The sequence below is a fragment of the Vibrio crassostreae 9ZC13 genome, assembly GCF_000272045.2.
Classification (GTDB): domain Bacteria; phylum Pseudomonadota; class Gammaproteobacteria; order Enterobacterales; family Vibrionaceae; genus Vibrio; species Vibrio crassostreae_C.
The window spans coordinates 315,258-372,928 of record NZ_AJYZ02000042.1; the positions used below are offsets into that span (position 1 = coordinate 315,258).

General features: G+C 44.6%; 51 protein-coding genes and 3 pseudogenes (1 of these 54 only partly in view). 24 read left to right on the forward strand and 30 right to left on the reverse strand.

Features of this window, described 5'->3' with window-relative positions; all coding sequences use genetic code 11:
• From A136_RS20145 to A136_RS20155, 3 genes and pseudogenes are all read left to right on the forward strand, one after another.
• Nucleotides 1-1,122: pseudogene (locus A136_RS20145) on the forward strand (glycogen debranching enzyme); the annotation flags it as partial.
• A 240-nt stretch (nt 1,123-1,362) separates the two neighbouring features.
• Complete coding sequence (locus A136_RS20150; protein ID WP_029235180.1) at nt 1,363-3,105, forward strand: sensor domain-containing diguanylate cyclase; 1,743 nt, start codon at nt 1,363-1,365, stop codon at nt 3,103-3,105.
• Between the two features lie 151 nt (nt 3,106-3,256).
• Entirely contained in the window at nt 3,257-3,985 is a 729-nt protein-coding gene (locus A136_RS20155) for a tRNA (adenine(22)-N(1))-methyltransferase (RefSeq protein ID WP_017063992.1), read from the forward strand.
• A 105-nt stretch (nt 3,986-4,090) separates the two neighbouring features.
• Here the strand turns inward: A136_RS20155 and A136_RS20160 are convergent, their stop codons facing one another.
• The gene (locus A136_RS20160) at nt 4,091-5,035 is read right to left on the reverse strand and encodes an acyltransferase (RefSeq protein WP_017063993.1); all 945 of its coding nucleotides are present in this window, start codon (nt 5,033-5,035) and stop codon (nt 4,091-4,093) included.
• Nucleotides 5,036-5,367: 332 nt separating this feature from the next.
• Between A136_RS20160 and A136_RS20165 the strand changes: the two genes are divergently transcribed.
• Together A136_RS20165 and A136_RS20170 are read left to right on the forward strand one after the other, a co-directional pair.
• Complete coding sequence (locus tag A136_RS20165) at nt 5,368-6,168, forward strand: ferredoxin--NADP reductase (protein ID WP_017063994.1); 801 nt, start codon at nt 5,368-5,370, stop codon at nt 6,166-6,168.
• Between the two features lie 612 nt (nt 6,169-6,780).
• The gene (locus tag A136_RS20170; RefSeq protein ID WP_017063995.1) at nt 6,781-7,773 is read left to right on the forward strand and encodes a 2-hydroxyacid dehydrogenase; all 993 of its coding nucleotides are present in this window, start codon (nt 6,781-6,783) and stop codon (nt 7,771-7,773) included.
• 120 nt (nt 7,774-7,893) lie between these two features.
• Here A136_RS20170 and A136_RS20175 read toward each other — a convergent pair whose 3' ends face one another.
• The 3 genes from A136_RS20175 to A136_RS20185 all read right to left on the reverse strand — a co-directional run bounded on the left by A136_RS20175 (nt 7,894) and on the right by A136_RS20185 (nt 11,804).
• On the reverse strand, nt 7,894-8,766 hold the full coding sequence (locus A136_RS20175; protein ID WP_017063996.1) for a patatin-like phospholipase family protein: 873 nt from the start codon (nt 8,764-8,766) through the stop codon (nt 7,894-7,896).
• A gap of 217 nt (nt 8,767-8,983) precedes the next feature.
• Entirely contained in the window at nt 8,984-10,435 is a 1,452-nt protein-coding gene (locus A136_RS20180; RefSeq protein WP_017063997.1) for a catalase, read from the reverse strand.
• A 199-nt stretch (nt 10,436-10,634) separates the two neighbouring features.
• On the reverse strand, nt 10,635-11,804 hold the full coding sequence (locus tag A136_RS20185; protein ID WP_017063998.1) for a glycerate kinase: 1,170 nt from the start codon (nt 11,802-11,804) through the stop codon (nt 10,635-10,637).
• 293 nt (nt 11,805-12,097) lie between these two features.
• Between A136_RS20185 and A136_RS20190 the strand changes: the two genes are divergently transcribed.
• Nucleotides 12,098-12,307, forward strand: a complete 210-nt coding sequence (locus A136_RS20190; protein WP_017063999.1) for a hypothetical protein — start codon at nt 12,098-12,100, stop codon at nt 12,305-12,307.
• Between the two features lie 163 nt (nt 12,308-12,470).
• Here A136_RS20190 and A136_RS20195 read toward each other — a convergent pair whose 3' ends face one another.
• The 6 genes from A136_RS20195 to A136_RS20220 all read right to left on the reverse strand — a co-directional run bounded on the left by A136_RS20195 (nt 12,471) and on the right by A136_RS20220 (nt 18,003).
• Nucleotides 12,471-13,352 (reverse strand): L-ribulose-5-phosphate 3-epimerase, encoded by an 882-nt coding sequence (locus A136_RS20195; RefSeq protein ID WP_017064000.1) that lies wholly within the window; start codon nt 13,350-13,352, stop codon nt 12,471-12,473.
• A gap of 8 nt (nt 13,353-13,360) precedes the next feature.
• On the reverse strand, nt 13,361-14,008 hold the full coding sequence (locus A136_RS20200) for a 3-keto-L-gulonate-6-phosphate decarboxylase UlaD (RefSeq protein WP_017064001.1): 648 nt from the start codon (nt 14,006-14,008) through the stop codon (nt 13,361-13,363).
• Between the two features lie 4 nt (nt 14,009-14,012).
• Nucleotides 14,013-14,834, reverse strand: a complete 822-nt coding sequence (locus tag A136_RS20205) for a pyridoxal phosphatase (RefSeq protein WP_017064002.1) — start codon at nt 14,832-14,834, stop codon at nt 14,013-14,015.
• 87 nt (nt 14,835-14,921) lie between these two features.
• Nucleotides 14,922-15,620: an L-ribulose-5-phosphate 4-epimerase gene (locus A136_RS20210; protein WP_017064003.1), complete on the reverse strand. Its 699-nt coding sequence runs from the start codon at nt 15,618-15,620 to the stop codon at nt 14,922-14,924.
• Nucleotides 15,621-15,630: 10 nt separating this feature from the next.
• Complete coding sequence (locus A136_RS20215) at nt 15,631-16,098, reverse strand: PTS sugar transporter subunit IIA (protein WP_017064004.1); 468 nt, start codon at nt 16,096-16,098, stop codon at nt 15,631-15,633.
• Between the two features lie 66 nt (nt 16,099-16,164).
• Entirely contained in the window at nt 16,165-18,003 is a 1,839-nt protein-coding gene (locus A136_RS20220; RefSeq protein ID WP_017060920.1) for a PTS ascorbate-specific subunit IIBC, read from the reverse strand.
• A gap of 339 nt (nt 18,004-18,342) precedes the next feature.
• On the opposite strand from A136_RS20220, the gene ulaR reads away from it, so the two are divergent.
• The 4 genes from ulaR (at nt 18,343) to A136_RS20240 (ending at nt 21,262) form a co-directional block, all read left to right on the forward strand.
• On the forward strand, nt 18,343-19,098 hold the full coding sequence (gene ulaR, locus A136_RS20225; protein ID WP_017064005.1) for an HTH-type transcriptional regulator UlaR: 756 nt from the start codon (nt 18,343-18,345) through the stop codon (nt 19,096-19,098).
• A 120-nt stretch (nt 19,099-19,218) separates the two neighbouring features.
• Nucleotides 19,219-20,286, forward strand: a complete 1,068-nt coding sequence (ulaG, locus tag A136_RS20230) for an L-ascorbate 6-phosphate lactonase (RefSeq protein ID WP_017060922.1) — start codon at nt 19,219-19,221, stop codon at nt 20,284-20,286.
• Between the two features lie 67 nt (nt 20,287-20,353).
• Complete coding sequence (locus A136_RS20235) at nt 20,354-20,596, forward strand: hypothetical protein (RefSeq protein ID WP_017064006.1); 243 nt, start codon at nt 20,354-20,356, stop codon at nt 20,594-20,596.
• Between the two features lie 204 nt (nt 20,597-20,800).
• A complete protein-coding gene (locus A136_RS20240) occupies nt 20,801-21,262 on the forward strand; it encodes a hypothetical protein (RefSeq protein WP_017064007.1) in 462 nt (153 codons plus the stop codon).
• 43 nt (nt 21,263-21,305) lie between these two features.
• Here the strand turns inward: A136_RS20240 and A136_RS20245 are convergent, their stop codons facing one another.
• From A136_RS20245 to A136_RS20260, 4 genes and pseudogenes are all read right to left on the reverse strand, one after another.
• A complete protein-coding gene (locus A136_RS20245; protein ID WP_017064008.1) occupies nt 21,306-23,537 on the reverse strand; it encodes a hypothetical protein in 2,232 nt (743 codons plus the stop codon).
• 431 nt (nt 23,538-23,968) lie between these two features.
• Complete coding sequence (locus tag A136_RS20250; protein WP_017060926.1) at nt 23,969-24,307, reverse strand: hypothetical protein; 339 nt, start codon at nt 24,305-24,307, stop codon at nt 23,969-23,971.
• A gap of 199 nt (nt 24,308-24,506) precedes the next feature.
• Nucleotides 24,507-25,481 (reverse strand): Gfo/Idh/MocA family protein, encoded by a 975-nt coding sequence (locus tag A136_RS20255; RefSeq protein WP_017064009.1) that lies wholly within the window; start codon nt 25,479-25,481, stop codon nt 24,507-24,509.
• Nucleotides 25,482-25,484: 3 nt separating this feature from the next.
• Nucleotides 25,485-25,779, reverse strand: a pseudogene (locus A136_RS20260) (putative quinol monooxygenase).
• A gap of 106 nt (nt 25,780-25,885) precedes the next feature.
• Between A136_RS20260 and A136_RS20265 the strand changes: the two are divergent.
• On the forward strand, nt 25,886-26,743 hold the full coding sequence (locus tag A136_RS20265) for a LysR substrate-binding domain-containing protein (RefSeq protein ID WP_017064010.1): 858 nt from the start codon (nt 25,886-25,888) through the stop codon (nt 26,741-26,743).
• Nucleotides 26,744-26,771: 28 nt separating this feature from the next.
• Here A136_RS20265 and A136_RS20270 read toward each other — a convergent pair whose 3' ends face one another.
• The 3 genes from A136_RS20270 to A136_RS20280 all read right to left on the reverse strand — a co-directional run bounded on the left by A136_RS20270 (nt 26,772) and on the right by A136_RS20280 (nt 29,640).
• Nucleotides 26,772-27,980, reverse strand: a complete 1,209-nt coding sequence (locus tag A136_RS20270) for a winged helix-turn-helix domain-containing protein (RefSeq protein WP_017064011.1) — start codon at nt 27,978-27,980, stop codon at nt 26,772-26,774.
• Nucleotides 27,981-28,014: 34 nt separating this feature from the next.
• Nucleotides 28,015-28,662 carry a DsbA family oxidoreductase gene (locus A136_RS20275; RefSeq protein WP_017060931.1) on the reverse strand — a complete coding sequence of 216 codons (648 nt, stop codon included), beginning with the start codon at nt 28,660-28,662 and terminating at the stop codon, nt 28,015-28,017.
• Nucleotides 28,663-28,842: 180 nt separating this feature from the next.
• Entirely contained in the window at nt 28,843-29,640 is a 798-nt protein-coding gene (locus A136_RS20280) for a Cof-type HAD-IIB family hydrolase (protein ID WP_017064012.1), read from the reverse strand.
• Between the two features lie 262 nt (nt 29,641-29,902).
• On the opposite strand from A136_RS20280, the gene A136_RS20285 reads away from it, so the two are divergent.
• The 5 genes from A136_RS20285 (at nt 29,903) to arsB (ending at nt 33,863) form a co-directional block, all read left to right on the forward strand.
• A complete protein-coding gene (locus A136_RS20285; RefSeq protein ID WP_017064013.1) occupies nt 29,903-31,066 on the forward strand; it encodes a glycosyltransferase in 1,164 nt (387 codons plus the stop codon).
• Entirely contained in the window at nt 31,063-31,725 is a 663-nt protein-coding gene (locus A136_RS20290; RefSeq protein WP_017064014.1) for an START domain-containing protein, read from the forward strand. The genes A136_RS20285 and A136_RS20290 overlap by 4 nt, the downstream gene beginning before the upstream one ends.
• Before the next feature lie 31 nt (nt 31,726-31,756).
• Complete coding sequence (locus A136_RS20295) at nt 31,757-32,164, forward strand: glycine zipper family protein (RefSeq protein ID WP_029235181.1); 408 nt, start codon at nt 31,757-31,759, stop codon at nt 32,162-32,164.
• Between the two features lie 192 nt (nt 32,165-32,356).
• Nucleotides 32,357-32,698, forward strand: coding sequence for an ArsR/SmtB family transcription factor (locus A136_RS20300; RefSeq protein WP_017064015.1), 342 nt, complete (start codon nt 32,357-32,359; stop codon nt 32,696-32,698).
• A gap of 109 nt (nt 32,699-32,807) precedes the next feature.
• Complete coding sequence (arsB, locus tag A136_RS20305; protein ID WP_017064016.1) at nt 32,808-33,863, forward strand: ACR3 family arsenite efflux transporter; 1,056 nt, start codon at nt 32,808-32,810, stop codon at nt 33,861-33,863.
• Between the two features lie 112 nt (nt 33,864-33,975).
• On the opposite strand, the gene A136_RS20310 is transcribed toward arsB, so the two are convergent.
• Entirely contained in the window at nt 33,976-34,863 is an 888-nt protein-coding gene (locus A136_RS20310) for a LysR family transcriptional regulator (protein WP_017064017.1), read from the reverse strand.
• A 130-nt stretch (nt 34,864-34,993) separates the two neighbouring features.
• On the opposite strand from A136_RS20310, the gene A136_RS20315 reads away from it, so the two are divergent.
• The 5 genes from A136_RS20315 to glpD all read left to right on the forward strand — a co-directional run bounded on the left by A136_RS20315 (nt 34,994) and on the right by glpD (nt 41,216).
• Nucleotides 34,994-35,425: a PACE efflux transporter gene (locus A136_RS20315; protein WP_017064018.1), complete on the forward strand. Its 432-nt coding sequence runs from the start codon at nt 34,994-34,996 to the stop codon at nt 35,423-35,425.
• Nucleotides 35,426-35,873: 448 nt separating this feature from the next.
• The gene (locus A136_RS20320) at nt 35,874-36,728 is read left to right on the forward strand and encodes an MIP/aquaporin family protein (protein ID WP_004732234.1); all 855 of its coding nucleotides are present in this window, start codon (nt 35,874-35,876) and stop codon (nt 36,726-36,728) included.
• 59 nt (nt 36,729-36,787) lie between these two features.
• Nucleotides 36,788-38,308 carry a glycerol kinase GlpK gene (gene glpK / locus A136_RS20325; RefSeq protein WP_017064019.1) on the forward strand — a complete coding sequence of 507 codons (1,521 nt, stop codon included), beginning with the start codon at nt 36,788-36,790 and terminating at the stop codon, nt 38,306-38,308.
• A 292-nt stretch (nt 38,309-38,600) separates the two neighbouring features.
• Complete coding sequence (locus A136_RS20330) at nt 38,601-39,386, forward strand: DeoR/GlpR family transcriptional regulator (protein ID WP_017064020.1); 786 nt, start codon at nt 38,601-38,603, stop codon at nt 39,384-39,386.
• Between the two features lie 270 nt (nt 39,387-39,656).
• On the forward strand, nt 39,657-41,216 hold the full coding sequence (gene glpD / locus A136_RS20335; RefSeq protein ID WP_017064021.1) for a glycerol-3-phosphate dehydrogenase: 1,560 nt from the start codon (nt 39,657-39,659) through the stop codon (nt 41,214-41,216).
• 253 nt (nt 41,217-41,469) lie between these two features.
• Here glpD and A136_RS20340 read toward each other — a convergent pair whose 3' ends face one another.
• The 5 genes and pseudogenes from A136_RS20340 to A136_RS20360 form a co-directional block, all read right to left on the reverse strand.
• Nucleotides 41,470-42,366, reverse strand: a complete 897-nt coding sequence (locus A136_RS20340) for a LysR family transcriptional regulator (RefSeq protein ID WP_017064022.1) — start codon at nt 42,364-42,366, stop codon at nt 41,470-41,472.
• A gap of 192 nt (nt 42,367-42,558) precedes the next feature.
• Nucleotides 42,559-42,795 (reverse strand): YdcH family protein, encoded by a 237-nt coding sequence (locus A136_RS20345; RefSeq protein WP_004732244.1) that lies wholly within the window; start codon nt 42,793-42,795, stop codon nt 42,559-42,561.
• A gap of 609 nt (nt 42,796-43,404) precedes the next feature.
• Entirely contained in the window at nt 43,405-44,100 is a 696-nt protein-coding gene (locus A136_RS20350) for an aspartate/glutamate racemase family protein (RefSeq protein WP_017064023.1), read from the reverse strand.
• A 223-nt stretch (nt 44,101-44,323) separates the two neighbouring features.
• Nucleotides 44,324-45,307: an HAD family hydrolase gene (locus tag A136_RS20355; RefSeq protein WP_017064024.1), complete on the reverse strand. Its 984-nt coding sequence runs from the start codon at nt 45,305-45,307 to the stop codon at nt 44,324-44,326.
• 236 nt (nt 45,308-45,543) lie between these two features.
• Nucleotides 45,544-46,789: pseudogene (locus A136_RS20360) on the reverse strand (NADH:flavin oxidoreductase/NADH oxidase family protein).
• 279 nt (nt 46,790-47,068) lie between these two features.
• Here A136_RS20360 and nfsA point away from each other — a divergent pair.
• The gene (nfsA, locus tag A136_RS20365) at nt 47,069-47,791 is read left to right on the forward strand and encodes an oxygen-insensitive NADPH nitroreductase (RefSeq protein ID WP_017060948.1); all 723 of its coding nucleotides are present in this window, start codon (nt 47,069-47,071) and stop codon (nt 47,789-47,791) included.
• A 120-nt stretch (nt 47,792-47,911) separates the two neighbouring features.
• Here nfsA and A136_RS20370 read toward each other — a convergent pair whose 3' ends face one another.
• On the reverse strand, nt 47,912-49,444 hold the full coding sequence (locus tag A136_RS20370) for a phospholipase D family protein (protein WP_017064025.1): 1,533 nt from the start codon (nt 49,442-49,444) through the stop codon (nt 47,912-47,914).
• A 445-nt stretch (nt 49,445-49,889) separates the two neighbouring features.
• Nucleotides 49,890-50,771, reverse strand: a complete 882-nt coding sequence (locus A136_RS20375) for a LysR family transcriptional regulator (protein ID WP_017064026.1) — start codon at nt 50,769-50,771, stop codon at nt 49,890-49,892.
• Nucleotides 50,772-51,052: 281 nt separating this feature from the next.
• On the opposite strand from A136_RS20375, the gene A136_RS20380 reads away from it, so the two are divergent.
• On the forward strand, nt 51,053-52,240 hold the full coding sequence (locus A136_RS20380; RefSeq protein WP_017064027.1) for an MFS transporter: 1,188 nt from the start codon (nt 51,053-51,055) through the stop codon (nt 52,238-52,240).
• Nucleotides 52,241-52,328: 88 nt separating this feature from the next.
• On the opposite strand, the gene A136_RS20385 is transcribed toward A136_RS20380, so the two are convergent.
• The 5 genes from A136_RS20385 to A136_RS20405 all read right to left on the reverse strand — a co-directional run bounded on the left by A136_RS20385 (nt 52,329) and on the right by A136_RS20405 (nt 56,764).
• Nucleotides 52,329-52,889, reverse strand: coding sequence for a sugar O-acetyltransferase (locus A136_RS20385; protein ID WP_017064028.1), 561 nt, complete (start codon nt 52,887-52,889; stop codon nt 52,329-52,331).
• Nucleotides 52,890-53,091: 202 nt separating this feature from the next.
• Nucleotides 53,092-54,090, reverse strand: a complete 999-nt coding sequence (locus A136_RS20390; RefSeq protein WP_017064029.1) for a LacI family DNA-binding transcriptional regulator — start codon at nt 54,088-54,090, stop codon at nt 53,092-53,094.
• A 99-nt stretch (nt 54,091-54,189) separates the two neighbouring features.
• Nucleotides 54,190-55,629, reverse strand: a complete 1,440-nt coding sequence (locus A136_RS20395; protein WP_017064030.1) for a 6-phospho-beta-glucosidase — start codon at nt 55,627-55,629, stop codon at nt 54,190-54,192.
• 169 nt (nt 55,630-55,798) lie between these two features.
• Complete coding sequence (locus A136_RS20400) at nt 55,799-56,323, reverse strand: hypothetical protein (RefSeq protein WP_029235182.1); 525 nt, start codon at nt 56,321-56,323, stop codon at nt 55,799-55,801.
• 51 nt (nt 56,324-56,374) lie between these two features.
• The gene (locus A136_RS20405; RefSeq protein ID WP_017064032.1) at nt 56,375-56,764 is read right to left on the reverse strand and encodes a VOC family protein; all 390 of its coding nucleotides are present in this window, start codon (nt 56,762-56,764) and stop codon (nt 56,375-56,377) included.
• 197 nt (nt 56,765-56,961) lie between these two features.
• Between A136_RS20405 and A136_RS20410 the strand changes: the two genes are divergently transcribed.
• Nucleotides 56,962-57,671, forward strand: partial view of a DMT family transporter gene (locus tag A136_RS20410; RefSeq protein WP_017059463.1) — the 5' portion only. Its footprint extends 190 nt past the window's final position; 710 of the gene's 900 nt are visible here — the first part of the coding sequence; its start codon is at nt 56,962-56,964; its stop codon lies beyond the right edge, outside the window.

Here is a 57,671-nt window from a genome sequence, read left to right on the forward strand (position 1 = left end):
CAACCTGCACTCAACTTAGTGATGGATACACTTCGGTACTGGGTGAGTGAATTCCAAGTCGACGGCTTCCGTTTTGACTTGGCAGCGACACTGGGGCGCGAAGGTGACAACTACAACCCTGAGGCTGCTTTCTTTAAAGCCGTAGCTCAAGACCCTGTACTTAAAGAAACTAAGTTAATCGCAGAGCCGTGGGATATTGGTCCTAATGGTTATCAAGTGGGTAATTTCCCGCTTGGTTGGAATGAATGCAATGACAAGCTGAGAGACATCACACGTAGCTTCTGGCGCGGTGATCAGGGTTACCTAAAAGAGTTTGCTACACGCCTAATGGGCTCTCGTGATATCTACAGTGCAGCGCACTGGCCTTACAAACTCACCGTCAACTACATCACTTACCATGATGGCTTCACCATGCAGGACCTTGTCTCGTACAAGCACAAGCACAATGAAGAAAATGGTGAGAATAACCGCGATGGGCATGGTGATAACCGTTCTGAAAACTACGGTGTTGAAGGTGAAACCGAAAACCTGTTAGTTATCGCAACACGTGAAAAGCAGAAACGCAACTTCATGGCGAGCCTGCTGTTTGCTTTTGGTATTCCTCATATTTTGACGGCCGATGTGTTATCTCATACTCAAAAAGGTAACAACAACGCTTACTGCCAAGATGGCGTGACCAGCTGGCTTAACTGGGAAGATTCAGAGCGCAAGACTTACTTCAAGACTTGGTTATCTGAAATGATCTCTGCTCGTCAGCAATACATGGTGCCGTTTATTAAGGCATTCAGTGGCGAAAAGCGTAACTCTAACCGCATCTTCTGGAGCCGTGTCGATGGCACACTTATGGAGCATGACGACTGGAACCGCTTAAGCTCAGTCGCTTTGCATTTAGGTATTGGTAAAGATGGCGACGAGTTAATTTATCTTATCAACCAAACCAATGCGCCAGCACGTTTCTCGTTACCGAATGACCGTGAACAAAACTGGGTAACCATCTGTGATACCAACTTGCGAAACGTTAAACCCGGTCATGCAGAAGGTGAAATGTTGTTGTCACCAACTTCGATGGCAATTTTGCACTATTCGCCAGATCAGGCTGATTTGATTAAAGCAAAAGCTTAGTCAGCTTAATAAAACACCGAAAACCATAGAAGCCAGTTATATTTACAGCTGGCTTTTTTGTTAGCTGAATATCACAAAAATCATTCATCCATATGGAATCATTTGCATTGATGTGGTTAATGAAACTGTTTAGTATTGCCGTACTATAAAAATGAATCTATAACGTCTTTGGATATCATGGCTTTACCTAAAACATTAATTCGGCTTTTTAAACCATACATTATTTTATTAACTGGAGGGATGCTCTATCTTGCTATGACTCAGCTTGAAAAAGTAGAAACAGCAGCAACAGAACAATCATCATCAAACATTCGTATCGCAAGCTCTACCATTCGTTCCAACATCGAAGCCACATTCGGCAAACTCTATTTTTTAGAAACCAGTCTAGGCTTGCCTAAAACGGCTCCAATCGGTGATAAAAAATTCAGAGAATTGAGTGATAATATTCTAAGAAGAACACCAAATTTCTCCGATATCGTTCGATACCAACCTAACTCCCAACATTATGTCTCCACTCGTGGCCTTCCTCTTTCCAATGAACAAATCGCCACAATACAATGGCATTCAATAGACGGTGTTGTAGAAGATTTTTACATCTCTTCCGTTTACCAAAAAGCCGATGGACGATGGGTTTTCGCCGTTAAACACACTGCAGAAAAGCTCAACGAAGAAATATGGATTGAGTTTGATTTAATGCATACCACGCAAGGTTTAAGAGATTTAAAAACGCTTAATAATGGCTATGTATTTGTTGTAGACAGAGCAACAGAGCGACTGGTATTCCACCCGGATCCACAGCGTATCGGTTCTAAATCCATCAGCTTCCATGCAGGGATAAGCCACCAACTATCTCAAGGTGAATTGGCGGGTAAACATGAATACTACTATCAAGATAACTTCAAAATATCGGTATTTGACGCAGACAACAGCTTAAATTGGGTGTTCATTGCGGGCACCGATCGCCACGATATCTTAACCAGCTCACACCAATTTACGCTAACTGGCTTGGTACTTGGTTCACTGCTTCTATTGTGGATTGGCGCAAACTATTTGGCTTATCGTTTGAACGTGTCCTTGTCGCAACTGAATAAAGTCGATGACCTTGTAAGCTTTAAGCGAGAGTTAAAATCCATACTGGATAGTTTCACCTACCAAAAAGGCATTCAATTCTGTCTCTATCAGCTTGAGAACCACGCATTCAGTACCATCGACTATCACGGAAACAAATCCACGGTACATTGTGACAAAGCCCTTGCAGAGCGATTTACACCGGACACTATGGCTTACCGAAGTGGTAAGTACGCCGATCCACTGGCGTGTAAACTCAAAATACACCAACGTCATTACTGTATTCCTTTGCACTCTCGCAAGCAGTTGATCGCAGTGTTGTACGTAAACGCAAACTTACCGATCAGCCAGAGTATTCTGCGTATGATCAGAGATTACACGGAAGTCTCACTGTCCAACTTACTGCTTCAGCACCAGTTGAGTAGCAAAGACCTGATGACGCAGTTAGACAATAAAAGCAGTTTCAGCATCACTATCGAAAACTACGTGAGCGAGCCCGACACCTATGTTGCACTGCTTGATATCGATAATTTTGACCACGTGAACCGTGCTTATGGTGAAGCTGTGGGTGACAAGATGATCAAGCTGACAGCAGAAGCACTACGCTCGTACTTTCCGAAGCCTAAAGGACTATGCCTTGCTCGTATTGGAGGCAAAGAGTTCGCAGTATTATTTAAAGCAAACGACGGCAACGACGCCAAGCTCCAACTAGACCAGTGCCGAATTGGCGTAGCAGAGAAAACTATTGTGACGCCAGACATCAGCCTCTCTTTAGGCGTGAGTGTCGGTTTTTCACAAATAGAGGGAGAGCCAGATACAGCTCTAGCACTGGCGGAGCAAGCAAAGTTGATTGCTCAACAGCTTGGAAAAAATCGAGTTGAAGGCCACATCAGGGCTGTTGCAAAGGCTTCATAGGTTGTCCTAACAAGCTCACTTTATCCTTTACTTGGATACCGATGAAAACAAAGCACCTAGGATTCATACCCTAGATGCTTTTGTTTTTCTAGAAAGTCATTACAATGCGCCTTCGATAAGACAACACCCCTTTTCTAACGACGCGAACCTTATGAAGCTAAGTAACCGACTGCAAACTCTCCACTCCCTTGTCAGCAATGACTACCAGCATATTTGGGACTGTTGCTGTGATCATGGCTTTTTGGGTGTTCAACTGTTATCGGATAATAAAGCGCCTCAGATTCACTTTGTCGACATTGTCCCGTCTCTGATGAGTGAGCTTGAAGGCAAGCTAACGCGCTACTTTCCGCAAGATAACAGAGCCGAACAAACGGTTAGCAGCCAATGGCAAGTCTACTGCATGGATGTCGCCGCTATTCCGCTTGAGAAACATACAGGCAAACACCTAGTTATTATTGCGGGTGTCGGTGGCGATCTTACTCAAAAGCTCGTCGATGATATTCATCGTCAACACCCAGACAAAGCGATCGATTTCTTGCTTTGTCCGGTGCATCAGCAATTCGAGTTGAGAAGCCATTTAAAGGCGATCCATTTTGGTCTTATTGATGAAGTGTTGATTGAAGAGAACCGTCGTTACTACGAGATTTTATTGGTGAGTAATAGTCGCGGTGATTCAGAAAAGAGCCAAACCGTTAGCGAGATATCAAACGTCGGTGACAAGATCTGGACACCAAGTTGTGATGAACAAGTGAAGGTATCACAGCAATACAAAGCCAAAACATTGCAGCACTACTTACGTATCCATCAAGGACAAGAGAAGCAAGGCAAACCTAGCCAAGTAAAGCATATTATTGATGCTTACCAGGCGGTTAAGCCATAGTAAGTACTAACTTAATGGTTTGAATATTAAGAAAGTCAAATTAATAAAAAAGCCGATAGTTCAATGAGCTATCGGCTTTATTAATGCTATCGATTCAGTTTTAGCTTACTGTTCTTGTTTCTTATAAGCCACATCAGGCTCGTCAACTGTCTCTACCTCAGAAGGCTTATCAACCCCATAAACCGTATCAAGGTAGACGTCTTTCTCTTTCCACGTGCTGTTCAACCAATTGTGGAAGCGACGTTTAAAAGCCTTATCTTCAAAGTAATTACCGTTCACGTTCTCATCCATTGGATGCAATTTAATACGCACAACGACCTTAGTCATTTTGCCCTTCAGCATATCTTCAAACGGAGAGGTTTGGTTTTCAGGGTAAGCTAAGGTCACATCCACGATGCCATCCAAAATTGGGCCCATTGCAGATAAAGCAAATGCCACGCCCCCAGTTTTCGGCTTCAATAAGTGGCGATAAGGGGTCTTTGCTGACGCCAGTTTCTCGTGGTTTGCACGAGTCCCTTCAACAAAATTAACCAATGTTGTCGGTGCTAATTTGAACTTAGTACACGCTTTATTGATTGCATTAAAATCATCATTACGGCGTTCTGGGTTGCGTAATAGGAACTCACGAGAGTGGCGTCTCATGAATGGCATATCTAAGCCCCAGCAGGCCAAGCCAACAAATGGTACGTACAACAATTCATGTTTCAAGAAGTACTTCGTCATCGGCATTTTGTCTTTTAGGATTGAAGACAAAATCACAATATCTGCCCAGCTTAGGTGGTTAGACATCATCAAATACCACTGCTTGGTCGAAATATCTTCCCCCCCTTCCACTTGCCATTCGATATCGTTATTGGCGTTCAACATCCATAAATTAAGAGAAGCCCAACACCAGAATGTGAAGTTAGCTAAGCGAGTGCATGATTTTTGAACGACAGAAATTGGCAAAATAAGTTTGATTAGGGCAAACAGGCTCACAGCCAATGCGGTGAATGCAGTATTAATGGTCACGAACAATACGTTCAAGGCCATACGAAGATTATCAAGCATAAAACACAGTTATATTGAGAACGAAAGCCGCCATTATACGCATCTATAAATTATTCTCTTCAGTAATTGATTGAATATCCTAGGGGTCAAACCACTCAACCTATGTTAACGATGTTCAACCAGCTAAAGTCTATTAAAACGAAACCAAAAACACATGTACGAGTCATTTGGACTCAAATAGTATATTGTCTTTTTGACAACATTCGACCCAATAATTAACCTTCAATCAGTATTGATAAGCATTCTCATTATTGGCGTGGTACATGCAACTCTAAAGTGTAAATAGTTGAGTATCCTTAATGAGATAACTTCTCTTCTTAAAGGTGGATGATATGACAGATATTCCTCATGGTTTAGTTACAGGCAAAGTCCTAAACAAAACAGAATGGACAGATCAATTGTTCTCACTCCAGGTTAGTGCACCTGTCTCTTCTTATCAGGCAGGTCAGTTTACTAAGCTTGGCTTGCTCAATAACGAAGGTGAGTTTGTGAGACGCGCTTATTCTATGGTGAATGCACCAGAGCATGAGCAAGGACATCAGCATCTAGAGTTTTTGATTATTAAGGATCAGAACGGTCAGCTCTCGCCTCAACTTCACGAATTGCAAGCTGGTGATGACATCTTTGTCGGGAAAGACCCAAGTGGCTTTATGACATTAGATGAGATCCCAGAGATCGCCGACGATCTATGGATGCTTTCAACCGGAACCGCGGTAGGCCCATTTATCTCAATACTTGAGAGCATGCAGATACAGCAAAATGAGTTGGCTTCAGACAAAGCCTCTTCATTCAAGAATCTGGTTCTAGTGCATGCTGTAAGAACAGAGCAAGACCTGACTTATCGAGATCGTATCACTCAACTCGTTAATCACTTTCAAGGGAGACTTAAATATGTGCCAATTATTTCTAGAGAATCAGTTACCGGAACTTTGCGCGGACGAATCCCAAATTTGTTACTTGGAGGCGACCTCGAGCAAGCCGCGTCTGTCGCTTTCAATCAAACCCGCAGTTTTTTCTACCTTTGCGGCAATCCGCAAATGGTTCGTGACACAAGCGAAGCGCTAACTAGCTTAGGTTTCGAAAAGCACTTACGCAGAAAACCCGGTCAATTCAGCAGTGAGAACTACTGGTAAATAACAACCGCCACTCGTTAGACAGAAGCACAACTTTCAAAGAACAGTTAGAGAAGAGGTTTTATATGAGTCATTTACGTATTCCGTCACACTGGAAAATTCAACGTTCCACACCCGAAAGTAAGATTCATTCAATATTGATGAACTTATAAGCAAGCAACCTCGTAATGTGATTTTTAATGTTCAATAAGTGAAGACAAAAGATCAAATAACCATAGCAATTACAATGACTAATGGTGATAGACAAGAGAAAAAAACTCTAGCACACTGAACAGAGTTGTAGGGCATGTTGACCTATCGAGCTGATTTTTGCAGCCGTTTGTGGGTTATTTATACAAGGCAGAGAATTCGACGTGTAGCTCGCCTACATGAGAATTCGATAACGCTGTAGAAAGGAACCACAAACACTGCCCGAAGGGTTCGGCTAAAATCGTTTTACTCTTTGTTGAGAGGGTTTTGCTTAGAATGACTAGGCGGCAAACCTCTCGTCGCGATTAAAACGATTTTATCTCGAACAAAACTTAACCGCGAAAGGTCAACATGCCCTTGTTTTAATCCCGTTTCAGAGAATGAATTAGTGGGTTATTTATATTTTAGGTAAGAGAGGAAGCCATGCTCAACATTGCTTTTTTTAGCTCAAAATCATACGACGAAAAATCATTCGAACTGGCAAAAGGCGAACTCAACGCTGAGTTTCATTTTCACGATTTTCGACTCACCACAACAACAGCAAAAATGGCGCACGACAACGAAGTGGTTTGTGCGTTTGTAAACGATGACCTATCGCGAGACGTGTTAGAGATTCTTGCTCAAGGCGGCACCAAGTTAATCGCGATGCGCTGTGCGGGCTTTGACAAGGTCGACCTAGACGCAGCCAAAGAGTTTGGCTTGCAAGTGGTACGCGTTCCTGCTTATTCACCAGAGTCAGTAGCAGAGCACACGGTTGGCATGATGATGTGTTTGAACCGTAAACTACACAAGGCATACCAACGCACTCGTGATGCGAACTTCTCTCTTGAGGGGTTAGTTGGCTTTAACTTCCACGGTAAAACGGTCGGTGTGATTGGCTCGGGTAAGATTGGCCTAGCGACGATGCGAATTCTGAAGGGTTTAGGCATGAATATCTTATGCTATGACCCATATCCAAACCCGTTAGCTGTTGAGTTAGGCGCTAAATACGTTGAACTCGACGAACTTTACCAAGAGTCTGATGTGATTTCTCTGCACTGTCCGATGAGTAAAGAGAACTACCACTTATTGGATGCAACGGCATTTGAGAAGATGAAAGATGGCGTGATGATCGTCAACACCAGCCGTGGTGAACTGCTGGATTCAACCGCAGCGATTGAAGCGCTCAAACAAAGCAAAATCGGCGCGCTTGGTCTTGATGTTTACGACAACGAGAAAGAGCTGTTCTTCCAAGACAAATCTAACGATGTGATTGTCGATGACGTATTCCGTCGCCTATCTGCTTGTCACAATGTATTGTTCACAGGTCACCAAGCTTTCTTGACCAAAGATGCTCTGTTCAACATCGCCAATACAACGCTCACCAGTGTTGATGCCTTCTTTGCTGGCAACACCAGCGGTAACGAACTCGTTTAATCGCTAATTGAGTTAATAGCAGACTGAGTTAAAAACAAACTAGGTCTACAAATACAAAGCCACGCTATTCTGAAGTGAACAGCGTGGCTTTGTCGTTTATCCAGTATCCTAAAAACGTTCCTAGACGCAGAAATGACAATCTTCGGTGTCTAAACCATACACGCCTTTTCGAATGGCAAGGTGCTCTTCACCCGCTTTAATGCCCATCTCATAACCTGCATTAAGAGTACTTTGATCCATAGTTAAACGCTTTACTGCGAACGCTTCTGGCGGCGCTATCACTTTAATGGTCGCATCTTTGGGTGGGTTACGAATGAACTCCAGAGACTGGTTGTAGTTTTCAGCACGCACCGCCATCGATTCAGCAATATTTGGGAATTTCTTTAATAGTTTCTTCAGCATCCATTGGTGCTTTTGAGGCTTCATTCGGTAGCTCAATGGGTGAGACAGAATCACGGTAATATCGCGTGCGCCACGGCGATATGCTTCACGAACCGGAATCGAATCGGCTACACCGCCATCGGTATAACAGCCACCAGAGAAACACGGAGTTTCACGGTAAGCGATAGGTAAAGCCGTTGTTGCTTCAACAACATTAGAAAGGTTTTCTGGCTTAATATGGTAGTAGTCTGCACTGCCCGTATCGACATTTGTGACAGCAGCAATGAGTGGGATACTTGAAAATAGCTCGCCACAGTCCAGCGGATAACGTTGATTGGATTCGTTCCATAACCACTTAACGTCCACTAAGTTACCGCCCTTGGCAAAGCGAGCAGGGTTAAAGAAGGTCTTATCCGTCGCCATCGTGGTGATCACATCATAACTGCGTTTTGGTGCATGAGATAAGTAGCCAACCAGATTCGACACACCTGCAGATACGCCGATGGCAAAGTCATAAGGACGGAAATCGTCTTGCATAAAGGCGTCTAAAACTCCGGCAGCAAAAATGCCTCTCATTGCTCCACCTTCAACGATTAATGCGCTCTTATTCATCTCAAACTCTTCTACTTTATAAACTGATAGTCGTAGAATAATCCCATCACTCTTACAAAGATAATGGGATAGATTTATCAATTCGATAGGTAAAAACTATCAATGTGGATTATTAAATTTTTCAATGATTTAGGGTTGCTTAATAAACAGCGAGATCAAAAAAGGCCGTTGAGTGATTCACTCAACGGCCTTTCAATTAACGAATCAAGATGATTGATTACGACTTAAATTCGCTCACGTCGATTTCAAGCAGTTTACCAATGCCTTCACCGTATGCAGGGTCAGCTTTGTAACAGTGTCTTAGGTGACGTAGTTGAATCTCTTTAGGAACGCCGCCTAGGTTACGAGCAGTGTTATCAAACAGAATCGCTTGTTTCTCTGGCGTCATCAGACGGAACAGGTCACCCGGTTGCGAAAAGTAATCTTCATCTTCGCGGTGATCCCAGTGCGCTGCAGCACCATCTAGGTTCAATGCTGGTTCTGCAAAGTCTGGTTGCTCTGCCCATTGACCTTCGTTGTTTGGCTCATAACCTAATGTGCTACCAAAGTTACCATCAACACGCATCGCACCATCACGGTGGTAGCTGTGTACTGGGCAACGAGGTGCATTCACTGGGATATGCTGATGGTTAACACCCAAACGGTAACGCTGCGCATCACCATAAGCAAACAAACGACCTTGTAACATCTTGTCTGGTGAGAAGCTGATACCCGGAACCACGTTTGCAGGGTTGAATGCCGACTGCTCAACTTCAGCGAAGAAGTTTTGTGGGTTACGGTTCAATTCAAACTCACCCACCTCAATTAACGGGTAATCCGCGTGTGGCCAGATCTTAGTAAGATCGAACGGGTTGTAAGACACTTTCGCTGCATCCGCTTCCGGCATCACTTGTACTTTCAGCGTCCATTTCGGGAAGTCTTGATTGTCGATACTGTCTAGCAAATCGCGTTGATGGCTCTCGCGATCATTACCGATCAATTGTCCTGCTTCTGCATCAGACAAGTTCTTAATGCCCTGCTGAGATTTGAAGTGGAATTTAACCCAGAAACGCTCGTTGTCTGCGTTAATAAAGCTGAACGTGTGGCTACCAAAACCATGCATATGACGGTAAGTCGCAGGAATACCACGGTCACTCATTACGATGGTCACTTGGTGAAGTGCTTCAGGTAGAGAGGTCCAAAAATCCCAGTTGTTCTTCGCGCTGCGCATGTTTGTGCGCGGGTCACGTTTAACCGCATGGTTTAGATCTGGGAATTTAAGAGGGTCACGTAAGAAGAATACTGGCGTGTTGTTACCCACCATGTCCCAGTTACCTTCTTCAGTGTAGAACTTCAATGCAAAACCACGGATATCACGTTCTGCATCAGCCGCGCCACGCTCGCCCGCAACTGTCGTAAAACGTGCAAACAGGTCGGTCTTTTTACCTATTTCAGAAAATAGTTTTGCCTTGGTATATTTTGTGATGTCGTGTGTAACGGTAAATGTGCCGTAAGCACCTGAGCCTTTCGCGTGCATACGACGCTCTGGAATCACTTCACGATCAAAATGGGCCAATTTCTCCAAAAACCAAACGTCTTGAAGAAGTTGTGGACCACGTTTGCCCGCCGTTTGAACATTCTGGTTATGAGCGACAGGACAACCCGCAGCTGTGGTCAGTTTTTTACTCATGGTCTATTCCTTAAGGTTAAAGATATCGCATCGTTGCCACATCTTAGATTTAAGTGGATTCAATACTTTAAAAACCACTAAAACAATATGGATAAAGAATAGACCTGAGTTGGCAGAAAATATAATCGTTTATATTTATCGTTGTTATCTATGAAACCTATTGAACTTCACTGCGAATAAGCCTATGTATAACTTCGGTTTATTTAAAAATGGCATGGCCTAACCTCAGAGTTGAGGCAATGTTCCTCGCCGTTCTGGTTAGGTTCAATTCAGCTTCTCGCAGTACTTGCTCGAGTGACTGAGGAGAGCGCACTGTACCAAACAAGCTGCTCATTTCACCATATAAGGCTTCGACTTCAGAACCTAAAGATCCTGCAATTCCTATGGTGGGAATACCTTGTAAGCTCGCACGTTTGGCAATGCCGTAAGGTGTTTTCCCCTGTAGCGTTTGGTTGTCCATCTGCCCTTCGCCGGTAATCACAAGATCTGCGCCTTTCAATACTTCATCGGCTTGCAAAACATCAAGCACCATCTCAATACCCGGTTTAATCTGCATGTTAAACAACAAACCAAGCCCCATTGGAGCACCACCAGCCGCGCCATAACCAGTACGCTTGTGAACGGGGTCATCACCACCAACACAACCTTGCGATTCAGCGATTTGAGCAAAACTCGCTAGCGCCTTATCCAGTATCAAGACTTGGTCAGGTGTCGCCCCTTTTTGTGGGCCGAATACGTGGCTAGCACCGTTGTCACCACACAATGGATTATCAACATCGCACGCCACAATCAACTCGACATCTGCACAGCGCGAATCTAAGCCGGTAAGATCTATTGATGCGAGTTCTGCAAGTGCAGCACCACCTCGGTTAAGCTCTTGCCCTGCATTATCTAACAGTGTCCCACCTAACGCTTGAACAATACCCGCACCACCATCATTAGTTGCACTGCCACCCAATCCAAGAATGATGGTTTGAGCACCCTGCTCTATCGCTTCCAAAATCAATTGCCCTGTGCCAAATGAAGAAGCAACCAAAGGATCACGCTGCTCTAGTTTCAATAAATCCAAGCCCGATGCTGCAGCTATTTCAATCAATGCCGTTTTGTTCTGGTTATGCTCCGATGGTTCTAACATCGCCCATTCAGCATTAACCAATGCGCCCAACGGCCCTTCAACTTGATGTGTTCGCTTTTGCCCTGCTAAGCCTTGCAGTAATACATCTACCGTACCTTCACCGCCATCGGCCAAAGGTAAGATCACATAGTCAGCGTCAGGGAAGATTTCACGAAAGCCCTTTTCAATACACGCCGCCACCGATACAGCCGATAAAGATTCTTTAAACGAGTCTGGTGCAATAACAATTTTCATACTGAGAGATCCAAAAGAATATTAGTTTTGATGAGTGCCCGATCCAAAAATGCCCCTATTGAAGATCAGCAAGCCAATCACTTAATAGGGGCAGTATATAAAGTAAATACTAAGCACATAACGTCACCCTCACATTGAGGTTATTGATACCCGCAATTTGTGAGTTAGATCTACTACTTACATATTGGAATCATAGATTGAGAGCATCGACCGAAATTTTAGGATAGGCAGAGTAGAGTTGCATAAATTGAAGATGGTATAGTCCACGAAAATCAAACATCTTGGACATCATCATGCATTCTAGCGACATCATCAAATTGGCAAATTTAGGCGTTAATATCGAAATTTCAAAAGACTCTTCATTGCATCCTTCTGATGCGTTGGAAGTGGTAAAGATTGTTGCTGAAATCGGTAGCCAAATCGTCATCAAGAAGAAATACCATACGGACTACCTAATTAAGATGGCTGAAGTAGGCCGTGATCATGTGACTATCGCTGTTTAAGAACAGCCACTATTTCGAAATTGACATAACCTCAGCTTCAACAGTTTAGAGCGACATGTTGATATAAAAATGCAGCATATTGGGGGGCAATATGCTGCATTTTCTCTTTTCGTTAGGAGCATTGAGAACGCAAAGAGAAACGGGTTAATCATTCTAAGTAGAGCTAGTGGTCAAACAACATCGGAACACCCGTTTGCACACATACCTCGTTCAAACGCTTTTGTGCCGTCAGAATATTCTCTTTCCAACGCTCATCTTGAGCCCACATCTCAATCACGAGTGGTACGACACACTCCGTTTCTTTCAATGTTTCAAAAATGGCATTAAAGTCGACTTCACCATCACCAATCACTAAGTCTCGAAATTGACCTTTGTATTCGTCAGTCACTTTATAAGTGTCTTTGAGGTGGATCTGAGTGATATGAGGCTTGCTCAACTTTAGTTCCGTCACTATGTCGTAATTCCAACCGGAGATATTACCCACATCTGGATACGCCGTGAAATACGGTGAATTGACTTCACGACTCAGCACTTCAAACTTGCTCAAAGAGTTCAAGTAATCGGTATCCATGATCTCCACAGCGAGCATAACGCCCGACCTTTCCGCCAACTGCGCAGAAAGCTTCATGCCTTCAATGAACCTCTGGTGAGTCACCTTATCCGCAGGCTCGTAGTAAACGTCATACCCAGCCAATTGGATGGTACGAATACCCAATTTGTAAGCGAGTGAGATCGCTTTTTCCATATGGATAGCCGCTTGTTCACGAATCACCGGATCTGCAGATCCAAATGGGAACTTGCGATGCGCGCTTAAACACATGGATTGCAGCGCTACACCATGCTTTTCACACAGGCGACGTAAGACATACACTTCATCGTCATTCCAATCCAAACGGCTACGGCGCTCGTCTGATTCATCTACCGATATCTCAAGAAAATCAAAGCCGAGCTCTTTGGTTGTTGCCAGTTTGTCTTCCCAGCTGAGTTCGTTAGGTAGGGCCTTCTCATAAAGCCCTACTCGGTGGCGTAATAAGTTTTGGTACATAACGCCTCCTAATTCCAGTAACGGTCGATCTGAGCTTTTAGTGCTTCTGCTGTTTCTTTACCTTTTTCACCCGCAAGTGCGCGACCTGCAATAAAGGTTTTCGCTTTAATGCCTTCAAATAGGTAAAGGTCTTCAGGCACGATGCCACCTGTGATAGAAAGCTCGATGCCCATTTCAGACAATGCACGCATCTTCACAAGATCTTCTTCAGTCCAGCCCACACCAGCTAATTCAGCGTCACGAGAACGGTGATAGATAGCTTGAGAGATACCTAGGTCGACCCAAGATTGAGCATCGTCCATTGTCCAATTGCCGTAAATTTCGATTTGTATTTCACCGTTAAATTCGTCAGCGACTTTCTTACACGCACCAATGGTTGCGATGTGTGCAGCCGCAGAAACGGTTATCCAATCAGCACCCGCTTCGAATGCCATTCGAGCCAAAATTGCGCCGCCATCGGTGGTTTTCATATCGCACACAAGGATATGGTCTGGGTGGTTTTTACGAAGGGTAGAAACCGCTGTCATCCCTTCAGCAAAAGCCAAAATAGTGCCCACTTCAATCACATCAACAAAGCTTTCAACGTTGTTTGCCACTTCAATTGCGGCAGGAAGATTTGTTTGGTCTAGGGCGATCTGAATCATTGGTTTAGTCATGTTGTTATCCTTTAATTTGTTCACGTATTAGACGGGCTAAGCCATCATGGTTGTTATCTGTTGAGCACACGCGTTGAACGTGTGATTTGACGATGTCATCAGCATTGAGCATCGCTACACCGAATCCGGCGTACTTAATCATGGATATGTCGTTGTGGTTATCACCGACGGCAATGACGTCATCGGCGTGATAACCGAGTTCTGCGATGTATTCAGCAAGGCGTAGGCCCTTACTGTTACCTTTTGCAGCAAAGTCGATTCGGTTTGACCAAGAACGCTCACCGTTGAAGTTCTCTCCTATCCATGGGTGTTGCATCAAACGGTCGACGGAATCTTGGCTCCCCTCTACCACAAACTTCCAAACGTGTTCAGCTTGTTGAGCTGTTTCTATGAATGATTCCACTTGGTAAATTTGTGGGCGATGTTGCTCTGGTGCCGTTTCAGCCCAGCTTTCCAATGCCAACATGTAGGCAAATGGGTTGTACTGTGAGTACGTCATGGCATGAGTTATATACATCACCATCTTGAGCTGAAACTCGTCAGCCATGTTAATGAAAGTAAGTGCCTTATCTTTCTCTATGGCGTTTTGAGTCAATACCGTTTCAGTTTGATAGTCATAAACATAAGTGCCGTTACAGCAGATGATTGGAGTATCTAGCCCCAATTCGTAATAGTAAGGTCGTGCTGCTGTGTGGTGTCGGCCAGTAACAATCATGACGTGACAACTTTGTTTGGCTTCTTGAATCGCCTTTTTTACTTCTGGATGAATCGTGTGATCATCCTTTAACACGGTTCCATCGAGATCTAACGCCAGCACTTTATACATAGAGTCCTCTACTTATTCCCTGAAGTCGGGCCTAATCAATATTGAAGCTACTTCGAATAGAAACGACTTACTTAAACGAAATCCGATTTACTGTTGGCCGTAATAAGCATTTTCACCGTGCTTACGTAAGTAGTGTTTGTCGGATAGTTCTGGCTGAATTTTGATGCCGCTATTCAAGGTGCGCGTTGCCAACGCCATTGCCGACACTTCTTCTAATACCACCGCGTTATGAACGGCGTCGTTGGCATCTTTGCCCCAAGAGAACGGCGCATGTCCTGCAACAATCACACTTGGAACGGCCATTGGATCGATTCGACGTTGCTTGAACTCTTCAATAATCACCAAGCCAGTATTTTTCTCGTACTCTTCAGAAATTTCAGAGTGAGACAATCGACGTGTACATGGGATGTCACCGTAGAAATAATCAGCGTGAGTGGTGCCTAAGGCTGGGATGTCGATACCCGCTTGTGCCCAAATGGTGGCACTGCGTGAATGCGTGTGAACAATGCCACTCACTTCAGGGAAAGCTTTATAGAGCTCTAAGTGCGTTGCGGTATCGCTTGAAGGATTGAGTTTCCCTTCAACAACCTTGCCTTCGAGATCGACGACCACCATGTCTTCAGCCGTCATATCACTGTATTCGACACCTGATGGTTTAATCGCTATCACTCCGTTAACACGGTCAAACTCAGAGACATTACCCCAAGTAAATGTCACCAAACCGTATTTCGGAAGTTGCAAATTGGCTTCTAAAACACGTTGTTTCAATTGGCTATATTTAGACATCGTTGCCTCCTTACGCCGCTTCCGCTTGAAGCAATGCAGCATCAATTAAACGCGCCACTTCTTCTGGGCTTTTGCACGCGCGAAGTTTTGAGAAGTCTTCATCGAATTCAATCAAGTTCGCCACTTGCATGGTGCCTTCGATGTGCTCTTCTGAGTCCTTACCCGCTAGTGTTATCAGCACATCTACAGGCTCATCAACACCTTCAAACGTAATTGGCGTTTCAAGCACGGTTAGCGCAAACCCAGTACGAATAACACCGTCTTCAGGGCGGCAATGTGGCAGTGCGAACGCATCGTGAATACAGATATAAGGGCCTTCTTCACCAATCGCTTTGGTAATCGCGTCGTAGTAACGCTCTTCTGCAATACCCGCTTTCACCAATGCATCAGTCCCAAGCTTGATCGCCGCTTTCCAGTCAGCTGCTTTTGCGTTCAGTAGGATAGAGTTATTCTTGATAAGAGATTCTTTTAAGTTCATGTTATTGCTCACTTATATAATTGTTTTTATTGGCTCAGCAGTGCGACACCACTGAGCCGTTTTTAATTATTTATGGAAGTTGTTCTCGATGATGGAAACAAGTTCGTCGCCGAAAGTTTTCACCATAATCATGTTCTTAACCGCTAACTGTTGCTTACCTTCCGGCAGACCCGTGATCTTCGCTGCAAGAGCAACCGAAGTAACGATGATGTCGAATGAACCAAGGTGTGATTTGTAATCAGTGATGGCGCTGTTAAAGGTCGAGCTTGGGATGCCTTTCTTGTCCAAATACTCTTTGATTTTCTTAGAGCACATCATTGAAGAACCTTGTCCTGAGCCACAGCACACTAAGACACGAACCGGTTTCTGGTCAGCGGCTGGTGAGATTCGAGTTTCTGATGTTGTAGAAGCTGCCGTTGTTGAAACAGATGGTGCTTCAGCGGTTGCTGTCGATTGTTGTGGAACCGCGACTTCAACCTCAATACCTTCAGGCGTTACTGCGGTCATTGTTTCAGCAGCAGCTTCTGCGTCTTCTTCAGCTCGTAGTTGCTTAGAAGCGAAGTACATGTAGATGCCAGCCAAAGCCAAAATCACAAAGAAGAACATGCTAGAGCTTGAGATACCTTGCATGATTGGTGGGAATACCAGAGCCCAGTCAGCCATGCCCATCCAGCCATTAAACTCAGTACCTGATTGAGCGAAGATATGGATTGCCCACGCAGAGCCAACCACTTCGATGATGCCCATCACGAAACAGATCTTCATCACCGCTTTCCAGCCACCAAAGTGGTTAGCAAACACACCGATAGTGGCGTTCGAGAAGAACATTGGGATAAAGCCAGGAATGATCATGATTGGTGCGTCAAACGCTAGCATTGCAAGAACAGCGGTGAATTGACCCACTGCGCCCCACATGAAACCAAATACCATTGCGTTAGGAGAGTAGGCGTAAATAGCAGCACAATCGATTGCTAAAACAGCGTTAGGAATAAGGCGTTGAGAAATACCGTTAAATGCCTCGGACAGTTCCGCAACGAACATGCGAACACCAGTAACGATGACTTGAATGGCAACAGCGAATTTCAAACCAGTTTCAAAAATGTAGATAAACCAGTGCGTTTTACCTGCCATGTCCTGAAGGTTATCAAGACCGAACGAAAGAAGAATAATGCCGAAGAAGCCAGTCATTACTAACGTTGTTGCAGCGATACTGTCGTGGAAAATGTGTAACCACTTAGGCAGTTTGATGTGGTCAACACTGTCGTTCTTGTCGCCAAGCTTCGGTGCAACCTTGGTGGCTACCCATGAAGCAAACTGTTGTTGGTGACCAATCGAGAAACCCGCACCACCAGTGACTTCTTGAGTCGGCTTGAACATGATGTTTGAGGAGATACCCCAGTACAACGCCATCAATATTGCTGAATAAATAATGGTTTCCCACATACCTGCACCAAGCACGAAGTAGAAAACAGCAATGAGGCCAGCTTGCTGGAACATGATATGCCCAGTCAGCATGATGGTTCTGATACCCGTAATACGTCGGAAGGCAACAAGTAGAATGTTTAGCCCAAGAGCCAGTAATACTGCATACCCAACCCAAGAGTAGTTGTCGCCCATGGTTTCCATGGTGGACATCATGGAGGTGTACGGGTCGATTACCGATCCCGTTAATCCATGTATTTCACTCATTTTTTCAATAACCGGTTTAAAACCCGCTACCAATGTTCCTGCACCTACCTGCACTATCATGAAACCAACGATGGTTTTAATAGAGCCGGAGATAACAGTTGTTGCGTCACGTTTTAGAAGGATGTAGCCGAGACAAGTAACAAGACCGAGTAGCAACGGTGCTTTGGTCATTACCTGACTGTAAAAAATATAGAAAATATCGTATAAGAATTCCATATCTTTACCCCTGATTTATTTTTAATTTTAATGATTTGTAGGATGTGATGATTCTAGTTTTGCTCACGAACTAGACTTTACCAATCAAAAGTAATCATTCAATGCTCACTTGTGATTACTTTGATTTATATCAATTAACCACACCCAGAATGTGCTTAATTGAGCTTTAGATCACACGTGAAAATTATAAATACAATAAAATCAACCACTTATAAAACATTGTGATTAATGTCTGGTTTTTATAGCGATGTGGTTTGACAATCATGATGGTGATTATTAGAATCAAAACAAATCAAAAGTAATCATTAAATTGTCACAACGACAAAAAGAGTGATAAATATGAATGAAGTACAAAGACATAACGGCATCTTGTCGCTGTTAGAAGATATGCAGACAATCAACGTCTCTCATATTATTGATAAATTTAGCGTTTCTCCTGCTACTGCTAGGCGCGATATCGCTAAGTTAGATGAAGTTGGCCGACTTAGAAAAATTCGAAATGGTGCGGAACGAGTAGAAACTCAGAAGAGAAAGTGGTCACCACTGAATATCAACAGCACTGAGTTCTATGAAGAGAAATCAGAGATTGCTCAAGCAGCTGCAGGGCTTTGTCAGGCTGGCGATACAGTCGTGATCAACTGTGGTTCGACGGCTTTCCTACTCGGTCAGCAATTATGTGGCGATGACGTTCAAATCGTAACGAACTACTTTCCACTCGCAAGCTACTTGATCAACGAAGATCATGACGATGTCATCATCATTGGTGGTCAATACAACAAAGCGCAGAACATCTTTCTAAACCCTGCCCCTAATTCATTAGGCGGCTATGCGGGAAACTGGATGTTCACCTCAGGTAAAGGCTTAACCGATGCCGGGCTGTACAAAGCCGACATGTTAACGGCCGTAGCCGAACAACAAATGCTCGAACAGGTCGATAAGCTTGTCGTCGTGGTCGATAGCTCAAAAGTTGGACAACGTACCGGAATGCTCTTTTGCAGCACCAAGCAAATAGACATCGTCATCACCGGTAAAGACGCCAATCCCGAAGTCGTAAAACTGATTGAAGCTCAAGGGACGCAAGTCATCCTAGTTTAAATCGCAGGGCTAACTAGCCCACCAATAATAATAAATTTAGCTCAGTGCCTTAATCCAAATTAAGGCGCTCGGCTCCCTACATCCAAAATTAATCAAATTATTGAAATAAAAGGTATTATCATGAGCAATGTAAACGAAATCACTCGCGAGTCTTGGATCCTAAATACATTCCCTGAGTGGGGCACATGGTTAAATGAAGAGATTGAACAAACAGTTGTGCAACCGGGTACCTTTTCTATGTGGTGGCTGGGTTGTACAGGTATTTGGCTAAAATCAGAAGAAGGTGCAAACCTATCAATGGACTTCTGGTGTGGTACTGGTAAAAAAACACAAGCCGTTCAAAAAATGAAAAACCAGCACCAAATGATGCGTATGGGCGGTGTGGAAGCACTTCAACCAAACCTACGTACCGCGATCTTCCCATTGGACCCTTTCGCTATCAAAGAGATCGATGCAGTTATGGCATCTCATGACCACGGCGACCACATTGATATCAACGTTGCAGCGGCAGTTCTACAAAACTGCGGCGACCACGTTAAATTCATTGGCCCTAAAGCGTGTGTTGATTTATGGATGAAATGGGGTGTGCCAGAAGATCGGTGTGTTATTGCTAAAGTTGGCGACGAGATCAAAATCAAAGACGTGAACATCAAGGTTCTTGACGCATTCGACCGTACAGCTCTAGTGACACTTCCTGAAGGAACATCTTCCCTAGACAAAGAAATTCTAGACGGAATGGACGACCGTGCAGTGAACTACCTAGTAGAAACAACAGGCGGTTCAGTTTACCACTCTGGTGATTCTCACTACTCAAACTACTATGCTAAACACGGTAATGACCACAAGATCGACGTTGCACTGCTTTCTTACGGTGAGAACCCACGTGGCGTAACAGACAAAATGACATCTTCAGACATTCTTCGTGCTGCTGAGTCTTTGAACTGTGAAGTAGTTGTTCCGTTCCACCACGACATTTGGGCTAACTTCCAAAATGACCCGCGTGAAATCGAAATGCTGTGGAACATGAAGAAAGAACGTCTTCAATACGGCTTCGCACCTTTCTTCTGGCAAGTTGGTGGTAAATACACATACCCAACAGATAAAGGCCGCATGCACTACCAGCACTTCCGTGGCTTTGCAGACATCTTCACAAATGACCCAGAACTGCCATACCGCGCATTCTTGTAAACATTAAGAAAAGCACTAACTAGGGAGCAATGCGCTCCCTTTTTTATCATCGAATAAGGATGTTGATATGGTATTACGTGAGTTCAAAAAACATTTCAGTCGTGGCGACCTGAAAGCAGCAATTGGTGTCGTGTCCCCTGGAGCTAATGGTTATTACTTAATGGTCAAAAGTCATAAGTGGGGAGTAAACAGCTTTCTTGAATCCGACAGAAAAATGCAACCCAGGGTATTCAAGACTCAACAAGCTTTGTTGAACGCCGCTAAAGCAATCGGTTTTTCCTACCACTCGATTGATATCCAACATTTATAATCAAGATGGTTAGATATTGGGTTGATTCTGTTATCGGTGTCGCTTCGTAAAATAACCAAACATTCAGAGCCTGAATACCACTACTCCAAAATCATCTGTTTATCTACTCGACAAAAATAATTCTTACAATTAAGCGTTTATATTCATTAATAATATTGGCGGCGGGCGGCATAATAGCCGCGAATCCTTCTAACGAGTTTGGTTATGTTCTACAAGCGTCTTTTGGTATTGGCTTTACCGCTTACTTTTGTGTTTCCCATCCATGCTGAAACGTTTGGTGAGCGAATGGCGCGTATCGAACAAGAGAATGTACTGGCGAAAACCATGAGTGAAGAACAAGTTGAGTTGATACAAAAAGTCGTACAGACCAATCACTGCGCTAAAGTGGCGTTAACCCATCACCAACGCATTTTGGGCCAATATAAGGTTGAGACATCTTCTTCTGAGTTATTCGTAAAATGGCGTCAACTCGGTAAGCAGTTAGACGCTCAATACGAGATGGATTACCCCGGCTACCCTAAGCACGCTTTTCAAGAATATCCTGCGGCTTCAGGCAAAGTCGATGGCTACCTTTTTGCTCTAATCGACAATGGTTTAAACGAGCAATCGTGGATCGCCAAAGAATTTAAGCAGTGTAAAAAGAATAAGCTCATATCCCGAACCTAAGCTCTAGTCTGCTCTGGTTCGAGAGTGCTCACTCGCATTAGTTCTAATAAAGTAAGAACAGCCCTTCATAACCGCCAATTTCTATTTCACTCACATAGTCACCAACGTTACCGTTAGCATCAACAGGTTTCATTGGAACATCCAGCGCGATGGTGAGTTTTGCCGCGTCATAAAAGCTCGGATTCTTACCGTGGAAATCCGTGCGATACAACACACGACCATTGCTGAACTCTCTCGCTAACACCATGTCCTCAGGGCCACCAGCAACCACCTGATTTTCAGATTGATACATAAAGTACGTGAACGTCGGTAGAACGTGAGTGATACCATTGGGCAGATCAGCATGCACCATTTCGTTCATCGAGGAATCGCCAACGATGGTGTAGTCAGCAGGCTGAGGTGTCGTTGTCGAAAGCATCAAAGGAATCGGCGCAAAGCCATGTGGGATTTGATGACTCGGCTCTCCCAAGTCAACGGCCAATAACGAACTGGGTTGGTAGGCGATGTTTTTAGGGACACCACTTTGCCAGAAAGTGTCAGCCGTCGTATTGCCACTTCCATAGACGTAACCATTGTTCCACTGATTAAAGTAGCTATGTTGAGCGTGTCGATTGAGGTGGTAGATCGCTAGGGTCGAGTATTGGTCTTGCTTCCAATTATCTTCACTATTTCCAAGATACTGAACTCGCCCATAACGCGTTGTCGCCTGAAAAATAACACTTTGCCCATTGTAGGCGAGCGCAGAATTATCCCAGAATTTTGAGATCCCCGAGTAACCACTAAACCCAGTAGACGGAAAAATGTAGTGCTCGCGTAAATACAGAGAGCCCGCCTCGCTAAGATGAGACTGTCCATTTCGACCCAGTAAGTTCGCGGTTCCGATATTCAACCCAATCGACGCATCACTTTCTAAAGCAGAAAGATTTTTGAGAAACGCTGAAAATTGTTGCTTGTAGAGATCATCCGCTTGATTCGAACCCGCAACAGCTCCTAACTCTTGAACATGCCCGCCAGAGTGAACATAGAACTGGTTCGAGCCAATGAGTTTATTTGTGTCGTCGTTGTACGCACCATTCAAACCTTGTCTTGCCCAGCTTTGCTTGTAGTAGCGATGAATAGCAGATAGATAATCCGCGTTTGCGACGTTCGTTAGCGACCAAGATGAGTTAGCGCTCCACATTCGACCAAATGGCACCACTCTTGATTCCCAACGAAAACGTGCTGTCGCGTTCTTATTGGTTCGATTTCGATACTCGCTTGGCGACAAGTAGTTATCACCATCTAGGTCTGCAGACACATCAAAACCACGGATTTTTCGCCATTGGCTGATAGCATTGCCGTCCGGGGTTGAAGTCGGAGCATCGGTTAACTTGACGGTTGGAAAACTGTTTTTGAGTTTTACTTCTTTTAAACGCGGCCTGTCGTCGGCATTCTCACTTTGCCAACGAACTCTCACAACGTATAAGCGCCCACCATCTCTCAAAAAGGTTGAACCAAAATACTGGCCGCCGCCATAACTCGCACCGCTCCCATCATGAGTTGTAGCTCTTAACCAGTTATCCGGAAGGTTCCAGATCACCGATTGGTTTTTGGTCATATTGAGCGTTTTGTCTTTCTTTACATCAAGCCTTTCCCATTGTGAAACCCTACCCTGAGAATCAATAGCAGTTGGGTATTCAATCCAAAATTCACCGCTGCCAGCAAACTGTGAGAACTTAAAGGTCAGCCGTTCGAACTGTTCAGCATGATAGACATACAAAGCCCCACCCTGTTCGAAATTCTCAAACACATCGGCATCCCACGGAGGCTCTTGATACAACCAAAAACCAGCATGGTCTTCACTGGCTGTATAACCCAAGATCATAGGTTTTCGGTTTAAAAGGGTCTTTTCGCCATGAGTTTTATCAACTTCGGCAATGACAGTATCTTCAGAAAAATGCAGGAAATAGTCTTCGAAATTGAGGCCTTCTAACTCAGCTTGGTTACGGAGATCGTTCTCCAACCAACCCGAGTTCATCGCCATGACTTGGTTGTACATATAACCAATTGTCGTGGCCCGCTCATTGTCGGCTTTGTCGGCATAAGCTCCGAACACAATATCACTGTTGGAAATTTCCCAATCAATGACGGCATTCGTAGATAGTGGGGAGCCCAAAAGATCAACACCAACTTCATGTTGCCCTGGCAGCACAACCGCTGTACCAACAGCAAAAGCGTAACCAGCGATTAAACATGACGGTATGAGTGCGAGCAGCCCAGAAATGTAGGTTTTCATGATTCAAATTTCCTAATCGATACTGTCATGCCTTAAATCACAAAACGAAAAGTCAGCCAACTTACGTGTCAATTTAGGAATCAAAATACGAAAAAAGTATCGACTACATGGCTCTATTGTTCAAGTGCTCGTCTGTCTTGTTTCATCGGTGGCAAGTAAAACGAGCAAATGCCGATTCAAAATCAATGCATTAAGGAAAATATAAGTTTTTGTGATTTTAATTTTATTTGGAAACCAAGTATCTCCGGCTAACGAGAAATCAGCTCAGATTTTCTCAAAATGAGAATAATACGGTTTGGAAGATGAGAAGTTATCAGAGCCTAGAACTCAGAATAGGACTTGGATTTGCTGTATCGAATCTCAGTTTGAGCGCCACACTATTGAAACTCAATTTGGATAGGCTGTCTAAACAAGAACGATGACAACGCTCCTTAAAGCCTCTTGTTCCACTTCCCTTGATGGTCGCGATCGCAATTTTCTTGCGTATCGTAGCTAACATGCTTATCGATATTCTTCAGTTGAATTCCAACTTGATTGAACGCTTGTTGAATAGCCCCTGAGACACTCTGTTGACCTTCGCCACTTAAGAAGTTCGTTCTATCCTGATTGGTATCGAATACACAGACAATTTTCAAACTTTGCGGAAAAGATGAGAAGTTGACCGAGTGAGTCACCCATAAAAAACCATCGAAGCCTTTCAGCGTGTCTTCACAAACGTCAGTTAACACGTCTCTGATTTGATTCTCGATTTTCTTATCTGATTTACGCATGCGGCAAAGGTCCTATTTAACACCTTAAAAAATAAGGTTTTTCGGTCAGTTTCGTACTACCTGATATTGGACACTGTGGCGGTTTCAAATGCAAAGTATTTATTGGGGAGAGTCGACTGGAAGATATAGAGGAAACGCCTCATGTTTGATAGCTTACGAGGCGATCAAACATGAGACGAGTATAGAATTTACTAAAACATTAGCTCGCCGCTTGTTCCCAATCAGTTAATAACTTCATGATTACGCGAGAGTCTTGGTGGGTTGCCATTGGCGCAGCAAGTTGTGTATCACCTTGCTCAACCGCTTGGCGGATATTGCGCGCTTGATAATGGAAGCCATCGCCTTGCGCTTCGACTTTTACTTCACGTGTCGATGTTTCGTAGATCTCAACCGTGAATGTGTTGTCTTCGGTCGGTAACCATGGGTTGGTGTCGAGAATGATACAGCCTTTACTGCCTAAAATCGTAAAGCCATGCTTTAAACCGTGGTCTTCTGCAGTATGGATTTGCGCTGTGAAGTGGTCGTTGAAGCGCATCATCGCCGATGACTCGCAGATGTTACCATCTTGACCACGTCGGCCAATGGCTGAAATCTGCACGTCATCAAACACACTCTCACCAAACTGGTGTTGCGCGACAGAGTGAATCAGTGACATTGGGTAACAACCTAAGTTGTACAACGCGCCTTTGCTCGCAGGGTTAACGAACTGGTCAATCGCCGCAACGTATGAACCCTGAATTGAGCGCACTTCGCCAATCTCACCTGTCGCTAATTCTTGATGAAGCTTAGCGATAAGCGGGTGATTTAGATACATCAAACCTTCTGCGAAGAACACGCCAGATGCTTTTACCGCTCGCAGAGCTTGCTCGGTTTTTTCCATATCAACCGATAACGATTTTTCACACAGGATCGCTTTGCCTTTTTGAGCCGCTTTAATCACGTATTCGTGGTGAACGTGATTTGGTAGAGCGATGTAGATAATGTCGACTGACTCATCTTCAATCAGAGCTTCATAGCTGTTGAAGGTTCGTGTTGGTTGGTATTGGGCTGCAAACTCGTTAAGTGTTTTTTCAGTACGACCAGCGACAGCATATAGCTCGCTTTGAGCATCGCCTTTAATCGCATCCGCCATTACGCCTGAGATAAAGCTGGTTCCTAGGATTCCCCATTTCATGGCTTAGATCTCCTTCTTATGAGTTTCAAATGCTTGTACTAATTCCGTTATATCACGCTCAATAAACGCTTGAGTATGAGGCATTCCAAAGTGCTGATTGATCGCTTCACGGTTAACGTATTGCTCTAGCAAGATCGCTTTGGCTTTGATCATAGGTTGCAATTGCTTGTAGGCAGCCCGGTTCGCTTTGCATGTCTAAACAAAACTGTTCGATAGCTTCGAGCGCAGCTGCTCGTTCTATGTTGGTTTTGATCTTAAGTTCGGCAGTAACAAAGATAGTTTCATTCGTTTGAGGCATTGCACGCTCTTATTTTAGTTAATTATCGGTTTGCCATTAATATAATTAACCCCTAATAATTGATAAACTCACGTTTTGTTTATTGTTTATCAACCAAGAATGTTCAATGGATAAGTTAACCAGCATGAAAGTCTTCGTCTATGTGGTGGAACAAGGTAGCTTTCGCAGCGCCGCAAACCACTTCAACCTGTCGGCGACCATGATCAGTAAGCATGTCCATTCATTAGAAACCAGTCTGAACTCTCAGCTGATCCACCGCACCACGCGTAAGCAATCGTTAACCGATTCAGGACAGCTTTACTATCGTGAGTGTAAGCGAATTCTCGAAGACATCAGCAATGCAGAGAACCTGATTCAAACCTTGGAAAATCAACCACAAGGCACGGTAAAAATAAACTGCCCTGTCACCTATGGAAACAAGGTACTCGCCCCTATCGTAGCTAAGTTTCTCGCGCATCACCCAACCATTAACGTTGAGCTGATGTTGAATAATGACCTTGTTGATCCTTATTCATCTGACATTGACCTGATTGTGCGAATTGGTGACCTATCCGATTCAAGCTTGGTCGCAAGGTATTTAGGGGATTATGAGATGTGTTACTGCGCGGCGCCCGCTTACCTAAACCAACATGCTGAAATCAGAGTATTGGAAGACTTGGCGCAGCACCCATCGCTTGGATTCAGTTACAGCAGCCAAGCTCCTCACGCCACACCGAATAAAGAACGTGTGCGCTTGATGTCGAATAATGGTGATGTGTTGCGGTATGCCGCCCTGCAGGGTGTGGGCGTGTTGTTGCAACCGACTATCTTAGTCGCAGAAGAGATTGATCGTGGAGCGCTGTTGGAAATCCTACCCGGCATGGCGCCGTTACCAAAGCCGATTCACTTGCTCTACAAAACCAAGCAACTGTCGTTGAAGAACAGAACCTTTGTCGAGTTCTTGTTAGCTGCGTTTGCTGAGTAACTAAGCGCTTTCTAAACAACAAAGACCGCTAGACTGTTTGCCATTGGCTCATCAAGCGCTTGCCAAGATCAGAGGGCGTGGTGTTATGGACGATCATCTCATCACATTGGTTGAACACCATGAAGTGTTTTAGTTCATCGCATAAAGCATGAACCAACAACTCATGGTTTTTAATTCGCTCTTCCACAACCAAGTTACGGATATTGAGCAAACCACTCTTCCTGTCGACCTTGCAATCCATTCGTGCCACCAGCTCACCTTGCCACAGAATCGGTAAGCTAAAATAACCAAACTGACGCTTGGCCTCTGGAACATAGCATTCTAGGAGGTAATCAAAGTTGAACAATGATTGCATTCGCTTTCGTTGAATCAGCAGGTTATCAAACGGAGACAGTATCTTAAGCTTGGTTCTGGAAAGAGGTTGATTCAGCAGTTCAAAAGCACCTGGCAGGACATAGTAATCAGAGCCTTGAATATCTACTTTCAGAACCTGCTTATCTTCAAGCATCTGTTGGAGTGCTCTCTGAATCAAAGGCTTTGTGTTCTTGAGTAGGTAGCTCATTTCCGACGCTATTCCAACTCCGTTAGCCTCTAAATAACGTGTTATCAGATGCTCGATGTACTCTTGTTCTGTCGGCTCAGAGGTATCAATTCCGCTCGGTAAAACTCGCTCGGTTAGGTCATACACCTTATGAAAGTTAACTCGGCTTGGCACCATTAAGTCGCCTTGCATGAACAATGTTTCTAATGCTTGCTTGGCCGGTTTACCGCCCCAACCGCCGGGGTTTGGCCTATCCCCTTCAAAATCTTTCGCCATCAACGGCCCTTCATTCTCAATACGTTTGAGAACATGAGCCATCAGTGCGTCATTCTTTTTATACCAATGCTTGAGCTTACCGCTCGCAAAGCCATTCTTGCGGTGTAGGCTGAATCGGAAGTCACGCATGGGTAAATACGCGGCGGCATGCGACCAATACTCAAATACTTCTCGACGCTCTAACAGCTTATCAAGATGGTTCAGTTGGTAATCTTGATTGCGATTCCAAAGCGTGTGGTGGTGAGCTCGCTGAATCACAGAGATGGTATCAATTTGCACATAGCCAAGGTTTTCAATCGCAGACAACGTGTTCGCCAAAGCGCCCCCATTGCGTTGCTTTTTAGGTGGCAACTTCTTAGGCGGCAGCTTTTGCGAAAGCAATACCAGTTTTTGCACTTGAGCGAGTGACAGTGATTCCATGAAATTCAGACTCTAATTGATAGCAATGATCCGTTTATGATTCAGCAATAAGCTCTTGAAGAATCTGCTTGTAGGTTTCTACCGTCTGCGCGCCCGTTACTGCACTCTTACGGTTGAACACCACAGTAGGAACCGCAGAGATCCCCATGCGTTGCCATTCAAACTCTTGCGCTTCAATTTGCTTCAAGTTGTCGGTGTTCTTTAGGCGCTTCAGTGCCTTCGTTGAGTCTAAGCCAACCGCTTCAAGCTCTTGTGCAATGACTTCAAGATCGGACAGGTCTTTTTGCTCTGTGAAGTGAGCAGCAAAGAAGCGTAGCTTTAACTCAGTCTGTTTGCCGTGCGCTAGTGCAAAATCGAGAAGTACATGTAGATGACGTGAATTGACCATTCTCATACTGTCATAGAAATTGAAATCGAAACCAACCGCTTGGCCGCGAGCCGAAAGCTGTTCTCGTGAACGTTGGCTCTCTTCTGCGCTAGAACCGTATTTTCTCATGATATGGGCACGCAGGTTTTCGCCCTCTTGCGGCATGTCAGGGTTAAGCTCAAACGGCTGCCATTCAAGTTCAATCTGGTCTTCTAAACCAAGTTCCGCAACGGCTAGCTCTAAGTTTTTGTAACCGACTACGCACCACGGGCACATTACGTCAGAAATAATATCAAGTTGAAGTTTCTTGCTCATAATCATTCCAAATATCGTTACTAAGGCGTATCCAATTCAAAGTGAATACCCATCTTTCTGGTTAGACTACAACAAGCTGAACACTCGTTCAAATTTAACTCAACACAACAGCAGCCAACAAAAAAGCCAACTCATTTTCACGAGTTGGCTTTGATAAAAATCGAATCTAGCTTAAGAGCGTTACGCTAGCAACTTCTCAAGTACTTGGAACACACCCGCGTCAACGTTACTTGGCGCGCCAAAACGCGCGATCTCTTTTAACTTTGGATGCGCGTTTTCCATCGCGTAAGAGTGGTAGCTCTCTTTAAGCATTTCCAAGTCATTTAGGTAATCACCAAAGCTCATGGTCTGCTCGTAAGTGAAACCTAATGCGTTCTGTAGATGTTTAATCGCCGCACCTTTTGACGCTTCAGCGTTCATCACATCTAACCAAATTTTTGCGCTTACAACCACTTGGTAGTTCTCACCGAATTTGGCATCAATAGTTGGGTTCACTTTCTCTTGTGAACCGTCGAAGTGACAGATAGCCACCTTGATGAAATCGTCTTCTACCGCCAGTAAGTCTTCTACTTGCTCACGGCGATGGTAGTACTTAGAGATCTCCGCCAGAGCACGCTCATCTTTGGTTTCGATGTATGCCGATTTCTTACCGCATAGCACCACATGCGCGCCTTCAATAGCTCGAGCTTCTTTAATGATCTCTTTAATGGCATCGGTATCAAGCAAGCAGCTGTAAAGTTCTTGGCCTTTGTGCATCACTAATGTGCCGTTTTCAGCAATAAACATCATGCGATCTTTAAGCGGGGAAAATGTTTCTAGCAAGCTGTAATACTGGCGGCCAGACGCGGCAGCAAAAATAATATCTTGCGCTTCTAAGCGCTCATAAAGATTGAAAAACTCTGGGTCGAGCTTTCCATGCTCATCGAGTAAGGTGCCATCCATATCAGTCGCGATAAATTTGATGTTTTGTTGGGGCATGTCGGGCGTACCTATTATTGGATTATGATCATTCGTTATCTTGAGTAACGGTTCTGGGTTCGATTATATCGCTAGAGTCGCTGGTGAATACAATGCTTATTTTACCGCCTGTCAGTCACTGTTTCACATCTTTCCAAGGCAAACGCTAACAGAAGCGCATTCCAGTTTGAAGGGTTAAGTCCTACATACAAGATGTGCGTTAGGTCACACTCCACTATATTCTTTCCTGTCTCTCCATCACTTTATTCCGACCACAGTCATTATGATTTTAGCTATTATTACGACCTTGCTTTGCATCGTTACCGTCAAGTTTCTAATCACACTTGCGAACTTAGAGCGCCATCGTATTCACATTGAACCTAAAATATCGTTCAAAAGAACTGAGTGGCCGACTGTTTCCGTCATTATTCCTGCGCGAAATGAAGAAGACAATATTGAAATCAGCCTTGGCTCTCTATTGAAGCAGAGCTACCCAAAAGACAAGTTTGAAGTCATTGTTGTTGATGACTTTTCTACTGACTCAACCCGTGCAAAAGTAGAAGCATTGATCAGTAAGTTCGACGTTAACGCGCGCTGTATTTCAGGTAGAACGTTACCGACCGGATGGCTTGGTAAGAGCAATGCATGTATGGCTGGCGCACTCAACGCGAGCGGTGAATATGTGTATTTCATTGATGCAGATACCGATTCAGCACCCGCGATGCTACAGAGCGTTATCGACTTTGCTATCCAACAAAAAACTGATCTCTTATCGTTTAATCCAAAACAAACTTTTGCGTCTGTGGCAGAAAAAGCGACCTTGCCGGGCATCTTTCTATCGATCGCATCTTATATGAACTTTAAAAACTCGAACGACATGACTAAGGAAGAAGCGATTGCTAACGGTCAGGCGATGTTGTTTACCCGAAAATCCTACGACGCAGTCGGTGGACACGCCGCAGTAGCAAACGCGATATCGGAAGACATCGCCTTTGCAAAAGTCATGAAGGTCAATGGATTTAAGATTTTCTGGGCATTTGCAGACAAACTAATGAGTACGCACATGTATTCAGACTTCAACTCAATCTGGGCTGGCTTTTCCAAAAACATGAATCTTATTGTGAATTGTCAATCGCAAGCACAAGCTTTAAAAGTCTTCATCAAAGCCAACATCATCGCATGGGCGGGACCGCTTTTGATGCTGGTATCGGCGAACGCCTTCATCAGTGACATGTCTGCCATTCATGCTTATTCGCTCATTGTCAGCTCTGTGATGCTCTTGGTGTCGATCGTCACCTACTTCATTTTGGTTAAGGAACTGTTTGTTCCCGCAAAATTTGCGTTAACCGTACCCTTCGGTATTTGTGTTCAAAGCCTACTCGTGCTGAACAGTTACCGCTTATCTAAAACCAATAAAATCAGCTGGAAAGGGCGCTCATTAACATGATGAATAAGATTATTACTTTGCTTCTTCTTGCTTGTTCAGTTTCGGTGTTTGCATCAGACACCGATGGCTGGTCACTGGCACGCGATAAAAAAGGCATCGAGGTTTATAACCGTAAAATTGAAGGCAGTCACTTTAAAGAATTTCGAGCAGAAGGCGACATCAACGCGTCCCTCACTTCTATTATCGCACTCTTTATCGATACCTCTGTTAGCACGCAATGGGTAGAAAACATCGATGACATGGAAGAAATAGAGCATTTTAGTGCGGCGCACACGATCACCAAAACCTATACCAAGGCACCTTGGCCAGTTGCCGATCGTGAAGCTATCGTAGAGAACGTCATCACTCAAGATCCAGAGACGATGGTTGTCACCATTGATCAGCATGGTAGGCCTGATTACCTGCCAAACAATAATAAAAAAATCATCAGAGTGGCTGAATTAGAGGCGAGTTGGATCCTGACACCAATCGACGAAAACACCACCCATATCTCTTATCGAGTATTGAGTGATCCAGGTGGCGATATTCCGTATTGGCTCATTAACATGGTGGCCGTTTCTCAGCCTTACAACACGCTTCGCGGGTTATCTAAGATGTTGGATTCTGGTGAGTACACCGATCGTCGCCTTGATTTCATCGAGAACTACACGTCACTTTAACAATGCAATGAATACTCTAGAGGTCTATATTGTGAAATTTCCATTCTCTCCAATCGCAGCGATATTGCTTGTAGCATCAAGTTCAGTATTTGCTAATCAAATCATTGTCGATACTAAAGGTGTTGATGAAACACAGTATCACGCCGATCTGTATGAATGTGAGCAATACGCTCAACAAGTGAAGCCTGAAGAGGTCGATTCTCTTGGCAGCGATATTGTCGGTTCAACCGCTAAGGGTGCAGCGCTGGGTGCGGTTGGTGGAGCCGTCTCTGGCGGGAGTGGTCATGATGGTGCAAAAATTGGTGCTGGCATCGGTATTATCAGCGGCGCTTTAAAGCACGGTGCTCAAAAAAGACAATCCGCCGAGCTATCTGAGCAGCAGAAGTTTCAAGTGAATCGTAACTGTATGATCAACCGAGGCTATACCGTTCTTAACTAGCGGATAACCGAGCAAAATGGCGTTTAATCGATGTTCACGCCATTTTGCGTAGCTGAGTCAAAGCAGAGTTCAACCATAGTCCCTGAATCGCCACCTTAGAGTTCGTTCAAATAGACAGTGAGCATTGACCCCTATTTAAAATAGGCTTATCATTAATCGTCTTTTAACGATTAATGAAAGTGAGACGTCAATATGAACTCAACTTGCTCGACATCTGGTGGCTGTTCTCTGCCCATCGAACACGGTGATGCTAAAGCAGAAAAGCAAATGGCCGCACTGGCGAAAGCACTCGCTCACCCAGCAAGAATACGTATATTGAGTATCCTTTCCACGTTAGAAAAATCGGGCGGCTGCTTGAACAGTGATCTGGTGAGTGAATTGGGTTTAGCTCAATCAACGGTATCAGAGCACTTAAGAATATTGAAAGCCTCAGGTTTTATTACGGCTGAGTCGATTCCGCCGAAGATGTGTTACCGCATCGACCGCGACAATATTCAACGCTTCGAATCGATATTTAACAGCATTTTAAAATAGAAGTTCACGCTTGAATGATCGGCTTTGATAGCCTTTACTTTTAAGCGTGTTTTTTTGCCACAACCAATCGTTTTTCGACGATTAACGATATCAACAAAGAGAGATTATCATGAAACCAAAGTTAGGTTTTCTAGATCGCTACTTAACACTGTGGATCTTTATTGCCATGGGCCTTGGTGTATTGCTTGGCACCCTGTTCCCACAGATCGAACAGTGGAATGAATCGATGTCGGTTGGTACCACCAACATTCCGCTTGCGATTGGCCTTATCTTAATGATGTATCCGCCTCTTGCTAAGGTTAACTACAACCTATTAGGCACCGTGGTCAAAGATAAGAAAGCGATCAAACTATCTCTGATCATGAACTGGCTTGTTGGCCCTATTCTGATGTTCGTATTGGCGCTAACATCCTTAGGTGACCACCCAGGTTACATGGTCGGCGTAATTCTGATTGGTCTTGCTCGTTGTGTGGCGATGGTTCTGGTTTGGAACGACATCGGTGGTGGTAACAAAGAGTACGGCGCGGCATTGGTTGCTCTAAACAGTGCATTCCAAGTGGTGAGCTACAGCTTTATGGCGTGGTTGTTCATCAGCGTTCTACCACCGATATTCGGTTACGAAGGCATGATGGTTGATATCTCGATGATCGATATTACACACAGTGTACTTATTTACCTAGGTATCCCATTCTTAGCGGGCTTCCTAAGCCGTAAGATCCTTGTGTCGATGAAAGGCGAGCAGTGGTACAACGATGTGTTTATTCCACGCATCTCTCCAATCACACTGATTGCACTACTGGCGACTATCGTTCTGATGTTCAGCCTAAAAGGCGAGATGATTGTAGAACTGCCAATGGACGTATTGTTGATTGCTGTTCCACTGACTATCTACTTCACAGCGATGTTCTTCATCAGCTTCTTCATTGGTAAGAAGATGGGTATTGAATACGACAAGAACGCATCAATTGCATTCACAGCGACAGGTAACAACTTCGAGCTAGCGATTGCCGTTGCTATCTCAGTATTCGGTATCAACTCAGACCAAGCGTTTGCCGGTGTTATCGGTCCACTGATTGAAGTACCTGTGTTGATTTACCTAGTGAACGTGGCGCTTAAGATGAAAGACAAGTACTACAACGGTCAGACGGTTAAACCTAGCGTCTAGCGTCTACATCTAGAGCTGATAAAAAGCAGCATCACGTCAAACAGAAAGGCTCACACGTTAAACGGTGAGCCTTTTCTTTATTCAGTTTGATCCAATTTAAGTCTCATCCAGTTTACGTTTCGTCTAATAAGCCTTTCAAAGCTTGTTCAAGCCAAAGTAACGCAGGGCCTTTAGAGCGTGTTTTAGACAGAACAAGATCAACGGGCGGCGACCATGTTTTGTGATCGAATGAGACATTAATCTCCACTAAACGCTGCTTATTCAGCTCCTCTTCGACAAGGTGCCTAGGTAAGTAGGCCCAGCCAATATCGCTGCCGAGTACCATCTCTTTGATCACAATAAAGCTGTTTGACCACCATACCTTACCGGCAATCAGTGGAAACTGGTCCATCACCTTGCCTTTGTCTCCCCTCAACATTAACTGACGATGCGGGAGTAAATCAGAGAGTTTCGCCACACCTGTTTTTGCGAGCGAATGACTTGGATGACACACAGCAATAAACGGTAAGTGCCCAATAAAGCAAGGTTCAGAACCGACATCAAAAGCCAAGTTAGTAAACATTAATCCAATGTCGGCCCTCTCTTCGATAATTAACGGATTGACCTCTGTCGTGGTACACGCAACCAGTTCCACTTCAGTCGCAGGGAATTGTTGACTGAACTGACTAAGGATCTTAGATAGATTCGGGACCAATAGTGAATCATCTAATGCAATTTTGATGAGCCCCTCTTCACCACTGCCCATCGCACTAACCGTCACATTCAGATCTTCAACCTGAAGCACGATCGCTTTCACCTGTTTAAATAACTGCTCGCCCGCTTTGGTTAGTGAAGGCTTTCGAGTCGAACGATCAAAAAGCTCAACATTAAAATCTATTTCAAGATTACTGATGCCTTGGCTCACCGCCGACTGCACCTTCCCCAAATGACGAGCACTGGCAGAAAATGACCCTAATTCAACGGCATACACAAACATTTTCAGTTGTTCAATGTTGTACATTCGGTGTCTCCCAAAACTTACTATCACTGAATATGATACTAACTATCTTTATATTATCACTTAAGTAGATATTATCTAGCCAAATCATTAGCCCATCGGCGGCTATTTAATCGTAAAGAGAGTTAGAAAAATGTCACATAAAGAACGCATGTTGCACATGGTGCTATTTGAATTGGTTGCTTTGGTTTTGATGGCGGGGCTTGCAACCTATATTACAGGAAACGGCGCAGGCGAAATGGCAGGCTTAGCGCTCGCAATATCATTGATAGCGATGGCGTGGAACTACGTTTACAACTATGGCTACGACAAAATTTACGGAGCAGACCGAAGCAAAAGAACCACGAAAACACGTATCCTGCACGGATTAGGTTTTGAGCTTGGCTTAATGACAGTGACTCTACCTGTCTTGATGTGGGTTCTACAACTCGACTTCCTAACCGTACTGATCATGGACATCGGCCTAGTTATCTTCTTCGTACTTTACGCGATTGCGTTCAACTGGGCGTATGACTCAGTTCGAGATCAATTGGTTGCGAAAGGAAAAGTGGCAGCTCTGGTTTAGAGCGGTAAGTTCGTCTCGTATAACAAGAACATACACCCAAATTAAAACTGCCAAACTACAACATAGTTGGCAGTTTATTCATTTATGCATATAAGCTCATTTGTTAACGCACTTGTTACATAGCAAAAACATCACACAGCCCTCCCTAATTAAGTCTAATAATCCGCCACTCACGAAGTAGCATCACAAATCCAAACATAAACTCCTCGTACCAGTTGCGCATTCATTTACATATAGGTAGTTTGAGCGGCTTCGCAACCTATCAATTCGAGCAATGACGTTCATGCGAGCATCTTTTTCGAGCAAAAGTGTTCGGATTAACATTTTAAGTGACTTTAATTAACAATTTTATGCTCAAACGCTCACTTTTGATGTTCGTTTATTTTCGAGTTCGCAAATATATGCACAATACACGTGCTAGATAAGCAAAACTAAAAAGGACTCGAACATGACAACAAACAAACACCCTTCTTTATTTGGGCAATGCTTGGCTGAATTTATCGGTACAGGATTACTCATATTCTTTGGCGTTGGCTGTGTGGCCGCTCTGGTATTAACTGGTGCGACATTCGGACAATGGGAAATCAGCATCATCTGGGGCTTCGGTGTTGCGATTGCAATTTACTGTACTGCCGGCGTTTCAGGCGCACACATCAACCCAGCCGTAACGATTGCACTGGCCATGTTCCATGGCTTCGATAAAGCGAAAGTGGTGCCTTACATCATTTCGCAACTGCTTGGCGCTTTCTGCTCTGCAGCATTGGTTTACAGCCTGTACAGCAACCTATTTACTGACTACGAAATCGCACATAACTTCGTTCGTAGCAGCCAAGACGCACTATCAACTGCTGGTATCTTCTCGACTTACCCACATGCTTCACTTTCTTTCTTCGGCGCTTTTGCTGTGGAATTCGTGATTACAGCAGTGTTGATGTTTGCCATTTTAGCGTTAGGTGATGAGAACAACGGCGCATCTCGCGGTGCAATGAACCCTCTACTGATCGGTATTCTTATCGCGGTTATCGGTGGTTCTTTAGGTCCACTGACGGGCTTTGCAATGAACCCTGCTCGTGACTTCGGGCCAAAACTGTTCGCTTACTTTGCAGGTTGGGATTTCGCACTAAGCGGTGCACGTGATATTCCTTACTTCATCGTTCCAATTCTTGCTCCAATTGCTGGTGCGTGTTTTGGTGGTTGGTTGTACCCACGTGTTATCGGTGCTTACCTACCAGTAGAAGGCCAAGGCTGCACAATTCCAAACCAATGTGAAACAGAAGAAGAAGCTGAACAAGCTCAAGCTTAATCCCTAAGCGACCTTACATTTACTAAAATATAAATAACGAAAGAAAAAGGATTCTTACCATGACCGAGCAAAAATACATTGTTGCCCTAGACCAAGGCACCACAAGTTCTCGCGCTGTAATCCTCGATCACGATGCAAACATCGTTAGTTCTTCTCAACGAGAATTCACTCAGATTTACCCGAAAGCGGGCTGGGTTGAGCATGATCCAATGGAAATCTGGGCGACTCAAAGCTCTACATTGGTTGAAGCTTTGGCTAAAGCAGGCATTCGCAGCGATGAGCTAGCCGGCATTGGTATCACCAACCAACGTGAAACTACTATTGTATGGAACAAAGAAACTGGCAAACCGGTTTACAACGCAATCGTATGGCAGTGTCGCCGAACTGCCGACATCTGTGAAGACCTTAAAGCGCGTGGCCTAGAAGACTACGTACGTGACAATACTGGCTTAGTCCTTGACCCGTATTTCTCAGGTACCAAAGTAAAATGGATTCTAGACAACGTTGAAGGCGCTCGCGAAGACGCTGAAGCTGGCAAACTACTGTTCGGTACGGTTGATACTTGGTTGGTTTGGAAGATGACTCAAGGACGTGTTCACGTTACGGATTACACTAACGCGTCACGTACTATGTTGTTCAACATCAACGACCTATGCTGGGATCAAAAGCTACTTGATGAAATGGGGATCCCGTCATCAATGATGCCAGAAGTGAAGCGTTCTTCTGAAGTTTACGGTCAAACGAACCTTGGTGGTAAAGGCGGTACTCGTATTCCAATCGCGGGTATTGCGGGTGACCAACAAGCTGCACTTTACGGTCAAATGTGTGTAGAAGCAGGCCAAGCTAAGAACACTTATGGTACTGGTTGTTTCCTTCTAATGAACACAGGCCAAGAGAAAGTCACATCGAAAAACGGCCTTCTAACCACACTAGCATGTGGCCCTAAAGGCGAACCTGCATACGCACTGGAAGGTGCAGTATTCATGGGCGGCGCATCAATCCAATGGCTACGTGATGAAATGAAACTACTGGCTGGCGCAGAAGACTCTGAGTACTTCGCAACCAAAGTAGATTCTTCAAACGGCGTTTACGTAGTCCCTGCGTTTACTGGTTTAGGCGCACCATACTGGGATGCTTACGCTCGCGGTACGATTGTTGGCCTGACTCGTGGTGTTAACTCTAACCACATCATCCGTGCAACCTTGGAAGGTATTGCTTACCAAACGCGTGACGTACTAGACGCGATGCAAGCGGACTCTGGCATCAAGCTAGCAAACCTACGTGTTGATGGCGGCGCAGTAGCGAACAACTTCCTAATGCAATTCCAATCAGACGTGCTTGATACTGAGGTTCACCGCCCTGAAGTAACGGAAGTAACGGCTCTTGGTGCCGCTTACCTTGCTGGCCTAGCGGTTGGTTTCTGGGACAGCATTGACGAGCTTCAAGACAAAGCCGTTCTTAACCGCACCTTCATGCCGCACCACGACGAAGAGAAACGTAACCGCCGTTACAAAGGCTGGAAGCGTGCAATCAAGTGTGCACAGGTTTGGTCTGAACTGCACGATGACGACGAAGAGTAATACTGAGTATTCAGCTCATCGTTAATCATTAATCGTTGACCTAGGAACTCGAGCAGCCTCATCGATTAGATTGCTCGAACCTCAGCAAACGAAACTAAAAAGAGCACTATTTTGTGCTCTTTTTTGCGTTTCAGGCTCAAATTCCACTTTTTGACCAGCGTTTTTGCGGTTTAGACATGATTCCTTACCATCATTACTTCTCTCTTTTCATCAATTCGAGCACAATAGCGTGAGTTTATATTTTCGATTTTGACGCGCTAGAGCCCTTTGCGCGCAGGGAGTGGTAAGTTAAGTGAAGCAGATACCAAGACACCAGCAGATTGTAGATCTGGTAAAAACACAAGGATATGTGAGCACCGAAGAGCTCGTTGAAAAGTTCGATGTCAGCCCACAAACCATCAGACGAGACCTCAATGAACTTGCCGATAGAAACAAAATTCGTCGCTATCATGGTGGTGCAACCATTCCTTTAAGCTCGGAAAACACCTCTTATAACACGCGTAAAGCGCTTAACTTCAACGAAAAAGACGTGATCGCCGACGAACTGGTTAAGCACATCCCAGATGGTGCAACCCTGTTCGTTGATATCGGCACCACGCCAGAATCAGTGGCACGTGCACTCAATAAAAATCACAAACAGCTAAGAGTCGTCACCAACAACATTAACGTTGCCAGCATCCTTCTTCCGAACCCAGAGATCAAGGTTATCTTGGCGGGCGGTGAAGTACGTAACCGCGATGGCGGTATTGTTGGCGAAGCGACACTCGACTTTGTAAAGCAGTTCCGCCTCGATTTCGGCATCTTAGGCATCAGCGGCATCGACTTTGATGGCTCACTGCTCGATTTTGATTACCACGAAGTTCGTGTAAAACAAGCCATCATCGAAAACAGTCGCAGCATCTTCTTAGCCGTCGACCACACTAAGTTTGGTCGTAACGCGATGGTTAAGCTCGGCAATATCTCTCAGGCCCACATGGTGTTTACTAATAAGCAGCCACCGGAAGAGATTCTCAACATCCTTAAAGATTCGGCAATACCATTAGAAGTGATCGATACCGCTCGTCCTATGAGCGAATAACTAAACATAAGAGCTCAGTGACGCCACTTTCTTAAATGAATCACCATTCTTTATAGAAAAGTTAATAAAGTAAAACTTGCTCGCTGTCACTGTCGCTTCTATGCTCGAATTAGTCTTATTTGAACCTCTGCTTTCATAAGCAGAGGTTTTTTTATGCCCAAATCACATAAAACGCGCATAAACGAAAATAATAAATGACCGCAAACGAAAGTTCATATAGGATTCAATTATGTTCTAAAATGCTCGTTCGCTCAGAAAGAGGTCAAAACCATGAGTGCTCAACAAAATAATTCAAACAACAGTACATCTTCCACTTTAGACTTGATCGTGATTGGCGGCGGCATCAATGGTGCAGGCATCGCGGCAGATGCAGCAGGTCGTGGTCTAAACGTTGGCTTATACGAAGCAAATGATTTCGCGTCTGCGACGTCTTCTGCTAGCTCAAAGCTTATCCACGGTGGCCTACGCTACCTTGAACATTACGAATTTCGTTTGGTTTCGGAAGCACTCGCTGAACGTGAAGTCTTGTTAAGAAAAGCGCCTCACGTTGCTCAGCCAATGCGTTTCCGTTTACCTCATCGACCATTTTTACGCCCAGCTTGGATGATTCGCTGTGGCCTATTCCTTTACGATAACTTGGGTAAGCGCACCACTCTTCCTGGAAGTAAGACAGTCAACCTAGCAAAATCAGGGCTACTGAAACCAGAAATGAAGACAGGCTTCGAATACTCAGATTGCTGGGTTGATGATGCTCGTATGGTATTGCTCAACGTGTTGGCAGCAAAAGAAAACAACGCAGAAGTACGTAACTACTGCCGTGTTGAAAAAGCGCACCGAGAAGGTGGTATTTGGCATGTGACGATCCTTGATGTGATGACAAACCAACGCTTTGAACGCAAAGCAAAAGCGCTGGTTAACGCTGCTGGTCCTTGGGTTAAACAGTTCTTTGATGATGGATTAGAGCAGGCTTCGCCTCGTAATATTCGTCTTATCAAAGGCTCACACATTGTTGTGCCACGCATTCATGACGAACCACAAGCGTACATTCTGCAAAACAAAGACAATCGCATTGTGTTCATGATCCCTTACCTAGATAAATTCTCGATCATCGGTACTACCGACCTTGAATACAAAGGCGACCCACGCAACGTCGCAATTGATGATGTCGAAGTGGATTACTTGATTGATATTGTTAACCAACACTTTGTTAAACAGCTGGGTCGTGAAGATGTGGTTTGGACATACAGTGGCGTAAGACCGCTTTGTGACGATGAATCTGATTCACCGCAAGCGATCACTCGTGACTACACGCTCGAATTAGACGCAGAACTTGATCAAGCACCACTGCTTTCGATCTTCGGTGGCAAGTTGACCACTTATCGTAAGCTAGGCGAAGCAGCACTTAAGAAGTTAGAACCACACCTAACCAATATGGGTGCGCCTTGGACAGCCAACAACACGCTTCCAGGCGGTAACTTCAGCTGCAGCAGAGAACAGCTCGCTAAGATGATCCACACCAAGTACCCTTGGATATCAGAAGCACTGTTACTACGTTATGTGACTCAATTTGGTACTTACACTTGGAAGCTGCTGGAAGGTGCAACGAGCGAAGCTGATCTTGGTACCCAATTCTCAAGCGAAGCACACGGCGTTTATCAAGCTGAGATCGATTACTTGATCAATGAAGAGATGGCGATGACTGACGAAGACATCTTGTGGCGCAGAACCAAGCTTGGCCTGTACTTAAGTGAAACAGAGCAGCATGCAGTTTCTAGCTACTTAAAAGAGAATCTTGAAAGCACTGTGGTGAACTTTTCTCAAGTCGGTTAGTTCTTCTAGCAAAACCATCCGCTCCTGAATATAAATAATGACAAAGCTTAGCGCTCCCCACGCTAAGCTTTTTTATTGTCTACTATTCCGCTCAGCCTGAGACTTTATTCACACCTCTATTTTCAACAAAAACTAAATAGTGTTTTATTAATCCGGTTGATTATCAACTTCACAAAAGGTTGCTATTCTTTATCTCAACGAAACAACACATTTAAAAACGCTCACCATGTCAGCGCTTTAATAACGTTTGTCTCTATGTTTTCTCCCAATACGGCGGATTACCATAATATTCAGAGAAGTAGTCAATGAAGGCTCTCACCTTTGGTGCAAGTAACCTTGTACTTGGGTACACAGCCCAAATTGCAGGCTCTGATGTTAATGGGTAATCTTCTAATATTTGAACCAGCTGACCGCTTTTCAGTTGTTCATAGGCACACCAATTCGATGTCACCGTGATCCCCATACCACCTGAGGCTGCGTCACGCAGTGCTTCCCCGTTATCTGCCCTGAACGACCCAGATGCCTTAATCGTCTTAGGCCCGCTTTCAGCATTGAAGGTCCAGTTTTCTAAACCAATTAAGCTAATACATTGATGATCGTTAAGATCTCGAGGTGTAGTTGGCTTACCATATTTGATTAAGTAATCAGGCGATGCACACACAATACGCTTGTCTGTCGCAAGTTTTCGGGCAATCAGAGTCGAGTCTTTCAGCTCCGAGATACGAATCGCGATATCAAAGCCACCCTCAACAACATCCACCATCGAATCTGATAGCCTGAGATCGACTTTTAACCCAGAGTAGCGCTCTAAGAATCCAGGTAAGGCAGGAACAAGATGCAAACGTCCAAAAGACGCAGATGCGGTAACTCGCAACGTTCCGGTTGGAGAATCACAACCCACACCGACCGCCGATTTGGCAGCATCCACGCTCGATAACACTTCTTCAGCATGAGGTAAGAATGCTTCCCCCTCTTCGGTTAAAGAGACCTTACGAGTGGTTCGGTGGACCAAGCGAACGCCTAAATTGTCTTCCAGTTTACTGATGTGCGAGCTTGCAACAGCAGGAGACAAACCAAGCTCTTGCCCAGCCATGCTGATGTTATGTGTGGAAGCTAAACGAACAAACAATTTGAGGTGTTCAATATTCATGAGATTACCAATAAAATCTTAAAAATCGTGTACCAGTAACCCTCATTATGCGTTATTAACATAACAATACAACGTATTAACTCAGTTGAATTATGAAGAAGTGATTGAGCCAAAACGAAAAAAAACTCCCGAAGGAGTTTTTGTCTAAGTCTGTAATTCGCCATTTAGCTAGCCAGCAAAATTACCAACTCACTAGCCCGTTAAACGAGCATGCAGTGAATCTTTAAGCTCAGAACGATCATGTTTCAATTGGTGCATCGAGCCGTCATCAATGGGTGAATCTTTCAGCTCTAGTTTACGAATCTCTTTATCAAGGTTGTCGTATGTCTTCATATCTGCTGCAAAGCCATCGTCAGTTTTAGCAAGCTCAGCAATTTTGTCTTTCATTTCAGGAAATTCGTGAACAAGAGAGTGATTTTCACCTAGCATAGAAACCTCTTAAGTTGAGTAAAGTGATTGGTAGTACACATTCATTATTTACCTTAGCAAGGGACTCAAATAACAAATGAGATCCAGTACACAGCCTAGAATATAGACAGTTCAGATTCACAAATTTACAACATCCACCTAAAAAAATAAGATGCTTTACATAGAAGAAAGCCTTGTAAGAACACAAGGCTTTATAAGGTAGATCTATATACAAGTAGAGTTAACAATCGTTATCGAAGCAGCTGAAAAATGTTTCTACAAAGAGATTAGCTACTGCACCCGCTTGTATCTACTTTATTCATTTGATCATGTGAAGATGTTTCAGAGCCTGTTGATTGGCATCCCGCCACAAACAATAGCGTTACAGATAAGATAAGCCATTTCATAATTAATCCTCTTTTAGTCATGACTAAAGCATAGTGCTTAAAAGCGCGAATACCTCAGTCATTAACTAAAGCCTTACCTGCCGATAAAGCCTTAGTTAATGAACAAAGCATCGCTTCATTAATTAACGACCCGCTTTTGTACAAAAAACTTTCACTCAACTGAATAAAAATCGCACAAAAACTAAAAGAGGACTGCTATGGAGCTAAGAATAAGAGCTAGAAGTTAATCGCTCGTCGCCAAACGTACTGCCGCTTCTGCATGGATAGCAGTGGTATCAAACAGAGGAACATCAGTGTGTTGCTGCTGAATCAGTAGGGCGATTTCAGTGCACCCCAGAATAACGGCTTCCGCACCTTGTTGGCTTAGCTTATCAATGATTTGACGATAGACAGCTCGAGATTCTTCTTTTACTTCGCCTCGGCACAGCTCTTGATAAATGATGTTGTGCACTTTCTCTCGGTCGTCCTCATCAGGAATCACCACATCGATACCGAATTTGTTAGTCAGGCGTCCTTTATAGAAATCTTGTTCCATCGTGAAAGCCGTGCCGAGTAATCCGACTTTCTTTACGCCCTGTTCAAGCAGCTTCTGCGCCGTGGTATCTGCGATATGTAAGATAGGAATCGTGATTTTCTCTTCGATCTCAGGAACGACCTTATGCATGGTATTGGTACAGATCAGGACGAAGTCCGCGCCGCCCTTCTCTACCGATAAAGCCGCGTCCGATAAGATGTCAGCCGTCTCAGCCCAGCGACCTTGATGTTGAAGCTTTTCTATCTCATCGAAGTTCACGCTGTACATACAAACCTTTGCAGAATTGAGCCCACCGAGTGTGGCTTTAACGCCCTCGTTGATGGATTTGTAGTAGCTCACTGTCGACTCCCAACTCATACCGCCGAGCAAACCGATCGTTTTCATATTCCTGTCCCTTTAGATTCCGACTAACCCGATTAAATCGTTATGCGTTGCAAATTTATAGTACGTTCTTGCTTAAAGCGAGCCCATAACACCTTACTCCTTTCAAACCATTCTTTCCAAACCATTACTTTCAAACCGTTTATTCCAAAAACCTCCGTTCATAAAAAAGGCTCGAATTAAGAACCCGAGCCTTTGTTGCTTTTGACCAACCAAAGTTTTGGCGTTAGTACACCTCACACCAATCTGACTTCATATCGATCAGTGTCCAGTCATCTCTTGAGCTCGCTTCGTCTAATGCTTTGTCGAGTTGCCCAACATGAGACTCTCGGTCGTACTTCCACTCACGTTCGCCATCAGTGTGATGAACAATCATAGCCATTGAGTTTGGTTGGCTGGTTGCCCATTGCATCATCGCTTGATCTCCGTCTGAGTTCCCGACAGCTAGAATAGGCTTTTTACCTATAATATGCTGAATATTCGATACTTTTCCAGCTTTGTCATCGATGGTCAAAATGGAAGAGTCTTTAGTGACCGTCGGTTTACCATCGTTATAGTTGTAATTGTATTTAAGCGCGCTGCCGATAATCTGTTCAGAAGGAATGTTGTAAGCCTGAGGAGCCCATGCTCTCATAAAATCAACGCCTCCTCCCGATACAATGTAAGTTTTAAAGTCATGCTCTTGTAGGTAAATCAGCATCTCTTTCATTGGCTGGTAAGTCAGGTCTGTGTAAGCTTTATTGAAACGTGCATCTTTTGCTACCGCTAACCACTGCTCAACGTCTTGCTGGTATTGCTCTACTGTCATACCAGAATGTGTCGCCATGATGATTTTCAATAAACCTTCTTCGCCACTTCCTAGAACACTCTTGATGTCATCTTCAAGTACGAACTTAAACGGTTCTTCCGTTTTCCATTCAGGGTGCTCAGGCGCCATCTCTTTCACACGATCTAGTGCAAAGGCTAATTGAAAGTAGTAAGGCTTTTCCGACCAAAGCGTACCGTCATTATCGAACACGGCGATGCGATCGGCTACCGCAACGAACGTATCGGATTCAGCTTTGGTGGCTTGCCCAACAAAGTCGACGATAGCGGATTTGCTCTCGCTGTCCTTCCAAGAAGGCAGTAAATTAGGATCACAATCTTTAGCAAAAGATGAGAAAGAGAGGCTGGATAAGATCGCGACAGACAAAAGGTTTATTTTCTTCATAGCAACTACCATGTTATTGAATTATTTGTAGGGTTTAATTCAATTCATCCTAGTTGGTCTACTCTGATTTGCCACTTATGAACACTATAACCAATGCTCATGTTGGTATTAGATTAGTACCACAGCTAAGCTGGCTGAGGGTGCTCTGCGATGTATTTATCGAGAACTTAAAAGGAGACAAACAAAAAAGCAGAACTTCAATTCCTCAAAGTTCTGCTTTATCAATCCATGACTGCTTACACTCTGCGCTTTTTGAAAGCGTGCCAGCCAGCGCTGAGAATTGTTTTTACCACCACACCGAGTGCGCTTAGTTTTGGGTCGGCGTTCTTGCCAGAGGCAATGCGCCACATCTGATGTTCATACCAAACCAGCCCGACCATCGCCACCTTGTCTAATGCGGGTTTTCCTGTGGTTGGCACCGTTAGTGGCATGCCGTGGCTAGGGTTTTCAATTAACTTGTTAGGGAAATCAGGATCAACCGCCATTGTTCGCGCAATACCAATAAAATCGGTCGCCGAGGTGTTTAATGCTTCATTCATTGCTTGCGCGGTTCGAAAACCACCCGTGACCACCAGCGGTGTACTCACGAGTTTTCTCGCCTTAACCATGTAATCCATAAAATACGCTTCACGTTTTACTGTGCTGGACTTGATTGATTCAGCTTTGCTCTTTGAACCCATCATTGATGGACTTTCATAGGTGCCGCCAGAGATCTCAATCAGGTCGATACCGTTATCACTCAGTGTTTGCACAACCTGCATCGACTCTTCTTCAGTGAAGCCACCTTTTCATGAAGTCGGCGCTGTTGAGCTTAATTCCGACAGGGAAATCTTCACCAACCTCTTTTCGAATCGCGCGATAAACCTCAAGCACGAAACGAAGTCTGTTTTCGAGTGAGCCACCCCATTTGTCTTGGCGTTGATTGTGTCTCGAAGACAAAAACTGACTCACGAGATAACCATGAGCACCGTGAATCTGCACGCCAGTAAAGCCTGCTTGTTTTGCAAGCTTTGCACTCAGCGAAAATTTATCAATGATTGCGATTATTTCTTTTTCAGCCAGAGCTCGTGGTGTATTGAAGCCTTTCTCTAATCCACGCTCTAAAGAGATAGCCGAAGGCGCAACCGGGCTATCACATAAGAATTTAGGGATTTGTTTACCTGGGTGGTTCAATTGCATCCATATCTGCGAACCATTTTGTGTTCCAGCCTTCGCCCACTCACGAAATACGCTTAAGTCACTTTGCTCATCCAACACAACGTTTTTAGGTTCACCAAGCGCACCTCTATCGACCATCACGTTGCCCGTCATGGATAGGCCAATTCCTCCTTGAGCCCAACGCTGGTAAAGCGTGACTAAACCTTGCTTAGGGTTATGATGTTTATCACCTAGCTGTTCACTCATTGCCGATTTGAACAGGCGATTTTTGATCACTTGGCCATTAGGAAGAGAAAAAGGGTCGTTGAGGCAGATCGGATTCATGCGCGTGGTTACTTTCTTGGGTTTATATATTGAGTCCAGTATGCCCTATTTTATCCGACAGTTTTTATCATTTAGTGCCTATTTCGAAGCAAGTTTCGCTCAATAATAAAATGCCAGCGGCATAGCAGCTGGCATTAATCGATTATAAATAGAATCTCAAAAACTGGGCTGACGCTGCTGAAATATGTCAACCAGAAAGGCTCGAACACCCTTTACGCTCATGGTAATTGTCGTTATTGTGATTCTCTACGCCATCATCACAAGGACTGTCTGAGAGTTATGAACAGCACGATTGAAACTATTCTGGGGCACCGCTCCATTCGTCAATATACAAATCAACCGATTGAAAAAGCACAACTTGATGTGATTATTCAGGCTGGTCTCGCGGCTTCATCATCGAGCTTACTGCAGGCTGTTTCTATCGTGAGAGTGACAGACACAGAGAAGCGCAAGTTGCTAGCTGAATACGCAGGCAATCAAGCTTACGTGGAGAACGCGGCTGAGTTTTTGGTGTTCTGTATCGACTATCAACGCCACGCTCAAATTAACCCTGAAGTGAAAACCGACTTTACTGAACTGACCCTGATTGGCGCGGTCGATTCTGGCATCATGGCGCAAAACTGCATGCTGGCTGCTGAGTCTCTAGGTTTGGGTGGCGTTTACATTGGCGGGTTGCGTAACAGCGCACAACAAGTCGATGAACTGTTAGAACTGCCACAGCACACCGCCGTGTTGTTCGGGATGTGCTTAGGTCACCCGGCACAACAACCAGAGGTGAAACCTCGCCTCCCTGCTCACGTAGTAATGCACGAAAACCAATACCAACCGCTGAGCCTAGATGAAATTGCCAGCTACGATGATTCGATGCAAAGCTACTACGCAAGCCGTTCAAGCAACCAAAAGCAGAGCAGTTGGTCACAGCAGATCACACAGAAACTCTCTGGTGAATCTCGCCCACATATCCTGCCTTACTTAAACAGCAAGCAGCTGACCAAGCGTTAAGCCGTTAAGCCGTTAAGCCGTTAAGCCGTTAAGCGATTAGAGCTAGCAGCAAACAGCAGTACAAACAAAAATGTCAGCGTAATATACGCTGACATTTTTATTTATCCGGAGGCGGCTAGCTTACAGATATTTCTCAATCGGTAACAACTGTAGGAAGCCAGACTGCATTCGTTCCCATTGACCAGTGTCAGGTTCGCTGTCCCAACGTTGATCGCCTGAATACCAATACACATCGCCGTCTTCCAGTTCCAAGCGCCAGCTATTATCTTCACTCATCGCTTGCTCAATGGTGTCAGCTAACGTTTCAGCAATCTCTTTGTTCTCGATGATCAAAACCGATTCCGTATTGAGGTAGGTAGAACGCAGGTTGAAGTTAAATGAACCGATGCTCGCGATGCTGCGGTCGAATACGACTGATTTAGCGTGCAAGCCATAGGCCGTTTCAGGCGCACATTTAGACACGTCTTGAGTCGATGCTTCACACAGCTTAGATTCTGGTTTTAGCTCAAACAGATCGATGCCATGCTCCAACATGTCGTAACGTCTGCCTGCATAAGCAGAATGATTAGTCACCAGATCATTAGACGCCATAGAGTTAGTTAGCGCTTTTATCTCAACGCCCTTATTGTTCAACACTTGCCACTCTTCAAGCTGACCATCATCGAATACAAGGTAAGCCGATTCCAATAAGATCTCTTGTTTCGATTCACTCGCTAACTTACCTAGAAGAATCGCGGTCGCTTTCGGTTCATCGGTATTGTCTGAATCATCAGGAACAGGCTGATCGTAAACAAAACGCGCATTCACCCATGCCATCTCACCAATCACCTCTTTCAGCAAACTATCAGCAGCCTTACGATCTAGTGGCAATTCCGGGTAATTTTGATAATGCGGAACGACAATATTATCTATCTTCGAGAGATCAGGTTGTTCGTCATCATCCAGCATATCGACAGGGTAAGACCAACGGCTGTTCCAGTATTCAACAAAACTGGTTTGGATGGTGTTAACTACCGAGCCCATGACTAATACATCGCGGTCTCGGAAATTGATTTCATCAGAAAGGTCAAAGTATTCATCACCGATATTACGGCCACCCACCACAGACAAAGTACCATCGACGGTAAACGACTTATTGTGCATACGGCGATTTAAACGAGAAAAGTCGCCGACAAAGCTCAGCCATTTACTGAAGCCACGGCGTGTTGGTGTTGGATTGAAGATACGAATCTCGACGTTCGGGTGTGCATCCAGTGCCGACAGCAACCCTTCACGTTCGTTGAGGTTGATATCATCCAGCATTACGCGAACCTTCACACCGCGCTCGGCCGCTGCTAATAAACGGCTAGCGAGATAGCTGCCCGATTCGTCAGAGTTCCAGATGTAATATTGAATGTCGATGGTGTGCTCGGCACTTTCGACCAGCGCTAATCGCTGTGCCAAGGCATCCCAACCAGACTCTTGCAGACGAACCGCAGTGGTGCCTTGCTCTAAAGCTTCAGGCTGAAATTCATTGGTTAGAACCGATAAAGAACTAGGTGCAGGAGAGGTTGGCGGTTCTGTTGGATGATCGATGCCTTCAGGAAGTGAAGAACACCCACCTAAAACGGCGATTAAGATTAACGTTAAACTGATGCGTTGGTGCACAGGCATGTATCTGACTTCCTTTTCACGATGGCGTCTTTAGAAACTTTCCGTACAGCTTTTCAATGAACAAGCTATTCCGATCTATTCATTGATTATTACTGCTAAAGCCTGAAATTTATAGGTAATTATCCAGTATAAATTTAAAGGTCGGTAAATTGGCCCACAAATCACTTAAGTTGGGTGAGTGCCAAACAGTATAAACTCAGCGGCTTTTCGACCATGTCAATGGTGAGCTCTATTCGGTCTGGGTGATGCTTCACCATTGTTTGGAGATCTAGTTTCACCGCTTGATTTCACACTAACAGGCGTGTCGACTTACTTATATGAGATTGTGCAAACGCATTACTTACGTAAGCGCTAAAGCTGTTGTTCATCTAAGGGGCATGTAAGGATCAACACCGAAAACATTGTTCACGCTACATAACGTTTATCGTCCCTACACAAGCCTTCCCTACAAGCTCAAACGGGGCTGAATAAAGTCGATAAACGCCGAGATACGTTTAGAGACCGATGACGACTTGTAGTAAACCGCATTCACTCGCTCTCGGTCTGTGTTGGCAAGTTTGTCTTGTTCCAGAATAGGGATTAGGCGACCCGCAGCCATATCTTCCTGCACCATAAACCCCGATAAACAAGCAATCCCATTTCCAGCTAAGACTAGTTGACGCACGGTTTCACCATTACTGGCTGTCACAGTAGGCGCGACATCACTTTGGTTTGGTAAAGGCCAATGGTTAAGCACTTTGTTACCCGCAAACCCCACAATTTGATGCGAACTCAAATCTTCAGGTTTGGTGGGCAGCCCACGCTTAGCGAGATAATCAGGTGACGCCACAATATGGAGTAAACTTTTTCCTAACGGGCGAGCGTGCAGTGTTGAATCGGACAACTTACCGATTCGAATCGCAACATCAGTTCTCTTTTCGAGAAGATCAACGAAGCCTTCGTTGGAAGTGAGTTCCAACTCAATGTCTGGGTAAGCCTCTTTGAATGACTGCACCAACGGCACTAGCTGATGGAATACGAATGGACTGGCGGCATCGACTCTTAAACGACCTTTTGGCAACTCTCCGCGCGACACGATTTCTTCTTCCGCGCTCTGAATCATCTGTAATCCCACCCTGACTGAATCGACAAACTGCCGCCCTTCCTCCGTCAATTCCACGCGTCTCGTTGTTCGGTTGAATATTGAGACGCCGAGTTGCGACTCAACCTTACTCACCGAACGAGACACCTTGGCGACCTGCACATCCAGCGCCTCTGCCGCCGCAGAAAAACCACCAGCATCGACAACGGTGAGTACCATTTCTAAATCATCTGAACGGGTTAACATGAGGCTCCTTCGCTATCTTCATTTTGTTTAATGTCATCTCGCTTGTGCTCATCACAGCTCAAATCATCTGAGTCTTTGCGATCTCATCAGCTTAATCCAATGATCGGTTAACTCTCCAATTATTGCAAATAACACAAAGGTTATTTGTTAATGATGGCATTTTTCACAAATATATTTTGCTAGATAATCCTCGCCATCAAACGAAGCGCTCCTATTGCAGTCACAAGCTGCCCCATTTTATCGCGCTCGGTATTTAACAAAGAACAGTAAGAGAGATGATTATGCCATTAGCATTACTTGCATTGACGCTCAGCGCCTTTGCCATCGGAACCACAGAATTTGTCATCGTAGGCTTGATTCCTACCATGGCGAGCGACTTGAATGTATCTCTGCCATCGGCAGGCCTATTAGTCAGTTTATACGCGCTTGGCGTTGCCATTGGCGCACCAGTAATAACGGCATTAACCGGCAAATGGAATCGTAAGGCGGTGTTGCTGACCGTGATGGCATTGTTTGTCATTGGTAACTTATTGGCGTGGCAAGCTCCGGGTTATAACACGCTGATCGCCGCACGAATTTTGACTGGCCTTGCCCATGGCGTGTTCTTCTCGATTGGATCGACCATCGCGACAGGTTTGGTTTCAAAAGATAAAGCAGCCAGTGCCATTGCGATCATGTTTACAGGTTTAACGGTTGCATTGGTAACCGGCGTACCACTGGGCACTTATATCGGGCAAACCTTTGGCTGGCAAGCGACCTTCTTGATAGTGGCTCTGCTTGGTCTTATTGCTCTTATCGGTAGCGCTATCTTGGTTCCAAGCAACCTTAAGCAACCACCAGCGGCGAAGATTTCGGCACAACTAAAGGTTCTAACTCAACCACGCTTACTGTTGGTTTACGCTATCACAGCACTAGGTTATGGCGGCACATTCACAGCGTTTACGTTCCTTGCTCCAATACTGGAAAATGTATCAGGATTTGATTCGAGCTCAATCAGCTTAATCATGTTGGTTTACGGTGTGTCAGTGGCGGTCGGTAACATCTGGGGCGGAAAAATGGCCGACAAGATGGGCCCAATTAAAGCACTGACCGTTATCTTCTCTGGTTTAGCCGCAGTACTGGTGGTATTCAACTTTACCGCAGTAAACCCTTACGCAGCTGTTGCTACCATTTTGGTTTGGGGTGCATTCGCATTCGGTAACGTTCCAGGACTACAAGTGTATGTTGTGAAACTGGCTGAGAAATACACACCAGACGCCGTCGATGTCGCTTCTGGATTGAACATTGCAGCCTTCAACGTCGGTATTGCATTAGGCTCATGGGGCGGTGGTTTGATTGTCGCGAAATCTGGATTAATGAACACCCCTTGGGTAGGTGCTGTGATCGTTTTGATCGCTCTTGTTCTGACTCGATTCAGTGGTGCGTTAGATAAAAAGCAAGCACAACAAGCTGTTCCATCTAGCATCTAGCATCTAGCATCTAGCATCTAGCATCTAGCAAGAATAGAAAAAACAAAGCCCGAACCTAGGTTCGGGCTTTATCAATTCAATCTGATTATTACTCGTTATCGATCGCTTTCAGCACTTTACATGGATTACCGACTGCAACCACATTGGCTGGGATGTCTTTGGTTACGACACTGCCCGCGCCAATCACGCTGTTTTCGCCAATGGTGACACCGGGGCAGATAATTACACCACCGCCAAGCCAAACATTGTTGCCAACATTAATCGGTGTGCCAAACTCAACGCCTTCTTCTACACGGCCTTTCACATCGAGTGGGTGACCTGCAGTCAGGATTTGAACGTTCGGACCAAGCAGCACATTGTCGCCAATAGTCACTTCAGCCACATCCAAAATCACGCAGTTAAAGTTAGCGTAGAAGTTCTTGCCTAGCTTGATGTTCGAGCCGTAGTCACAACGAAATGGAGGTTCTAAATGCGCATTTTCACAGTCCGGAATGAGCTCTTGCGTTGCTGCTTCCCATTCAGATGTGCCAGGAATACTGTTATTGAGTTTTTGAAGCACCTTGCGACATTCGATACGAGCTGCATAAAGCTCTTTATCCCAAGCCTGATAAGGTTCACCTGCTAGCATTTTTTGTTTTTCTGTTTTCACGTTACTTACCTGTTCTCACATCAATTAGCTATTTTCATATTACTTATCTAGCTCCACATTACTTAACTAATGGTGGTCAATTCATCGACCAAAAACGCAATATCGCACATCTAAATAACAGTGAATAAGGAGTGTTTGAGCTTGGTTTAAGAGATGCGCAGCTCGTCACTTTTTGTAGGTAAAATATGAAATTCGAACAGTGCTAATTTAGCTTCGCTATCGAATCACGTAACACCAAACTACCAGTGGTATTGATGGTGGTCGCTTGCTCTGTTTCACCGACAATTTGCAGGATCGCCTTTTGCGTCATTTGCTCTAATGGCACACTCACAGACGTTAAGCTTGGCGTTAAAAACGCCCCCACTTTGCTGTTATCAAAGCCGACGATCGAAACATCTTGAGGCAATGAGTACCCAAGTTCGGTTAACGCCTTAATCGCACCAATCGCCATATCATCGTTTTCAGACAAGATAGCAGTGAATGTGGTTCTGCTTTTTGCCAAAGCTTGAGCCGCGTGATAACCGCTCTCCATCGTCCAATCACCTTGAACAACGTTGGACTCATCCAATGCAACACCATGTTTAGTTAACACATCTTGATAGGCTTGGTAACGCAGCTCATCGGTCGAAGAACCGGCTTTACCACGAATCACTGCAATATCGGTATGACCCTGCTCGATGATGTGTTCAACCATCAAACAAGCGCTCTGATAATGGTCGGTGGTAATAGCATGATTGGGCTTCGACGGCATTTCTCGGTTGAGTACCAGAATCGGAGTGTCAGTGCTTTCGATGATCTGAGCTATCTCGCTTTCGGTTAAACATTGCGGATAGATGATGATGCCCGCGCACTTCATATCCAGCAGGAAATTGATCGCCTTTCTTTCGTCTTCAGCGCTGTGTTTGCCATCGGTGATCACCAATTGGTGATTCGACTTTTCGCTATAAGAAGCCGCGTGATACATCAAGGAAGAGAAGTAAGGGCCATTGAACAACTCATTGGTAATTACAAAGCCGATGAAATTGGTCTTCTTGGTCGCCAATTGCTGAGCCAACAAGTTCGGTCGATAACCTGTTTCTTGAATCGCATCAAATACCTTTTTCACCACATCTGGGCGCACGATGTTCTTGCCATTTAAGACACGAGAAACGGTCGATTTAGATACGCCTGCGCGGTTTGCGACATCAAGCATGGTTACCATTCGCTTCTTTTCCTTTATAAAAAATTAGCCGACATAGGCCGACTAATTCATTGCAAAATGACAGCTCACAGTTCACATAACTGCGCTGGGGAATGCATTCTAAATAGTGGCACCGTTAGATGCAATCACACCTTTATACCACTCGAAAGACTTCTTGCGCTTGCGTTCTAGTGAGCCAGATTGATCGTTGTGCTTATCTACGTAAATGAATCCGTAGCGTTTTTTCATCTCGCCCGTGGTGAACGAAACTAAGTCGATACAGCCCCAAGGGGTGTAACCCATCAAATCAACACCATCAATCGCAACGGCTTTTTTCATCTCTTTGATGTGGTCGCCAAGGTAAGCGATACGGTAGTCGTCATTAATGCTGCCATCTTCTTCAATGGTATCAACAGCGCCAAAACCGTTCTCAACGATGAACAATGGCACTTCATAACGTTCATACAGAGACGCTAAACAGAAACGCAAACCGGTTGGGTCAATTGGCCAGCCCCAATCGCTAGACTGGATAAACGGGTTATCGACCGAGTTTTCATGACCGCCGTCCATCGCTTCTTCAGTCGATTGGTGAGAAGAAGAATCCAAGGTATTAGACATGTAGTAGCTAAAGCCTAAGTAATCAGCCTTGCCTTCTTTTAGGATCTGCTCATCTTCGGGCTGCATCTCAATATTGAAGCCTTTGATTGCCCAGTCATGCTTAGCGTAATTTGGGTAATGACCACGCACCATTACATCCGAGAAGAAATAACGGTCACGCATCGCTTGCTGTGCCACCATGATGTCTTCTGGCTTTGAAGAACGAGGATAGAAAGGCACCATCGCACACATTGCGCCAATTTGAAGATTTGGATTGATCTCGTGACCTTTCTTAACCACCAACGCACTCGCAACAAACTGGTGGTGAACCGCTTGATACATGGCTTCTTGCGGCTTTTCACATTGCGGGAACTTCACGCCAGAGCATAACCAACCGAAAATATCTGCCGAGGTGTTCATCTGGTTGTTGATCTCGTTAAACGTCATCCAGTATTTCACTTTGTGTTGGTATCGTTCCATCACTGCAGTTGAATACTTAACGAAGAAGTCGATCACTTTGCGGTTCATCCAGCCGCCATATTCCTTAGCTAGATGGTAAGGCATTTCAAAGTGGCTCAGTGTTACCACAGGCTGAATGTCGTATTTCAACAGCTCGTCAAACAGATCATCGTAAAACGCTAAACCCGCTTCACACGGTTCAGCTTCATCGCCATTTGGGAAGATACGCGTCCACGCGATACTGGTACGGAAACACTTAAAGCCCATCTCAGCGAATAACTTAATGTCTTCTTTGTAGCGATGGTAGAAATCCACTGCGACTTGGTTAGGATAGTTTTCGCCATCAATCACGCCATCGGTGATTCGACGTTGTACACCATGAGCGCCCGCTGTTAATACATCAACAACACTGACACCTTTACCATTCGCATCCCAGCCGCCTTCTAGTTGATGCGCTGCTACTGCACCGCCCCATAAAAAATCGTTCGAAAATTCGTTGTTCATACCATTACTCACTACAAGTTATTCGTGAAAAAGATCAGAATTTGAGCTGCAATTACAACTCTGAAATCGATTTCAATAAAAGCAAAGATACAGATTGAAACCGGTTTCAGCAACAGTTAAAAGATCTTTTTTGATCAATCTAAAGACTAATCAACAGTCAGCATTACGATCAATGCTGTTCAAAATACTGATCATGCAGTGATTTGCCAGATTGGTCTTGAGTGCCAGGGTAGAACTGAACGAGTGTCTGATCGGCTAAAGTGAGGTGAATCCAACCCTCTTTGACTTTCAGCCAATTGGTACCGTTGGTCTCATAGACGGCAGGAAACTTGCCCCAGCCAGACTCTGATACCTGCAGCTCTTGAAATAGGTTAATCGGGGCTAGCTTATTGCTGTCGAAGTTTGCGTCGGCATAGACAGATAAAGGCTCGATGGCATCGTTTGGCTTAAACGTATAACAGCTCACAGAGGCTGAAGTGCGATCAAACCACTGGTAAGGTTGTGCACCGATTAAATCGTAGACCGTGCAATCATTGAATTGAATCGCCCACTCTTGGTGAGCTTTAAAACCGAGGTAACCTATGGGTTGTGATGGTTCAGGCTTTGAGTCCGCCTCCTGCTCATACACCGGTTCTGAGGTAGCACATCCCATAAGCCCAAGACTAAAAAGGAAAGTCACAGCAAGCTTCATCATTGTCATACCTCAGTTCCGTTAGTAGATGAGTAACTCAATTAAGTCTCTACATTAAACGGTAAGTTCCAAACGATTACCATCCGGATCGAGTACACAGCTCTCATAATAGCCATCGCCTGTTCTTCTTGGGCCATCTAAGCGCTCATAGCCGTCTTCGACCAAGTGTTGAGTCAGTTGATCGACCGCCTGTTCCGAACCTAATGATATCGCCATGTGAATGAAGCCTGTGAACTGGTCATAGATGTCGTCTTTCGATTCAGGGACAGAGTCCATTTCCATAATCTCTAAACGACTTCCCGTATCAAACGAGAGGAAGTATGAAGAAAACCCTTTAGTTGGGTTGTGATATTTTGAGTTCAATGTCGCGCCGAAATAATCTTCATAAAATCGCTTCAGTACTTCGAGTTGTTTGGTCCAAATTGCGATGTGTTCAATCTTCATTTTGTTTGCCTAAGTTTGATGTCTAACGCTAGATTACTCATCAAATAAGGAACAATAAACAGAACGAAATTCATCGAAATTGTTCCTGATTAACGGGCTCGATTTTATGTCCATAACTGCACAGTATTGGCATCTATGTTTGTGTAATAGTTATCTTTCCTCCATAGTCAGGTTTTACACAATCTGAGATTCAAACTGTGAGCTTTTTAAAACTGATACTACTTGCGGCTATATGGGGAGGCTCGTTTCTTTTCATGAGAATGGCCGCCAATCCATTAGGGCCCGCAGTCTTAATTGAAGCGCGAGTTCTGTTTGCAGCACTTACTCTGCTTTTAGTTTCTTTCTATTTAAAAAAGAAGCTCTCTTTTCATGATCACGCAAAACACTTCTTCATTCTCGGCCTGTTTAACACCACACTTCCTTTTTTGCTTTTCGCTTATGCCGCGCAGACACTTAACGCCTCGACACTCGCCATCTTGAACTCTACCGCGCCAATATGGGCGGCAATCATTGGTGCAATATGGACCAAAACAGCACTCGAGGCGAAAGTTCTATTGGGACTTGGGATTGGGGTAACAGGAGTTGGCGTGTTAGTCGGTTGGGATGCGATGAACATTGGCCGTGAGGCTATGCTTCCTATCTTTGCAGCAGTGATGGCTGCCTTTAGCTACGGAATAGCGTCAAACTATACCAAACAAGCCCCTAAAGTTGAGGCATTCAACAATGCTCATGGCAGCATGTGGGCTGCGGTATTGCTGGTTTTGCCGTTTGTATTCTTTATTCCGATGAGAGAAACACCCGACGTTACGATCACTACATCGGTTGTCTTATTAGGCGCGGTATGTACTGGGTTAGCGTATCTACTTTACTTCAATCTCGTCTCTGAACTCGGCGCACCTTCAGCCCT

Excerpts from the sequence above, each read along its gene's own strand:
- A136_RS20350 (WP_017064023.1), bottom strand. The coding sequence starts at position 44,100 with ATGAAAACGATCGGTTTGCTCGGCGGTATGAGTTGGGAGTCGACAGTG.
- A136_RS20170 (WP_017063995.1), top strand. The coding sequence starts at position 6,781 with ATGCTCAACATTGCTTTTTTTAGCTCAAAATCATACGACGAAAAATCA.
- A136_RS20280 (WP_017064012.1), bottom strand. The coding sequence starts at position 29,640 with ATGCCCCAACAAAACATCAAATTTATCGCGACTGATATGGATGGCACC.
- A136_RS20180 (WP_017063997.1), bottom strand. The coding sequence starts at position 10,435 with ATGAGTAAAAAACTGACCACAGCTGCGGGTTGTCCTGTCGCTCATAAC.
- A136_RS20200 (WP_017064001.1), bottom strand. The coding sequence starts at position 14,008 with ATGACTAAACCAATGATTCAGATCGCCCTAGACCAAACAAATCTTCCT.
- A136_RS20165 (WP_017063994.1), top strand. The coding sequence starts at position 5,368 with ATGACAGATATTCCTCATGGTTTAGTTACAGGCAAAGTCCTAAACAAA.
- A136_RS20380 (WP_017064027.1), top strand. The coding sequence starts at position 51,053 with ATGCCATTAGCATTACTTGCATTGACGCTCAGCGCCTTTGCCATCGGA.
- A136_RS20150 (WP_029235180.1), top strand. The coding sequence starts at position 1,363 with ATGCTCTATCTTGCTATGACTCAGCTTGAAAAAGTAGAAACAGCAGCA.
- glpK (WP_017064019.1), top strand. The coding sequence starts at position 36,788 with ATGACCGAGCAAAAATACATTGTTGCCCTAGACCAAGGCACCACAAGT.
- A136_RS20160 (WP_017063993.1), bottom strand. The coding sequence starts at position 5,035 with ATGCTTGATAATCTTCGTATGGCCTTGAACGTATTGTTCGTGACCATT.
- A136_RS20205 (WP_017064002.1), bottom strand. The coding sequence starts at position 14,834 with ATGTATAAAGTGCTGGCGTTAGATCTCGATGGAACCGTGTTAAAGGAT.
- A136_RS20310 (WP_017064017.1), bottom strand. The coding sequence starts at position 34,863 with ATGTACAACATTGAACAACTGAAAATGTTTGTGTATGCCGTTGAATTA.
- A136_RS20320 (WP_004732234.1), top strand. The coding sequence starts at position 35,874 with ATGACAACAAACAAACACCCTTCTTTATTTGGGCAATGCTTGGCTGAA.
- nfsA (WP_017060948.1), top strand. The coding sequence starts at position 47,069 with ATGAACAGCACGATTGAAACTATTCTGGGGCACCGCTCCATTCGTCAA.
- A136_RS20245 (WP_017064008.1), bottom strand. The coding sequence starts at position 23,537 with ATGAAAACCTACATTTCTGGGCTGCTCGCACTCATACCGTCATGTTTA.
- A136_RS20370 (WP_017064025.1), bottom strand. The coding sequence starts at position 49,444 with ATGCCTGTGCACCAACGCATCAGTTTAACGTTAATCTTAATCGCCGTT.
- A136_RS20375 (WP_017064026.1), bottom strand. The coding sequence starts at position 50,771 with ATGTTAACCCGTTCAGATGATTTAGAAATGGTACTCACCGTTGTCGAT.
- A136_RS20340 (WP_017064022.1), bottom strand. The coding sequence starts at position 42,366 with ATGAATATTGAACACCTCAAATTGTTTGTTCGTTTAGCTTCCACACAT.
- A136_RS20235 (WP_017064006.1), top strand. The coding sequence starts at position 20,354 with ATGGTATTACGTGAGTTCAAAAAACATTTCAGTCGTGGCGACCTGAAA.
- arsB (WP_017064016.1), top strand. The coding sequence starts at position 32,808 with ATGAAACCAAAGTTAGGTTTTCTAGATCGCTACTTAACACTGTGGATC.
- A136_RS20185 (WP_017063998.1), bottom strand. The coding sequence starts at position 11,804 with ATGAAAATTGTTATTGCACCAGACTCGTTTAAAGAATCTTTATCGGCT.
- A136_RS20345 (WP_004732244.1), bottom strand. The coding sequence starts at position 42,795 with ATGCTAGGTGAAAATCACTCTCTTGTTCACGAATTTCCTGAAATGAAA.
- A136_RS20405 (WP_017064032.1), bottom strand. The coding sequence starts at position 56,764 with ATGAAGATTGAACACATCGCAATTTGGACCAAACAACTCGAAGTACTG.
- A136_RS20190 (WP_017063999.1), top strand. The coding sequence starts at position 12,098 with ATGCATTCTAGCGACATCATCAAATTGGCAAATTTAGGCGTTAATATC.
- A136_RS20265 (WP_017064010.1), top strand. The coding sequence starts at position 25,886 with ATGGATAAGTTAACCAGCATGAAAGTCTTCGTCTATGTGGTGGAACAA.
- A136_RS20215 (WP_017064004.1), bottom strand. The coding sequence starts at position 16,098 with ATGAACTTAAAAGAATCTCTTATCAAGAATAACTCTATCCTACTGAAC.
- A136_RS20220 (WP_017060920.1), bottom strand. The coding sequence starts at position 18,003 with ATGGAATTCTTATACGATATTTTCTATATTTTTTACAGTCAGGTAATG.
- A136_RS20290 (WP_017064014.1), top strand. The coding sequence starts at position 31,063 with ATGATGAATAAGATTATTACTTTGCTTCTTCTTGCTTGTTCAGTTTCG.
- A136_RS20395 (WP_017064030.1), bottom strand. The coding sequence starts at position 55,629 with ATGAACAACGAATTTTCGAACGATTTTTTATGGGGCGGTGCAGTAGCA.
- A136_RS20195 (WP_017064000.1), bottom strand. The coding sequence starts at position 13,352 with ATGTACCAAAACTTATTACGCCACCGAGTAGGGCTTTATGAGAAGGCC.
- A136_RS20400 (WP_029235182.1), bottom strand. The coding sequence starts at position 56,323 with ATGATGAAGCTTGCTGTGACTTTCCTTTTTAGTCTTGGGCTTATGGGA.
- glpD (WP_017064021.1), top strand. The coding sequence starts at position 39,657 with ATGAGTGCTCAACAAAATAATTCAAACAACAGTACATCTTCCACTTTA.
- A136_RS20155 (WP_017063992.1), top strand. The coding sequence starts at position 3,257 with ATGAAGCTAAGTAACCGACTGCAAACTCTCCACTCCCTTGTCAGCAAT.
- ulaG (WP_017060922.1), top strand. The coding sequence starts at position 19,219 with ATGAGCAATGTAAACGAAATCACTCGCGAGTCTTGGATCCTAAATACA.
- A136_RS20270 (WP_017064011.1), bottom strand. The coding sequence starts at position 27,980 with ATGGAATCACTGTCACTCGCTCAAGTGCAAAAACTGGTATTGCTTTCG.
- A136_RS20240 (WP_017064007.1), top strand. The coding sequence starts at position 20,801 with ATGTTCTACAAGCGTCTTTTGGTATTGGCTTTACCGCTTACTTTTGTG.
- A136_RS20315 (WP_017064018.1), top strand. The coding sequence starts at position 34,994 with ATGTCACATAAAGAACGCATGTTGCACATGGTGCTATTTGAATTGGTT.
- A136_RS20390 (WP_017064029.1), bottom strand. The coding sequence starts at position 54,090 with ATGGTAACCATGCTTGATGTCGCAAACCGCGCAGGCGTATCTAAATCG.
- A136_RS20210 (WP_017064003.1), bottom strand. The coding sequence starts at position 15,620 with ATGTCTAAATATAGCCAATTGAAACAACGTGTTTTAGAAGCCAATTTG.
- A136_RS20250 (WP_017060926.1), bottom strand. The coding sequence starts at position 24,307 with ATGCGTAAATCAGATAAGAAAATCGAGAATCAAATCAGAGACGTGTTA.
- A136_RS20285 (WP_017064013.1), top strand. The coding sequence starts at position 29,903 with ATGATTTTAGCTATTATTACGACCTTGCTTTGCATCGTTACCGTCAAG.
- A136_RS20255 (WP_017064009.1), bottom strand. The coding sequence starts at position 25,481 with ATGAAATGGGGAATCCTAGGAACCAGCTTTATCTCAGGCGTAATGGCG.
- A136_RS20175 (WP_017063996.1), bottom strand. The coding sequence starts at position 8,766 with ATGAATAAGAGCGCATTAATCGTTGAAGGTGGAGCAATGAGAGGCATT.
- A136_RS20275 (WP_017060931.1), bottom strand. The coding sequence starts at position 28,662 with ATGAGCAAGAAACTTCAACTTGATATTATTTCTGACGTAATGTGCCCG.
- A136_RS20355 (WP_017064024.1), bottom strand. The coding sequence starts at position 45,307 with ATGAAGAAAATAAACCTTTTGTCTGTCGCGATCTTATCCAGCCTCTCT.
- A136_RS20300 (WP_017064015.1), top strand. The coding sequence starts at position 32,357 with ATGAACTCAACTTGCTCGACATCTGGTGGCTGTTCTCTGCCCATCGAA.
- ulaR (WP_017064005.1), top strand. The coding sequence starts at position 18,343 with ATGAATGAAGTACAAAGACATAACGGCATCTTGTCGCTGTTAGAAGAT.